Below are 57,671 nucleotides of genomic sequence, written 5' to 3'. Positions count from 1 at the left end.
TCGCGCCGATTAGCCCCGCTTTGAGTCGGTACTCGATGTCGTCGAGAACCCGCACGATGTCGATATAGAGCTGCTCCGTGTTGGAGGTGTACGCTCGCCCCGCTCCGAGATAGAGGCCATCCCCGACGATGAGTTCCGGGTCGATGATCGGCACAATGAATCCTTCCGATAACTGCGAGATATCAGAAGCGGAGAATTGGTCTTGAAGCGCAATATCGAGCCCGCGCACTTGCTTCATGAGGATGCTGATGTGAGGGGCGTACCCCGCCACCGTGCCACAGGCTGCGGCGGCCGCGTCACCGTGCACTCCGTCCGCATCTGTTCCTGTGCGCGCAGCTACGAGCAACATGCGAGACGAATCCGACTTGATCGAGCCGTACTCCGCTTCGACCCCCGCGGCGTAGTTATCAGCGCCTGAGGTATCGAGCTCGGGGTCAACGGCAGCAACAGCGATCCGTCGTTTTCCTGAGTTGCTTACGTTCTCGACGTGATCAGCTAGAGCTCCCAACGCATCGACGTCGTACTCTCCCGCGAGAAGCACGAATTGCACGTCGGCTGCTTCAAGTGCAACGAGGGCGGATGAGTAATCGGGGGTGCCTCCGGAATCATCGGTCGGAACTGCGTAAACACGACTGGGCGCCGGATCCTGACGCAGAAGCGTCGCAACCGACTTATACAAACGCCCAGACGCCGCAATCGCGCCCGCAGGATTCGTAGTTGCAAAAGCAACTCGAGCATCCTGTTCAGATGTCACCAGAAGTGGCAGGTTGGGCGTCGCCGATCCAGCGCCGCCGGTGCTGCCGACGATACCGATATTGCCGACTGCCCGCGTGGCCCGCGGTTGGAGCCCACGGGTATCGATCGTTACCTTGATATAGGGGTAGGCCGCCAGGACCATGTGACTTCTCCTTTGATGTCTTCTTCGTTGGTTGCGCTTTTCGGGGGTGACTGGTTAGACGGGTACGAAAGCCACGCCTGCGGATGCCAGACGGTCGTTGAGCGCCTCTAGTCGGGCAGTTCTCCGCCCAGCCGCACTCGTCGGGTTCGCCCCGGCGAGAATCGGCAAATCAGCGTCATCAAGAGCGCCGCTTTCGAATACCACTGCAACAGGAACGGGTCCGCGCAATACTGCGCCCGCGACAGGTTCCGACTGGCTGGCACTAGCGGCGAGCGCGCCGCGACAGCGGCGAATCGTATCGATGGTGCTCCGCAAATCTTCGAAGGGCGAAGGAACAACGAGCACACTCAGATCTAAGGTGAAGTCAATCGACCTCGGCGCGGCATCCGGCTCCACAACAAGATCGATAGCTGCCGCGAGAGTGGCTCGCGGAGAACTGTAGCGCTCGACCACTTCAGTTAGGTCACGCCCAGATTGTTCCCTCCAAAAGTGTTCGGCGTCCCAGTCTTCGGGGCGTTCGAAACGGTCGAGAAGCACAGACACGAGCGCCACACGGCGACGTTCTTCAAGGGCACCCGGGTCGGTCGGCAGCGCGCCATCATCTGCCATGATTCTTGAATCGACCGCTCCCATAGTGAGATCTGCGGACAAGTTGGTCGTGCGCACATCCGTGACCGCGGTTGTTGCTGTTCGAGCGGAAGCGGAGATCACCACTCTCAGTTCTGAATCGAATGCTGGCGCCGACTCGTCGCGCAGTATCCGCAGTTGACCCTCCCACGACCCACCCTGGCCCGGGACCGTCACCGAGAATTGACCCTGCGCACCCAATGGCGTCGCCCCCAGAACGCTTGCTCGTTTCACACGCACGAGATCCACGGATGAGACGGCTACACTCCTCAGCGAGTATGCCGCGTGCAAGATTGATCGTGCCCGCTCCGCCGTGAACAGGCTTTCGGCGCTTGCGGGAGAGGCGAGCGCAAGCACTTGTTTTCCGTAGAAGTCCACGCGTTCATTGTGAGCGTGACCGTTCGCGCGGGTCTATGACAAACCCTGTCAACCAGCCGCCATGTGGTGACTCGTAGGCGCCAAAATTGACATCCTCAGAGACATGACCGCGATGAAGGCCCCCAACAGATTAGAGTTCAGTCCTTACATCGGAATACCGACACGAGCTAAACTCGCACCGTGGGGGAAGTCCACAAGACGAGGGACGCCACCGAAATCAGGGGGAGTTGGGCTCATGCGGACTGTTGTTGGCGTGATTGACCCGCTGACAATGGTGCGGCGAGAGCTCGAAGTTTCGCTGGAGGCGGAAGGCTTCGATGTGATCGACAGCCCGCCTGACCCTGCTTCATTTCTCCGCGGCAGTAGCGACCGAGCGCTCGTAGTCTCCCTGACCGGCACCTTCGGTTTGTCTGATCTTGACCGAGTCCGGCGCGGTAACCTCGCAGCTCCGATCGTGGTGCTCGTCGACTCTGCATCCGTCGATATATTCGCCGAGCTACTGCGACGCGGTCGGGTCTACCCTGTAAGGCGCATGTCGAGCGCTGCCGCGATCACTCGGTGCGTGACCGCCTCACTTGAGGACATGTGCCTACTTCCGACCGCAATCGCTCGTGACCTCGCCCGCAATGGCCCCGACTTGGAAGAATACGGAATCACGGCCGAGGAACTCTCTTGGCTTCGACGGCTCGCCGGAGGAGATAGCGTACAGTCGCTCGCCTCGGATATCTGTCTATCAGAGCGCTCTGCCTACCGCCGACTTGGGTCGATTTATGCCAAGCTCGGCGTGCGCACGCGCACGCAAGCAATCACGCATCTCGCGAGGTTCGGGTTGCTCACTAGCTTGGGGCAGCACAGCTACAGCACAGTTCATTCTTCGAAGCCGTCGTCTAATCGAATCTCCAGCGAGTAAGAGTCACGCCCAGAGCAGGCCGCTTCGGCAGCAGCAGCAATTGATTTCAGACGTCAAGGCAAAATCAACGTCGCGGACATCCAATTGATGGCTGGCTGTTCGCTACTAGTCGGTCACTAGGCGTGGTGATTAGATCCGCTACTTCCTCGGAGAGGTAAGCCCCGCTACGCATTGCGGCGCATCCACCGTCTGGCGGAAGAGAATCGTGTTGTCTTGCGTGAGGCTTGTTCCCCCGATGAGTTCTGCTGAGGAATCCCAGGAGACCTCGTTATAGCCATCCTTGGGGCTGACCTCGGCTGCGCTGAATACACCCGCGGAGTTCCAGGAGCGGGAATCGAAGTCAGTCGCGAACCAGTCGTCTGCGACATCCGTCACTTGGGCAATCAGACCACCATCGCCCATCTGCTGATTAGCGAGACCGATGTACTCAATACCGGAGTCGGTCTCCTTGAAGTCTTTCGCCTCAATCACGATCGTCAACGAATAGCTCGCCGTGAAGGTGAACGTCTCCTTGTTGAAAGAACGCTCAGTGGTAATCGGAACCGAGTCTTCGCCAACGAGCTCACATTCACATACATCTCAAACCAGTTATCGGCCCAGACATCGGCAGTGAACTCCTGCAGTTCGCCAGATGACTCCGCCGTTTCGGCCGGCGCCGCCGATTCGACCGTGGTTGTGGCGGTGTCCGATACCGAGCTGCCGGAACACGAGGCCAATGCCAGAACACTGACCGCGACGGTAGCGGCGAAGGTGAGCGAGCGAGCAGTGTGGCGCATGATGACATCCAAACCTCGAAGGGCGAGTCTTCGACGCTATGAGGCATGTCTATGGGGCATGTCTATGGGCTGGCTGAACGCATCAACGCACCATCAGTAGATTGTCTACCCCTCGACTTGGGGCGACGCCGGAGATAGCACCCGCGGTTGGCACATGGAAAGATTCGAACGTGACAGACACGACTCCCGAACCGACGTCGGAAATAGCGGCGGATGACGAGGGCTCATTCCCTTGGTTGCGCGTCGCTATCGCCACTCAAGTAGTCGCAATCGTGTGGGGGTTCTTCCCTCTCAACGATCCGGAAGCCGGATTGATCACCTCCGGCGTGATCGGGCTTTTACTGCTTATTCAAGTGGGCCGCGGGAACGAATGGGCCCGCAAGGGTTTTCTGGCTATCAACATATGGGCGCTCGCACTTCGGGGGCTTGTCGCCTTCGCAGCGCAGTACTTTCCGAAGGCGGAATACGAGATCAACTGGGTGAATATGATTCTGAGCGTCGTTGCGGTCTACGCGATTCTCAAGCTTCCGCGGCGAACCCCGGCGGCTCGCCCAGCGGCTCCCGCTCCCGCCCCGGAATAAATCGCAGGCTACGAAACCCCACGGGCGTAGGCTGGAACGATGGATGACGCTTCAAACTCAGGCTGCGGAGACAGCTGCACCTGCACTCCCCAGCGTAGTTCCGCAGCACCTCTCGGTATGCCGCTGGCAGCACGGCCCGCGTCATCCTCAGCAGTAACCGCCGACCCGCCCGCCGCATCCGCGCCACTGACTTCCGAAGCCGGCGACCGCCTCATCAAGCAGGCCGCAATACCCGCCGGCACCTTCGTGATGGGCGACTCCTCGGGCGACCGCAACGCCGCCGATGGCGAACTGCCGCAGCATCCGGTCACCCTGAGTGCTTTCTCAATCGATGTCACGAGCGTCACCAACGACGACTTCGCACGATTCGTAGAGGCCACGGGCTACCTCACCGAAGCCGAAACTTTTGGCAATTCAGCGGTTTTTCATCTCGCTGTCGACGCCCCTGAGGAAGACATTATGGGGCGGGCCGCCGGAGCTCCGTGGTGGTTCGGCGTGACGGGTGCCGACTGGAAGCACCCTGGCGGGCGCAATTCTTCCCTCGAAGGTTTGGGCGATCATCCGGCCGTGCACATCAGCTTCAACGACGCCGAAGCGTATTGCGCGTGGGCCGGACGCCGCCTCCCCACCGAAGCCGAGTGGGAGTACGCCTCTCGCGGAGGTCTCGACCAAACCAAGTACCCCTGGGGCGACGACGAAATGGATGCCGGAGGCTGGCGCACCAACATCTTCCAGGGCGATTTTCCCCGCACTAACACTCTCGATGATGGTTACCTCACGACTGCCCCAGTGCGCACCTTCGAGCCCAACGGCTACGGACTCTTCCAAACTGTAGGCAACGTGTGGGAGTGGTGCTCCGACTGGTACGACGCGAACTATTACGCGACGCTGCCCGTCGATGCGCCCACCGCGAACCCCAGCGGCCCGAGCGAGGGAACCGTGCGCGTGCTTCGCGGCGGCAGCTACCTCTGCCACATCTCGTATTGCAACCGCTACCGCAACTCGGCTCGCTCGCAGAACACGCCTGACTCATCGATGGGCAACGCGGGGTTCCGCACGGTGTCGCTCTAGCTCGCTATCGCTTTACCGCCGAGCCATCCGCTCCGATATCCTTAGAGCATGACTTTTATCTCCACCATCACCGTTCTGGGTAAGGCAGTGCTCATTGTGACGGGCGTAATTGTTGCCCTGACCGGTGTCCTTCTGCTCGTGAACCTTGCTGTGCCTAGCCTGCTCGCCGGCTTCAACTAAAACGCACCACTACCGCGCACCAAGCGCGATTGTGGAACGTCCGATGTCCGACGTGCGCACGCGCCACTTTCGCACGCGCGATTGCTGTGCGCACCCTGCATGACTTGCCATCTTCATCGCGCACCGGCACCTGAGTGACACCCACATTTCAGCGATTCTTCGGTTGACTCCGCCTCAGGAGTTCTAGGCTTAGAGCCAACTGAAGGAGAACGTCATGCGCGAATCCAGAGATGTAGTCCGGCAAATTACGGTGGCGGCGAGCGCGACCTTTGCCCTTATCGGAGCGTTTGTTGGCTCCGGAGCATATGGTGGAACTCCCGTACAGGAAGTCGCGGGTGGAGCACTCAGTGCTGATGCGACGGTAATTGCGCCCGCCGGCTCCGCTTTCACGATCTGGAGCGTCATCTACTTTGGGCTCGTAGCCTATGCAGTGTGGCAGATGCTCCCCAAGCAGACCAGCACCGAACTTCACCGCCGCGTTGGCTACTGGGTGGCCGCATCCCTCGTACTCAATGCCGCGTGGATTCTGTCGATCCAGTTCGACATGCTCGCGCTCAGCGTTCCCGTGATCATTCTGCTGCTGATCGTGCTGATTCGCGCCTACCTGATCACCGTGAAGCTACCGGCGGCAGGCGCAGTGGATGCGATCATCACCGATGGCACCGTCGGTCTTTACCTAGGTTGGGTGTGCGTCGCGACAGCAGCCAACATTGCCGCGTGGCTCAACGCGATCGGCTTCGATGGCTTTGGCATCTCCCAAGACGTCTGGGGCGTTGCCGTTGTCTTCGTGGCTGGCGCCGTCGGAATCGCGCTCGCCGCTCGCGGTCGCGCGCACTTCGCCCCGTCACTCTCGCTCAGCTGGGGTCTCGCGTGGGTTGCCGTGGCACGTCTCACCGGCGACCTGATCTCACAGCCCACCGCTATTGCCGCGATAGTGGCTGTTGCGGCAATTCTCGTGAGTTCCGCAGTGTTCGCGATTACACGACTTCGCGCTGAACAGAACATCTAGTGAACGACGTTCGCGCCTCCCGCAAGCGCTGGCTAGGGCTTCTTTTCATCAGCATTGCGGTGGCGTTGATCATCGTGGACTCCACGATCGTCAACGTGGCGATCCCCTCGGTTGTCGAAGATCTCGACCTCAACTCCACGCAGGTGCAGTGGGTGCAAGAGAGCTACACGCTCGTCTTTGCTGCCCTACTGCTCGTGTTCGGCACGCTCGCTGATCGCTACGGTCGCCGCCGCGTTCTTCTCATCGGCGTCGTCATCTTCGCGCTCTCGTCGATCTTGGCGGCGACGGCGACGACCGGCGAGTACTTGATTGCCTCCCGCCTCGTGCAGGGCATCGGCGGGGCGATGATCCTCCCCTCGTCGCTGTCGATCATCAACGCCACCTTCCGCGGTCGGGAACGTGCCATCGCCTTTGCCGTCTGGGGTTCCACGATCGGCGGAATGGCCGCTGTTGGCCCGCTCCTCGGCGGCTGGCTCACGACCTATTACTCGTGGCGCTGGGCCTTCGGCATCAACGTGCCCCTCGGCATCATCATCGTCATCGGCGTTCTGATCTATGCGACCGAATCGAAAGAGCCGTCTGCCCAGCGACGAGTGGATGTCGTGGGCGCGCTTCTCTCCGTCGTGCTGTTCGCGTCGCTCGTCTTCGCTCTCATTGAGGGCCGCAGCTACGGCTGGTTCTTCAGCGACACCCCTCCCGATTTCTGGACGTTGGATGTCTCCCCCATCCCGTTCGCTTTCGCGCTCGCTCTCGTGAGCGGCGTCGTGTTTGTGCGCTGGGGTTTCGCTCGCGAACGTGCCGGCAAGTCCACGATGCTCGCGTTCGGGCTGCTGAAGATCCCGTCATTCCGCAACGGAAACATTGCCGCGATGATCGTCGCGCTCGGCGAGTTCGGCATCATCCTCTCGCTGCCGCTGTGGTTGCAAAACGTGCTCGGTTACGACGCCCTCCAGACGGGCCTCGTCATCCTCGCTCTGGCCATTGGATCGTTCGTCGCGAGCGGTTTCGCAGGCGCGTTCGGCAACAAGGTCACGCCCGTCACGATCGTGCGCGTGGGCATCGGCGCCGAGATTGTGGGCGTGCTGATTGTTGCTTTCGCGCTGAGTCCCGACGCCGTGTGGTGGCACATCGCCCCCGGCCTGTTCATCTACGGTTTCGGCGTCGGTCTCGCCACAGCCCAGCTCACGAGCGTTGTGCTCAAAGACGTGCCGCTCAGCCAGTCCGGTCAGGGTTCGGGAACCCAAAGCACCGCCCGCCAGATCGGTTCCGCGCTGGGCATCGCGATTCTCGGCACCGTGCTCTTCTCGAGCCTCGGCACGGGGCTCGACGCCAAGCTCGCCGACCGCGCCGACATCCCCGCCGAAGCCCGCACTCAGATTGTTGATCTCGTCGTCGACTCCGCGGGCACCGGCATCAGCGCGCTCGATGCTCAGTCTCCGGATGCCGCAGCCGACGCCCGTCAAGCCTTCACCGACTCGACAAGGTATTCCGCATTCGCGGCTGCCGGCTTCCTGGCGTTCGGGTTCCTCGCGAGCCTCCGCCTCGACAGCGGACGTCGCGGCGACGACGATGCTGAGGGCGACGGCGAGGCCCGAGCCGAGACGTCGCCCGAAAAGTCCGGCGAGGCCTAACCTGCGTGACGCTGACGCAACCCCGGCAGCAGATGGTCGTCGGTGTTGACGTCAACGAAGGCGATGTGTCAGAAAATGGCGACATCAAGTTGGACAGTGTGCGCAATACGATTCTGACGATGGGCCAGATTGATTCGCGGGGTGGCGCAGATGAAGCCGTGATTCGAGTGGCGCACACAACATCTGTCCCGCCAGCATTCACATTGGTGATCCCCAGCACCCAAGAATGGAACCCTCTGGGAAGCTTAATCCCCAACGATGCCATGGGTAACCTCAACATCATGACTGGCCAAAGCCGCTTATTGGACGCATCCTATAAGGCTCTCACCGCCAGCATCGACGCGTACTACTTGGAGAACCCGGATGCTCCTCGCCCCCCAGCGGTGATGGTGGCGGGATTTAGCCAAGGCGGCATCACTGCGGGTGCTTTTGCCGAGCTCTACGGCGAAGATTTGAACGTGAAGCAGGTCCTGACCGTCGGAGCAGAAATCGGCCGATTCGATATCGATTCAGATGTCAATGTGGTGGCGTACGAGGCAACGGGCGATCTGGTTCCTAAACTTGGCGGAGCTCGAAACCCGGCAGAGTGGGAGACCATCGAGGCCGACAACGGCGGCGGGACGATTACCTCGCACAAGGCTGTTCTCTATGCTGGCATGGCCGACGATCTGCCCCCGAAGAGTAGCGCATCGTTTGACCAGTTCTTTGATTCCAATAGCGTCATTGAGGATTACCATGCGAGAAAATAAGGATACGCACGAGATGGTCTCTGGATGTTGAAACGCTATTTCGCGGCAACCGTCGTGCTCATACTCGGAACAGCGTCATTAGGAGGCTGCACAGTGACTCCACCGAAACTAGGCCAGTCCGCCGAACAACTCAGCAACATCACCGATCTCCCCGACGGCGTAGTAGATGCTTCCGCAACATATTCTTCTTCGCTCAGCGGTTTCACCCGCAGCTACTTCCTTGAGGTGCAAATTGAGATTGCCGATGATGTTGTCGTGGCAGATGCCGCAGACGAGGCTGTGCTGCAATGGGCCTGGCAGTTGGGGTGGTCAGTCAACGACCACGACCCAACCGGAGTCTATGTTCGCCTAGTTTCTGCGTCCGGAGCGCCGGTTGAATGGGACTACGAGGGCGCATATGAAGCTGTGGGATTGGACCGAAAGCTTACGACCATCCCCAATGGAGACTCTCCCTGGATAGGCGCAAGTGCACGCGATCTGGAATCGCTGTATGGAGCATGGCCGGGCTCCGTTCCCGTTCCCCCTGCGTCCCTCTTCACCCCGGCATCCTAGCCGTGTGAGCGTGCACTGAAATTTCGGTACCGCTGCTCTGCCTCAGCACAATGGCACTAAGCAGTTGCGACGTGCCCGAAACGCCGTCAGGAATGTTTACTCCGGCACTCTAGGGATACCGATTTCGCTCGATGGGCACGACTGAAAACAAAATATTCAAGAACACCGTCGCGCGGTACCGCACCCTCCACCGCAGCAATATGCCGGAAGGGTGGATGATACAACGAGTTCAAGCTGCGGAGACAACTGCACGTGCACACCTCATCGAGCAAGCTACCGTCCCCGCCGGAACTTTTGTGATGGGCGATTCGTCGGGTGACCGCAACGAAGCCGATGGCGAAGTGCCGCAACATCCGGTGACCGTCGACGCTTTTTCGATCGATGTCACGAGCGTCACCAATGATGACTTCGCCCGTTTCGTGGATGCCACCGGCTACCTCACCGAGGCAGAAACTTTTGGTTACTCCGCGGTGTTCCACCTCGCGGTCGATGCCCCCGCAGAAGACATTATGGGGCAGGCCGCAGGGGCACCGTGGTGGTTCGGCGTCAACGGTGCCGGCTGGAAGCACCCCGGCGGGCGCAACAGCTCCATCGATGGTTTAGGCGATCATCCGGTAACTCACGTCAGCTTCAATGACGCCGAAGCCTATTGCGCCTGGGCTGGCCGACGCCTGCCTACCGAAGCGGAATGGGATTATGCTTCCCGCGGTGGGCTCGATCAAGCCAAGCACCCGTGGGGCGATGACGAAATGGATGCTGGCGGCTGGCGCACCAACATCTTCCAGGGTGATTTCCCCCGCACCAATACCCTCGACGACGGATACCTCACTACCGCGCCCGTGCGCAGCTTCGAGCCCAACGGCTAGGGACTTTTCCAAACGGTCGGCAATGTTTGGGAATGGTGCGCCGACTGATACGACGCTCGCTATTACGCGACGCTCGCTGTCGACTCCCCCACCGAGAACCCGGTCGGCCCCCGTGTGGGCACCGTACGAGTGCTGCGCGGCGGCAGCTACCTGTGTCACATCTCCTACTGCAACCGGTACCGCAACTCGGCTCGCTCGCAGAACACGCCAGATTCTTCGATGGGTAACGCCGGGTTTCGCACCGTCTCGCTGTAACTCGAGCGGCTGAAAGACACGAATAGCCGTGAGACGGAGCACGAGAAAAGGCTGCCGCCCCACACCTGCTGTGGGACGGCAGCCTTTTCTGCCAAGCAGCGCTGTTAGCGGCGCTTCTTCTGCTTCAGGTCCTTCTCGTGCACGGGCTCTTCGCCCGACTCCCGGCGCGCGGCGTAGTAGTCGCGAGCCTCGTTCTGGCGCTTGGCTTCGATGCCCGAGGCGATCGGTGCGCGCACCAGCTCGTCGGTCAGACCGAACGCGGCCACGAGATCCAGAGCTTGCGGACGCAAACGCGGCAACAGACGGTCATCGATGTAGTCGGTGATGGCTTGAGCGCGGTTCGTGGAGATGCGCCCGTGCATGAGGTACCAGGCCAAGTTCTTCTCGATGAGCGTGAAGCCGAAGAGGTCGCGCAGCCACGTCATGACCTGAGCGGTGTCCTTGTCTTTGATCTTCTCAATAGCGCGAGTGAACGCTTCCCACTGCAGCAGCTCGCCGTGCGCGTACGCGGTCAAGATGAGCTGGTTCTGGTGGCTGTTGAAGAGAGCGGCAGCCTCAGCCTTCGGAAGCTTGCTGGCCGGACGCAACTTGCCCGCGACATCCGCCACCATCGTTTCGACGCGGTCGGTGAGCAGCTGGCGCTGGGAGTCTGTGTCGCGAACGTAGCCGATCGAGCGGGCGGTGGAACCGAAGTCCACCACGTTCTGAGCGAAGCGGCGAAGACCCGTGCGATTGACGGCAGCTTCGTTGACCTGATCGGCAACGTAGTGAGCCATCGCGCCAGCATCCGCCCCCGCAAATTTGCGCGAGTAATCGGTGAGCAGGCGCTTAGCCACGAGCTGAAGCAGCACGTTGTTATCGCCCTCGAAGGTGGCATAAACGTCGAGGTCAGCGCGCATCTGCGTGAGACGGTTCTCGGCCATAAAGCCCGAACCGCCGCAAGCCTCGCGAGCCTCCTGCAGAGTGTCGAGGGCCGCCCACGTGCTGAGCGGCTTGAGCGCCGCCGCGATCGTTTCGAGATCCTGACGGTCAGCATCGGTGTCGGTGCGGCCCGAGAAAACGCCATCGAACTTGTCGAGGAACTCCTCGTGCGCGAACGACATCGCGTAGGTCTGAGCCAGGCGCGGCAGCAGGCGACGCTGGTGACGCTGGTAGTCCAGAATCACTTCTTCGTTCGTGCTGCTGGATGCCGTGAACTGGCGGCGTTCCGAGCCGTACTTGATGGCAATGTTCAGAGCCAGCTTGCTCGCGAGCACCGCGGCGCCATCGAGCGAAACGCGGCCCTGCACGAGCGTGCCGAGCATCGTGAAGAAGCGACGGCCGGGGCTGTCGATGTCGGAGGTGTATTCGCCGTTCTCGTCAACGTTGCCGTAGCGGTTGAGGAGGTTGGTGCGAGGAACGCGAACGTGGTCGAAGTGAAGACGACCGTTGTCGATTCCGTTCAGACCACCCTTGAGGCCATCGTCTTCGGTCGAGATTCCGGGAAGTGCGCCGTTATCGTCGCGCAGCGGAACGTAGAACGCGTGAACGCCGTGGTTGACGTCCTTGGTGATGAGCTGGGCGAAGACCGTTGCTGCCTTGCCGTGAAGTGCTGCGTTGCCGAGGTATTCCTTCCACGCCGCGCGGAAAGGGGTGTTGATGACGAACTCGTCGGTGTCGGGGTCGTAGGTCGCGGTCGTGGCGATGCTCGCGACATCCGAACCGTGGCCGATTTCGGTCATCGCGAACGCGCCGGGAGTCTTGAGGCTCATGATGTCGGGCAGCCACTTGTCGTGGTGCTCCTTCGTGCCGAGGTGAACGACGGCAGAACCAAAGAGGCCCCACTGCACGCCAGACTTGATCTGCAGCGACGGGTCGGCCAGAACGGTCTCTTCGAACGCAGCGATGTTGCCGCCGTGGTTGTCGTCGCCGCCGAGCTCAACCGGGAACGCCCGGTGAACTGCTTTGTTATCGACAAGCAGAGAAAGTTGGTGAAGAACACGTTCGCGGTGATCTTCCATCGAAAGGCCGTCAACGCGGTGAAACTCGGGGTTCGACATGAGCGTGCGCGACTCTTTGCGCTCCTTCGCCCACTTGCCGAGAAGGTACTCGCCCAACCACTCGACGTTGATGGCGGGGGCCGTGGCGGCAATATCGGCCGTCGCTGCAGCGGGGGAAGTTGCGGCGTCGTTGGCGGGGGTGGATGACTCCGGCGCCGACTCGGTCGCCGTGTGGTCGTGAACCTGGGTCATGGCTATCTCGATTCTCAAAAGTTCGGTAATCACACGCTACGACTGCCGCGCGCGGGCTCAAAGTGCCTCGTGCACCATCAATGAAGCGAACGCCGGACCCACCGCATCCGTTTGTGCGAAACCGCAAAACAGCCGCCGTAGCGTTGTGGGATGTAGTGCGAAACTTGTTCGTCAGGCTTCGGGAATCTTTCTTCAGGCACCGTTGTTGGGCTGCATGAAAGGATGTAACTATGTCGACAATCACTCTCACCTCAGAAGACTTTGGCCAGGCGGTCACTAAAGACGGAATCCTCCTCGTGGATTTCTGGGCCGAATGGTGTGGCCCCTGTAAGCAGTTCGGGCCCATTTATGAAGCCGCAAGCGAAGCCCACCCGGACATCACGTTCGGCAAGGTAGACACCGAAGACCAGCAGGAACTCGCTGGCGCAGCAGGAATCACGTCGATTCCGACGCTCATGGTTTTCCGTGAAGGCGTACTCGTCTTCTCACAGCCCGGAGCGCTCCCCGCTCCCGCTCTCGAGCAGGTTATTGAAGGCGCCAAGAACCTCGACATGGTCGAGGTTCACAAGCAGGTTGCTGAGCAGCAGGCTGCAGCAGCATCAGGCGAAGCGCCTACTGAGCACTCGCACTAACCACTAGCCCCACCGCAGACCACAAAGGCCCCGCCGACGTCACGTCGGCGGGGCCTTTTCTGTGCGTGAACTAAGGCCGCCTACGGAGCACCAATTGAGGCAGCCAGATCTGCCACGAAAGTATCAACTGCCCACGGCACGGAGAGCGCAGTGGGCGCGATCATGCCCAGAGTCGGCTCATTGAGGAATCCCGGATAGTGAATGACCCCGTCAGCCCCCGTAGCACTCGCTTCAACGAACGTTACCCAATAGGGCGCACCGACCGGGTCCCCGATATAAATCAGCACATCGGTGTCGAGCTGTTCGACATCGTCGGCCCATAAGTAGTACACCTTGCCGTTGTCCGATTCTGAGTTGTAGGCGACAGTTGAGTCATCGGCGTAAGTGAAACCGAGTTGCTCGAGGAGAGCCGCGACCGCAGTGTTCGATTTACTGTAGGCAACAGAGCCTCCTTGGGGCGAGACGACCGCGATGGTCTTTCCTGCGAACTCAGGATGCGCCGCAGCGTGCGCCGCCAACGAATCGTCGATAGACGCTAGGTGAGCCTCCGCCTCAGGCACTTGACCAACAATCTGCCCCATCTGGAGGAGGGTTTCGCGCCACGAGTTCGAGGAGCTGAATTCGGGAGAGTCGAGGGCTGACAGCGCTGGGCGGATAGTGGGCGCTACGTCAGGGAGAGCATCATAAAAGGCAAGCCATGACGTCGGATCCATGTCGAACGGATGAAAAGGCAGCGCCGTGACGATAACGTCTGGCGAGACTGCTTCCACATCGGCAAGAGTGTCACCGTCGAGAGGATCGATGGTCGGCACCGCACCGGCGCCGAGCGAGCCGATCGCTTCCTCCTGCCAAGGACCAAGCGAGCCGCCGCCGGAGGCGACCGGCGCAATACCCAGCGCTAGAAGCGAATCCGTCTGCTGAGCACCGAAAGTGAAGATGTGTTCTGGGGCAACTTCGAGCGTAGTTTCACCCCCAGAGTGCACGACCGTAGTGGGGAACGCGGGCGCAGCCGTCTCCGTGGGAGCGGGTCCACCCGCTGGTGCGGCCGTAGGTTCGGGCTCTGCGGGCGGGCTGCAGGCGCCGAGCAGCATGAGCGCCGTTACTCCTACCGCCGCGATGGACACGGTTCTTCTCAACACTGTAGACATCTGCATCCCCTAACGAAAAGTGAGCAAGTTCTCACTTCACGGTAACGAGCGAGGCGCCTACCTGCCCTTCTGGTCCCAAAGTTTGGCCTGATCGTTATCCAGGGGTGGTCGAATTGCCTATCTAGCTATCAGCTCAAAGAGTTAGCGAGGTCGCGCACAAGGGTGTCCGGAGCCCACCGCACCCCAAAGCGCAGTTTGTCGGGCACCCCGGGCGACACAAAAGCGGCCACTGACGTTGATGTCTGTGGCCGCTTTCGAGAGGTGATTCGCGTGGTGGTGCGTTAGTTCAGAGCGCCAGCAATCGCATCCACGAAGCTGTCGATTCCCCAGGGCAGCGAGAGCGCCGTGGGAGGCGACACCGAGGCCACGAGCGACGCACCGTTGACCGCAACGAGACCACCGTTGGCAACGGCCGGGATGCTCTCCGCGTAAGGCTGGCTGGCGAAAGTATCGCCAACTTCATCCGTCTCCGCGTACGCAATCAGCAGGTCGCTATCGAGTTCATCGAGCTTCTCGTAGCTGAGCGTGTAGAAGAAGGTGGAGTCACCGTTCGAGAGGGCGTCAACGGCGGGAGCGCTCTCAAGACCGAGGTCGATTAAGAACTCCACGCGGGGGTCTGCCGGCTTGTAGACGTAGAAGGTTCCACCGACGTCGAAGGTCGCCGCAACGGTCTTGCCCTCAAACTCGGGATGCTCGGCCGCCTTCTCGGCGACGAGAGCGTCGATGTTGGCGAGCACGTCATCCGCGGCAGCAGTCTTGCCGAGGGCGATGCCCGTAGTGCTGATCACGTCGCGCCACGGGGTAGCCCACGGCAGCTCGGGGTACGCAACGACGGGAGCGATCTCACTGAGGAGGTCGTACTGCTCCTCGGTGATTCCCGAGTAGGTTGCGAGGATCAAGTCGGGAGCGGCTTCCGCGATCTGTTCATAAGCGGGAGCATCCGTGGTCGCAGGGACAATGATGGGGTCGTCGCCACCGAGTTCGGCGAGAGCATCCGCTGCCCACGGCAGCACGCCGTTCTCATCGCCACCGTAGTTTTGCGCTTCCATGCCAACCGGAACGACGCCGAGAGCGAGAACGGCGTCGCCGCTGCCCCAGCCGAGAGTGAGCACGCGCTGCGGTTCGCTCTCGATGACCGTTTCACCGAAGGCGTGCTCGATCGTGACGGGGAATGCGTCGGAGGCTGCGGGCGCATCCGTTTCATCTTCGGACGTTGAAGCGGCACAACCGCTCAACGCGATGAGGGCGGCAGTGGCCGCAGCGAAAGCTGCAAGGCGGGAACGGCGTGACATTGATCTCCTCGATCGAACCATAGGTACAGAGTAAGGATAGGCTTACCTAATAGCGTTGCGCAAGCGATAACGCAAGCTAGCGACGCCCCAGTGGGATCACCATTGGTGAGCCAGAAACCGGATCGGCCATAATCTGAGCCTCGAGCCCGAACGCCTCGCGCATCCGCTCTGCTGTAACCACCTCGGCAGGGGTGCCCTCCGCGATGATCTGCCCCTCGCACATGAGGATCATGTGCTCGGCATAGCGCGCGGCCAAGTTGAGTTCATGCAGCACCATCACGATGGTGGTGCCTCGCTCACGATTGAGAGTGGCAAGCACGTCGAGCGCATCGAGCTGATGGCGCACATCCAAGAATGTGGTGGGTTCGTCGAGCAGCAGAATGTCGGGATCCTGGCTCAGGGCCATCGCTATCCAGACCCGCTGGCGCTGCCCACCCGAGAGCTCCTCGATGCGCCGCGATGCCAACTGGGCGGTGTCGGTCGCTTTGAGCGCGTGCTCGACAGCCGCCTCATCCGCCGCGGACCACTGCTGAAACCAACCCTGATGCGGGTAGCGCCCACGAGCCACGAGGTCACGAACCGTGATGCCTTCCGGCGCAATCGGCGACTGTGGCAAAATGCCCACAACTTGCGCAACCTCTTTCGATGGCATCGAGTGGATGTCGCGGCCGTCGAGCATCACGTGACCCGACGCCGGTCGCAGCAAGCGCGACAGCCCGCGCAGCAGTGTCGACTTGCCGCAGGCATTGGCGCCCACGATCACGGTCACCGTGCCGTCGGGGATCGTGACGCTCACGTTCGACACAATGTCGCGGCCGCCGTAGTTGAGGGTCACGTTGTCGGCGCGCAGTTCGTGCGGTGGGCGCTGGGGTGTGTCAGCTGGGGTCACGATGCACGTCCTTCGCGGTTGGTGGTGGAGATAAGCCACAACAGGTACGGGGCACCCACGATGCCGGTGACGATTCCGGTGGGCACTTGGGTTCCGGTGGTGATGAAATGCTGGGCGACAAAGTCGGCGCCGAGAACGAGCACGATCGCGACAAGAGCGCTGGGGACGAGCGCGAGGCCTCCCCCGCGCACCAAGCGCCGAGCGATCGGGGCGGAGACGAAAGCGACAAACGCGAGCGGTCCTACGAGGGCGGTGGCGATCGCGACGAGAGCTACCGCGACGATGATGAGCGCCAGCCGCGAGCGTTGCACGGAGACGCCAAGGCCCGCAGCAAGATCATCGCCGAGCTGGAGCATCCGCAGCTTCGATGCCAGCAGAAAGACCGCGGGCAGCAGGATGGCGAGGCTGACAGCCATGATGAGGATGTCGTCCCAACTGGCTCCGCCGAGCCCGCCGACCATCCACACGAGAGCTTGTTGCGCGTCGCGCACGTCGCCGCGAGTGATGAGATAACCCAGCAACGATTGCGCCATGAAGGCGATGCCGACGCCAATGAGTACGAAGCGCATGCCGTTCATGCCCGAGCGCCACGAGAGCAGGTAGATCGTGAATGCCACGAGCAGCGCGCCCCCGAGCGCGGAGAGTGACACAACGAGTCCGGTGGCTCCGAAGACGAGCAGGCTCAGCACGGCGGCGACACTCGCTCCCCCGCTGATGCCGATGATGTCGGGGCTCGCAAGTGGGTTGCGCAGCAGGCTCTGGAACAGGGCGCCAGCGAGGCCGAACCCGACAGCAACCAGCACGGCAAGGAGCACTCGCGGCAGCCGCAACTTGAAGACAATGAACTGGTCGGATGAGGTGCCGCCGCCAAATAGCGTCGCGATCAGGTTGGGCAGAGTGAGCGTATATGCTCCCACCGTAATACTGACGAGGATGAGTGTCAGAGCAATCACCGCGAGAACGATAGAGACGCGCCACGTGCGGGTCATAGCCCGGCCAACTTCACTCGGCGCACGAGGGCGATCATGACGGGCGCACCGATGATGGCAACGACGAGACCCGCTTCGAGCTCGGAAGGTGCGACCACAAGACGGCCCACGATGTCAGCGATGAGCAGCAGACTCGGGCCGACGATCGCGGAGACCGCAATGATCCAGCGGTAGTCAGGGCCCGTGAAAGGGCGCACGATGTGGGGCACAACGAGACCGACGAAAACGATAGGGCCGGCAAGCGCGGTGGCGGATCCACAAAGCAGAACGACGGCTCCGGCAGCGACCGCCCGAGCAACGTAGACCCGTTGACCGAGGCCCCGGGCGAGGTCATCTCCGAGGGCGACAAGGTTGAGCATCCGCCCCGAAATAATCGCGAGGAGTGCGCCCGCGACAACGAACCCGATCGTGAGGCGCACGGCCTCAAGGTCGCGACTGGCGAGCGACCCGACCGACCAGAAGCGGAAGGTATTGAGGGTGTCGGTGTCGGAAATCAGCACGAGTGAGATGACGGAAGTGATGCCGGCGGTGACGGCTGTTCCGGCAAGAACGAGCTTGACCGGCGTTGCGCCTTCTCTGCCGAGGGAGCCGACCGCATAGACGGTGGCGGCAGCGCCCGCGGCTCCGGCAAAGGCGAACCAGATGTAGCCGGTGGGGTTGGTGATCGACAGCACGCTGATCGCGAAGACAACCGCGAGTGAGGCGCCCGCGTTGACGCCGAGAAGGCCGGGGTCGGCGAGCGGGTTGCGGGTGACGCCCTGCATGACAGCCCCGGCGACGCCGAGAGAGAGCCCAGCGAGCAAGCCGACGATCGTGCGCGGCAACCGAAGCTCGCGAATTACGAGCTGATCGTTGTTGCCCGCCTCGGGGTCGAAAAGCGCCTGCCAGATTTGCGAAAACTCCACGCCGCGAGCGCCGAGCGCGAGACTCAGCACAAGCACAACCGCGAGCAAACCGAGGGCCGAGCCGAGAGCGATCCAGCGCCGAGTGCGGAGGCTCAGCCGTGCGCGCGAAGCCGAGGCGGTCTGGGTCATGGTCGGGGGCGGTGCTGCGAGCTACTGAGCTTCGGACTTGCCGAGACGCCAGTACCCCATGAACGCAACCTGCTTGCGGTCAACACCGGTCTCGCTCACAAGAAAGCGGCGCAACAGTTTGATGGTGCAGGCTTCGGCGGCAAGCCAGGCATAGAAGTGCTTTCCGGATGCCTCCCCCGGCGAATCCCAGAGAAGCTCGGTATCCACGTCGATATCACCGAGTGGTTGCGCGGCTGGCGAGAGTGCGGGTAACACGAGTGCGGCGTTGGCTTTCGTCCACGCCCGAACGGCGGGGTCGAGCGCGGAGCCTGCGGGCTGCGTTCCCCGCGGAAGCCACGTGAGGTGGCAGTTGCTCGTGAGGTTCAGGGGCGGCTGGTCTGCGGCATCCGGGATCTCGATGAAGGCGTGAGCCTGCACGCTGGGGTCGAGGCGTTCAAGGATGTTGCAGATGGCGGGCGCAGATGTTTCATCGCCGGCCAGAAGCACGGTGCGGGCGGGGCCAGGGTGCCAGTCAATACCGATGCCCGAATGGATGCTCGCCGCGTCAGGCCCGACGATGACGACCTCGTCACCGGCTGTTGCGTTCGCGAGCCAGTGTCCGGCGGGGCCGTTGGCGCCGTGGAAGACCATGTCGACGTCGATCTCGCGGAGCTCGGGACGCACGGCACGGATTGTATAAGTGCGAAACGGGTTGCGGGCCTCATCAGGCAGCGCACGCCAGCGGGCGTACCAGGTGCCCTCGGCGATGGTCTGCGGATCGTGCGCGCCGATGTCGCTCAGGCCAATGCCCGGCAGCGGAAAAACGATCTTGATTCGCTGGTCAAAGCCGTCAGTGCCGAAGGTCTCGAACTCAGCGCCCGTGAAGGTGACGCGCCTAAAGTGGGGCGAAAGCTCACGGATGCGCTCAACGCGGGCGGCGAATGGTCGATAGCCCGGTCGGGCATCCTTTGCAGTCTCGCGCTCCAAGGTAAGCATTACCTAAGTATGGCATACCTAACCTGAGACACACAGGGCCAGCTGCACCTGACGAGACGCCCACCCTCGAACGCGTCCCGCGAGTTCAGCACGCGCGCCACCTGATCAACCGCCAAACGCAGCCAGGTGCTTTTCGGATGCCGCGAGCAGTCGTTCGTAGACGACGATTACGTCAGGCGCCGTCGCGTCATCCGCTGCGGCTGCAAGGTCTCGGATATCGGTCTCTTCCACCGTGCGAGCTGCTTCGTAGGCACCATCTCGGCTCTCGGAACCTTGCGCGAGGAGTGAATTATAGAGCTCCTGCATGCTCTCCGAATCGAATTCGCCCACGGCTTGCCCAACGGTGGGGTCGGACAGCTCATAGCGTTCGAGTAGCGTCTGCACTGCCGACAGGTGGTTGCTCTCAGCATTAGCGATGTTGTCAAAGACCTTGTCGCCATAGAGATCACCGAACGCGATGTACAGATCGTGAGCGACCTTCTCTTCTTCGGCCATCAGCGAGAGCGTCGCTTCTTGTTCGCCCGTCAGCGTGCCACTGTCGAGGGTGCTTTCGCCCATCTCTTCGCCGTCGGCTCCGTGGCCGTTTTGGCCGCCACGTTCCGATCGCGACGAGTTCGCGCCTTCACCCATGGTGCGATCTGACCGTTCCAGAGAGTGGCTGCTTTGACCAGACCCCGCGGATGTCGCGACGCGGCCCATTTTCGTGCCGACAGCAAAACTGGCGCCGGCTACGAGAGTGACGGCGAGTACGCCGCCGATGATCGAGGTGGTGATGATGGTTGCCTTGCGCATGTGGTGCTCCTGTTCCTTGTGTAGAGGTACACAGTGCGCTCACGATGTGCAGGTCACGATGCGGTCGTGTGGAGATGGTGTGGAGACTGCATTTTCGCGTCGTGGAATAAGGTGAGGTATGCCAACTGTGCTGGTCGTCGAAGATGAACGGGACATCCGCGAGGTGCTCCGCCGCTATCTTGAACGCGCCGGATTTTCGGTGCTCACGACGGGCTCGGGTGCCGAAGCGCTCAAGTTGTTTGCCTCAGCTGATCTCGTGCTGCTCGATCTCGGACTGCCCGATATCGAGGGCACCGACCTGCTTCGTGAGATTAAGGCTCTCGGCAAGCTTCCTGTGATTGTCTTGACCGCTCGAAGCAGCACCGAGGAACGCATCCGTGGTCTGGAGCTCGGGGCCGATGACTATGTCACGAAACCGTTCAGCCCCCATGAAGTTGTTTTGCGCGTTCAGGCGGTGCTGAACCGCCGCGGTGGCTCGAGTGATGACAACGACATTGCTACCTTCGGCGGCAACCGACTACGAATTGATGAAGGCTCCCACCGAGCGTGGTTGGATGACGTGGAACTCGATCTGACTCCCACCGAGTGGGGGCTATTGTCTGCGATCGCCGCAGCCGCTGGCCGAGTCTATTCTCGCTACGAGTTGGTGAATCGGGTGCGTGGCTACGAATACGAAGGCTACGAACGCACTATCGATTCCCACATTAAGAACCTTCGCCGCAAGCTCGGAGCTGACGGGGCACAGGTCGTCGAAACCGTGCTCGGTGTTGGTTATCGTTTGGGGTTCACTCGGGATGAGGTGCGACGATGACCCGCGGCTCCGGTCTTAATCTCTTGGGACTCGGCGCCCTCGGCACTCGCATTCTCCTCGCCTTCGTTGCCGTTGCCGTCTCCACCGTGCTGGTGCTCGCGGCCGCAGCCCTCATCGGAGTCGACCGTGGAGTGCAAGCCGGCGAACAGGCCGATCGGCAAGAGGTCGCCGACTCCATCGCCACTACTGCGGCCGAGGCGTACCAGCGTGCGGGAAGCTGGGATGATGCCGACCTCGCCCGCGCCGTTCGAACCGGCGAAGCGGCATCCGCTCGCCTCGTGATCCTGGATGCGGCCGGAACGACGGTGATCTCGAGCGGAGTTCCCAACGAGAATTCGCCAGGCGGAGGTGGGGCGCTGAGCTCCTCTGCCAGCGTCGCCGAGATCACCGTTGATGGCGCGTCGGTGGGCACTGTGCGCGTTGCGCTCTCCGCTGCGACCTCGTCTCGCGTGCTCGATATAGCGTGGAAATGGATTGTGATTGCCGGGCTAGTGGCCCTCGCTATCGCGTTCGCAGCCAGCTGGCTTGTCACCCGGTTTCTTGTCGGCCCGCTCCACACAGTGACGGATGCCGCACGCGCGTTCACCGCAGGCAACCGCACGTCGCGGGTCGCGGGCAACGCTCCGGGAGAGCTCGGTGAACTCGCCGCCGCGTTCAACGGGATGGCTAATGAAGTCGCGCGCTCAGAACGGGACCGTCGCAATCTCACCGCCGATGTCGCCCACGAATTACGAACTCCCCTTGCTGCGCTCCAAGCGGGCCTCGAAGAACTTCGCGACGGATTGATTGCCCCCGATGCTGAAAGGCTTGCTGCGCTGCACGATCAATCGCTCAGGCTCGGACGCATCGTTGCGGACCTTGCCGAATTATCTGCCGCCGAAACCGCCGGGGCTCTGCCCCACGAGAGCCGAGTGGATCTGGCTCAGATTTCCCAAGAAGAGTTGGCCTTGCATGACGCCCAACTTCGAGCGGCCGGGCTTCACGTCATCACCAATCTTCCCGAGCCAGTGTTTGTGCAGGGCGATGCCGACCGGCTTCATCAGGCGGTCGGCAACGTTATCGCCAATGCTGTGCGCTATTGCCGCGACGACGACTCGCTGACGGTTGCGCTGGCCATGCAGGGTGACGAGGCGGTACTCACGATTTCTGATACCGGCCCCGGCATCCCCGTGGACGATCTGCCCTACGTTTTCGATCGGCTCTGGCGGGGCACCGCAGCCCGCGACGTTTCCGGTTCCGGTATCGGCCTCGCGGTCGTGCGCGAGGTTGTCGCACAGCACGGAGGCAGCGCCGAAGTCGAGTCTGCTCTCGGAGAAGGAACCCGGATCATCATCCGGCTCCCCCTCGCAACGGCCTAAAACTCAGGCGGCCCGTCATAGGGAGCGTCATCATCCGAGTAGAACGGGATGTCGTTCTCGTCGCCGGGAACGGATGCTGCCGGGGCGGGCGTTTGGCGCTGGGCCGGTCGAGAAGCAGTCGACTTGGATGTGGCAGGCCGAGATGCCGCTGGGCGAGATTGGCGTGACGGCGCGGAAGTCGACGCGCCAGTAGCGGGCGCGGCAGCAAAGGCCGGCGAAGCGGCAGCCGCCGGCGCCGCAGCAGCAACCTCGGGCGATTCCCCCGCAACAACCGCGAGCACGGCAGCGCCGTACGTCTCGAGCTTCTTCTCGCCAACACCGCTGATCTCCGACAGCTCGGCCAACGACTCTGGTTTGGTGACGGCAATGCCGCGCAGCGTGGCATCCGCGAACACGACGTACGCGGGCACGCCGTTATCGCGCGCAACTCCCGAACGCCAAGTGCGCAAGTTCTCGAACAGATCGGTCGCCGAGGCGGGCAGGTCGGTCATAACCTTGCGCTTCGCCGCACCGCCGCTGGCACCCGAACCGCGGGCCTTGCGCGGCGCTTCCTTGCGCAGCTTCACGGTGCGGTCGCCGCTCAGCACCGACGCACTTTCGGGCGTGATCGCGAGCGTGCCGTACTCCCCCTGCACCGTCAGCAGAGACTGCGCGAGTAGTTGCCGCACGACCGAGCGCCAGTCTTGCTCCGAGACATCCGAACCGATACCGAAGGTCGCGAGGTCGTCGTGACGTTGCTGCGTAACGCGCGGCGTGGTCTTGCCAATGAGGATATCGACCAGGTGCCCAGCGCCAAACTTTTGGTTGCGCTCTCGCTCCAGTCGCACAATCGTGGACATTAGCTTTTGGGCCGCAACAGTGCCATCCCACGACTCCGGCGGAGACAGGCAGGTATCGCAATTGCCACACGCCGTGGACTCTTGGCCGAAGTAACCAAGCAACTGCACACGACGGCACTCGACGGTTTCGCACAGGGCGAGCATCGCATCGAGGTGCGCGCTCAGGTTGCGACGGTGAGCCAGGTCGCCACCCGACTGATCGATCATGCGGCGCTGCTGCATGACATCCTGCAAGCCGTAGGCCAACCACGCGGTCGCAGGCAGACCGTCACGACCGGCACGACCCGTCTCTTGGTAGTAGCCCTCGACGCTCTTGGGCAGGTCGAGGTGCGCGACGAAACGCACGTCGGGCTTGTCGATACCCATGCCGAACGCGATCGTTGCAACCATCACCATGCCCTCTTCGCGCAAGAAGCGGCTCTGGTTGCTGGCACGAATCTTGGAATCGAGACCCGCGTGATACGGCAGCGCGGGGATGCCGTTCTCGACCAAGAACTGCGCCGTCTTCTCAACCGAGGCGCGTGACAGGCAGTACACGATTCCAGCATCGCCCGAATGTTCTGTGTTCAGCAGCGTGAGCAATTGCTGCAGCGGCTGCGCCTTCGCTTCAATGCGGTACTGGATGTTGGGCCGGTCAAAACTAGAAACATACTGAGTGGCGTCAGTGAGCTTCAGTCGCTGGGCGATCTCTTTGCGAGTGGCTTCGGTCGCGGTCGCGGTGAGCGCGATGCGCGGGACGCTCGGCCACAGGTCATGCAACACATCGAGCTGCAGGTAGTCGGGGCGAAAGTCGTGGCCCCACTGCGACACACAGTGCGCCTCGTCGATGGCGAAGAGCCCGATCTGGCCCTGCTTGAGCAGTGACACGGTGGACGAGACGCGGAGGCGCTCGGGCGCGAGGTAGAGCAAATCCAGCTCGCCAGCCCGGTACGCGTTTTCGACGCGAGTGCGCTCGTCGGCGGACTGGGTGGAGTTGAGAAACTCGGCACGCGCGCCGACGGCGGCGAGGGCATCCACTTGATCTTGCATCAGGGCAATGAGGGGCGAAATGACAACGCCAGTGCCCTCGCGAACGAGCGCCGGAATTTGGTAACACAGCGACTTGCCGCCGCCGGTAGGCATGAGCACGAGGGCGTCACGGCCCTGCACGATGGTGTCGATAATCTCGCCCTGCTGCCCCCGGAACGAGTCGTAACCGAACGTGGACTCAAGAACAGACTGGGCAGACACCATGCCGAGAAGTCTAGGCGCAGCCACTACCATTGGCATGATTCGTCCCCATAGCGACAGGCACCATGTTCACCGTATTTCTCGGGCTCTCTAGCGCGCTCACATTTGGTGCCGCAGACTTTTTCGGGGGCATCGCCGCCAAACGCATTAGCCCCATTTTGGCCACCGCCATCGGCGCTGTTGCTGGACTCGCTGTGCTCCTGCTCATCTTTCCGTTCATCTCGAATGTGTGGTCGACCGAAGCAGTTCTCTACGGACTCGTTGCCGGCGTCAATAGCGCGATAGCAATCGGCCTGCTTTACGCCTGCCTCGCGATCGGGCCCATGAGCATCCTCTCTCCGGTAACGGCGGTCATGTCGGCGATCGTGCCCGTGACAGTCGGCCTATTGCGCGGAGAATCGCTCGGCTCGTTCGGTCTCATCGCCATTCCTGTCGCGCTCATTGCCGTGGTGCTCGTGGGATTCGTTCCCGAGAAAGGTGCCGTGCGACCAAGCGCCAAGGCACTCGTGATGGCGGTCGGGGCTGGCAGTGCGATTGGGCTTTTCTTTGTGATTCTGGATGCCGCCCCCGATGACTCGGGCATCATCACTGTTATCGCCAACCGCGTCGTCAATGCGGCACTCATGTTTACGCTGTTCTTTGTCCTGGCGGCATTAGCTCAGCGCCGCCGAGCCGGAGCACCAGCCCCCGCCCGCTCGCCCCTGTGGCGCCGCGGACTCTATTTCGCAATGATCGGCGGCACCCTCGACGTAATCGCTAACATGGCGATCATCACGGGCGTGCGCATAGGCGACCTTTCGGTCATCGCCGTACTGACCGCCCTGTACCCCGCTGGCACGGTGCTACTCGCAGCAATCGTGTTGCGCGAGCGCATCGCCCCCGTGCAATACGTGGGCATTGCGCTGGGCATCGCTGCGAGCATCCTGCTCGTAGTGGGCGGCTAGCGCCCAGCCATCACGGCTAGCGCGCCAGCCACACGTCGCCTAGTTGGCAACGCGTGTGCTTCGACCGGACTACCCCTTCGTCGAACCCGCGAGCAATCCGCGCACGAAGTAGCGCTGCAGAGCGAAGAACACGATGAGCGGCACGAGAATCGAGATGAAGGCGCCGGCGGTAAGCAGGTTCCAGTCTTGACCACGGCTACCGGTGATTTCCGCGAGCAGTTTCGTCATCGGCGCCACTCGTCCGTCGGCAAACACCAACGCCACGAGCAGGTCGTTCCAGACCCAGAGGAACTGGAAGATCGCGAACGACGCAATGGCCGGCATCGTGAGCGGAAGCACGATGCGGAAGAAGACCTGGCCGTGGCCCGCGCCATCCACTCTCGCAGCTTCGATGAGCTCGGAAGGAATCTCGGAGACGAAGTTGTGCAGCAAGAAGATGGCCAGTGGCAGCGCGAAGATCGTGTGCGCAATCCAGACCTGCGAATACGAGTTGGAGGCATTGAGACTGGAGAAGATTTCGATGTCACCGATGGACAGCCCACGAGAGAACAGGCTCAGCAGCGGAACAAGTGCCATCTGCAGGGGAACGATCTGTAGCGCGAAGACGCCGATGAACATCCAGTTGCGACCGGGGAACTTGATCCACGCGAAGGCATACGCTGCCAGGCTCGCGATAACGAGTGGGAAGATCGTGGCCGGCAAGGTAATGGCGATCGAGTTGATGAATGCGCCAGCCAGATTGAGCTGGCTGTTTCCGGCCGCCAGCACCTCGGTGTAGTTGTTGAGAGTGAAGCCGGGGTTCTGGAAGATCGTCCACCAGCCGTTACGCAGAATCTCCTCGGGCGGGCGAAGCGAAGAGACGAAGAGCCCGAACGTCGGCGTCGTCCACAGCACCGCGATCACTAGTGCGGCAAGCGTGGCTCCGCGACTCGTGAGGCGCTTCTTGGTGCGCTTAGCGGCGCCGTTTTCACCACGGGCCAGTTGCTTCTTAGTCTTCTTGTTCAGTGGAAGCTTCGCGGGCACTGTCGCGGTCATCGGATCTCCCTCTGCTTAGCAATCTGTCTCGCGTTGTACACAACAATCGGCAGCACCATGATGAACAGCACGACCGCGAAGGCGGCAGATCTGCCCACCTCGAAGCCCTGCCACTGCGAGTACATCTCGTTCGCGATCACGCTGGTTTCGTTCGCACCAGCAGTCATCGTGCGAACGATGTCGAAGACTTTGAGCGAAGCGATCGAGATCGTCGTCAACACCACAACGAGCGAGCTGCGGATGCCCGGCACGGTCACGTTGATGAACCGTTGCCACGCGTTCGTTCCGTCGAGCTCCGCGGCCTCAAGTTGCTCGGCGGGAACACCCTTGATCGCGGCCGACAGGATCACCATCGCGAAACCGGTCTGGATCCAGATCAGCACGACGATGAGAAAGAAAGTGTTCCATGGAGAGTTGGAGATCCAGTCGACCGGTTGCCCGCCCATCCAGACCACAATCTGGTTGAGCAAACCAATCTGCTCTTGGCCAGCGGGGCGCACGGCATAGACGAAACGCCAGATGATGCTCGCGCCCACGAACGAGATAGCCATCGGCATGAAGACGAGCACTTTGAAAATCTTCTCGCCGCGCGACTTGTCGATGAAGACCGCGTAGGCGAGTCCAAAGATGGTGGAGACCGTGGGAACAATCAGCACCCACACGACCGTGTTGAGAACGGTGCGGATGCCGGTGTCTTGAGTGAAGATCCAGATGAAGTTTTCGAGGCCGACGAAACGGGTTCCACGGCTGTTCATGAAGGCTTGGATGGTGGTCTGAATCGTCGGGTAGATGAGACCAATAGCGAGCAAGAAGATCGCCGGGCTCATGAAGCCGACGAGCTGGAAGAGGTAGCCAGCGCCCTGCTTGGAGCGGTAGTCGAGGATGAAGAAGAGCCCACCGAAAACAGCTGCTGCGCCCGCTGCCCAATACACCGAGCCCAGTGTCAAGAAGATGAAGGTGGGGATGAGCACGCAGGCCGCAGCACGGATGATCGTGTACTTGCGGCCACTGCGCGGAGCGATCTCGATGAAGAAGATCAGCAGTGCGATGACCACGAAAAATGCCAGAAGCACGAGGGGAATCTGAGCGAGCGCGGGGAGCGTGGCTATCCACGCGAGAAAAGCTGACATTAGCGACCTTTCGAGTGCATCACTGGACTCTTCACTTCACTGGCATTTCTGCTGATTCGACTCTACCGAGGCGTCGGCACGAGTGGGAGAAAAGTAAGCGTGGGCTGGAAGCACAATCGTCCAACCCACGCTCACCGTTGAAGGGTGTTACTCAGACGGCCATGACGCATCAATGGTCGAGAGCACTTCTTCGGTTGACTTGCCGTTGACCCAGTCGACCATTCCGGTCCAGAACGATCCAGCACCGACAACACCCGGCATGAGGTCGGAAGCGTCAAAGCGGAACGTGGTGTCGGGGTCCTGCAGAATCGTGATGGCTTCCTGCAGGATGGGGCTGCTCGCGCTTGCCGGGTCAAGGCCATTGTTAGCGCTAATGACGCCGCCCAGAGCTACGCGAGAGTTTGCCCACTCGGGGCTCGACAGGTATTCCTGTACTGCGATGGTGTCTTCGTCATTGGAGAAGGCTCCGACGATTTCGCCACCACCGGTGACTGCGTTGCCACCCGCTTCAGCGGAGGGCGTGACGAAGGCCCAAATGTCAGCATCCGGTCCAACCGTGGCGTTACCGTTCTTGGGGTCCTGAATGAACCCGTCGAAGAAGGATGCCTGGTGGTGGAGGGCACAGGTGCCGTCGCCGAGGGCGCGAGCCGGGTCACCAAACGGGGTGGAGTTGATCGACTTCACGTCGCCGAATCCAGCATTCACGTAATCCGGGTTCAGGAGGATGTCGCCCACCGAATCGAACGCCGAGACGATCGCAGGATCACTGAACGGGATTTCGTGCGAAACCCACTGGTCGTAGACGTCTGGTCCCGCTTCGCGCAGAACGAGGTCTTCTACCCAGTCCGTTCCTGGCCAACCGGTTGCGGCATCCGAACCGAAGCCAGCACACCAGGGTGCGGTTCCGGTTTCGTCGGCGATTGTCTGGGTGAGCGTGAGCAGTTCGTCCCAGGTTTCGGGAACTTCGACGCCCCACTCCTCGAATTGCGAAGGCGAGTACCAGACGAAGCCCTTGACGCTGGCCATGAGCGGCGCACCGTAGAGAGTTTCGCCCGTGGTGGCGTACGCAGCCCAGTCCTCTGACCAATATTCTGCGACGTTGGAGGCGACGCTGTCGGGTGCTGGCTGAATGTAGTCGCGCGAGGCAAGGTCGGCGAGAAGACCCGGCTGCGGGAAGATTGCGATGTCAGGGGCGTTGCCGCCCTGAGCGCGGATGCTGATCTGCGCTTCGAACTCTTTGCTCGATTCGTACTGAATGTCGATGTCATTCGCTTCTTCCCAGTCAGCCCAGGATTCTTCGAGAAGTTCAGCCTCAGTGTCGGCGATGGTGCCATAGATGGTGACTACGCCATCCGCTTCACCAGCATCGCCGGGGCCGCCTGTGCCACCAGAACCGGAGGCGCAGCCCGTAAGAACCATGCTTGCGACGCCAAGAGTGGCGATGGGCAGCAAGGCCCGTCGAAAGTTGTGAGAAATCATACAAATCCTCCTCGTCGAGGTTTGCCCGCAGGCCGAGCAGCGTGCGGGGGAACAACTGCAGCTCTGAACTCGCTCACTCAGTGCAGCTCAAGAGAGCGTGTTCATGACTCACGCTAGGCGACGATCAACGGTTTGTGCAAGCGCTTGCGCTACAGAGCTGTCTACCGCAACGCGAATGAGACATGACGGTCACCACCTCAGTGCACCTGGAGGCAATTTAGGCAAATTTGAGTATTGCTGCTTGCGGGTGTTGACTGGCGAGATGGATCAAGGATTAGTAATCGACTGGACACAGATGCCCACCTACAACACGATCATGGCGGTGGCCGCCGGTGCGGGACTGCTCAGTCTCGTGTTGTTTGCTCGCAAGCTCATGGCGGGAGCTGACGTGGAGTTCCGCGGTCACGCCGTCAACTTCGGAGTGCTGGGCCTGATCCTCACCGTCACGGGCGCACACATGACACTAACCTGGCCCTTCGCTGCCTACTTCCCCTTCGACAACATCATCTTCGGCGAGCCGAGCCTTGCCTTCGGCGTGCTGCTTCTCGCCGCGAGCTTCGTGCTCTGGCGCCGCGCATCCGTGCTCGAAGAATCCAAGGATGCCGCCCGCGCCGTCGCCCGCACCGCTGAGCCCCTTGGCGTGCTCATCTTCGGTCTCGGCCTCGCGCTCATCGCGATTGCTTTCGCCGGAGTCATCTTCCAGCTCTTCGCCGCTCCTCCCGAGGAGCCCATCTCTGGCGCCTTCGCCGAATGGCCCTGGGTCGAAGCGATCTTCATGTCAGGTCTCTTCGCGCTCGTAGGCCTCGGAGCATTGCTCTTCCCGTTCGCCACCCGCAGCTTTGCGGTTCGCAGCACGCCGACCAAGGTTCAGTGGGTTACCGGGGTCGCTCTCGCTCTCGGCGGCATCGCGTTTCTACTCTTTGGCGCGCTCAACTTCTTCACTCACATTGGGCTCATCGTCAACACGATGGGCTAACGCCGCGAAAGCCGCGTTCTAAGCGATACGGCTACCTCGGGCCAACTTTGCCGCTGGGGTCTTGGTACGAGCCCAGGCCCCAGCAAGCAATGCTCCTGCGAGGATGACATGCGTCGCTAGCCCGACAGCCCAGCTAGGAGTCGTGGATTCGATCACGCTGCGAGCACTCGGGGAATCGGGGAATTGGTCGAACTCTCCCACGATGCAGGTGTTCACTGAGTAGCTAGCGTCCTGCGGAATTTGAGCCATTCGAGTCGTCAGCTTGAAGTAGCCAAAGAGGTCCGTGGGCTGGTCGTTCGAGTCGTACGTTGTGGGCACGGCATCCGCCAGAATCACGTACGGGTTAGCCGCTAACGCACCCCAGAACAGGTCGAAGCGTGGCGTCTGGTACTCGAACTCTTCGGGAGTCGAACACGACGTCGGTTTGCCAGAACTGTCGTATTCGATTCCGTAGCTCGAGACCTGAGTCGCGGTGGTTTGCAGTGCCAGCCCGCCAAGAGTGAACGCGATAATCGTGCCAACACTCAGCGCCGCCACAACCAGATATGTCACGACGATCGAGAACAGCGGCCGCGACATGAGCCCAGAAAGCCCCACCCCCACCGCAGCAACGACGCCCAGCTCGAGCGCGAGCACAACGATCGACACGATGATGGTGCTCGCACGAAGCTGGCCAGCGAGGGCTGCATAAACGAGGAACGGGATAGCGGCCGCCAAGAACGCGAGAGCCGTGATCCAGGCCGAGAGGAATTTGCCCACGATCAGCTGGCCGGTCGTGATGAGCGTCACTTGCGTGGTGGCGAGGGTGCCAGCATCCCGATCACCGTTAATGGCGTTACCGCTCAGGGCCGGCGCCACAAGGGTGCCCAAGAGCAGCACGAAGTAGATGACGGTGGAGTAGACGCCGGCTGCACCGTTGTCTACGCTGCCGAATCCGTATAGGGCGAACGACAGCAACACCGTCACGATGAAGATGAGCGCGACGAAGACCGCAAGAAGGATGTACCAGCTCCTCGTACGCACACGCTGGCGCAGCTCGAGGGAAAGAATCACTCCGACGCCGGAGATGAAGGGGCTCATTCGCTTTCCTCCGAGCTCAAGTCGATAAAGGCATGTTCGAGATCGCCCACAGCTGGCGCAAACGTGCTGATTACAACGCCTGCCCCGACCAGTCGAGCAAGAAGTTCGGATGCTGCCGCTTCGCCGTCGAGCGCAACGAGCAGGTCAGTACGATCGGTCGCAATCGCTTCATCCGCGATGCCGTCCGCAATGAGTGCCGCCCTCAGTGCCGTCACGTCGCTCGAGCGGATGCGCCAGGGTCGAGCCGTGGCGCGACTGCGCGCCAACGCCTCCGCCGACGCCGTGACGCCCTTCGAGAGGTAAACGGCACCATCGGCCATTTCATCGAGTTCGGAAAGAACATGACTGGAGACGAGAAGGGTCTTGCCCTCGGAGGCAAGCCGACGAACGAGGGTGCGTAGGTGCGCGCGCGCCACCGGGTCTAAGCCCGAAGCAGGCTCATCGAGCAACAGCACTGCAGGGTCATGCACGAGTGCTCGGCCAAGACTGAGCCGCTGCTTCTGCCCTCGCGAGAGAACGCGGGTCGGGCTGTCGGCGAGATCGCCCAGATCAACAAGCGTGAGAATTTCCGCTGCTCGAGCCGCCGCTGTGGCTTTGTCCATCGCGTACATGCGCGCCGCGTAGGTCAAGGTGTCGCGCACGCTGATCGTCGCCCACGATCCGAGTACGTCGGGCATCCAGCCCAACCGCGAGCGCACCGCGGCCGTCTCGCCAAAGGGGTCGTAACCGGCGATGCGGATGCTGCCAGCATCCGGTTTGAGCAGAGATGCCAGCATCAGCATAAGAGTGGTCTTGCCCGAGCCATTGGGGCCGATAAGACCCGTCACAGTTCCGGGCACCGCGACGAAACTGGCGTCACGTACCGCGTGGATAGCTCCAAAGGATCGGCCGACGTTCTCGACGACGATCCCGGAGTGCGGAGGTTCTGAGTGCAGTAGCTCGGTGCTCACCATAAGGGTGAGCATAACTTACTGTTACGACTTCTCGGGGCCTGCGAGAAGCTCTGTCCCGTCGTGGCTAAATGTAGATCGCGGGATCGATGTAGTTGAAGCCGTCTTTGGGCGCTTTCGTGCCGCCCTTGGGGCGCGCCACGGCGGGAGCGCCAACGAGAAGAGAGTCGGCGGGAGCATCCGCCACCACTACGGCACCGGCGCCCACGACCGAGCCAGAGCCGATCGTGATGTCGCCGAGGATCGCAGCGCCGGCGCCCACGACAATCTCGTTGCCGAGCGTCGGGTGGCGCTTGCCGCCCTGCGAGCTCGTGCCGCCAAGCGTGACGCCGTGATAGATCAAAACGTCATCGCCGACAATGGCGGTCTCACCAATGACGACTCCGGAGCCGTGATCGATGATGACGCGGCGGCCGATCTGCGCGCCAGGATGAATCTCGACGCCGGTCAAGAAGCGAACGAATTGGGAGACTACGCGGGCAAGAAAGAATGCCCGCGCAGTCCACAACCAGTGACTCAAGCGGTAACCCCACACGGCGTGCATCCCCGAATAGGTCAGCCAAATCTCGAAGGCACCACGGGCTGCGGGGTCACGTTCGCGCACGGCAGCGATGTCTTCACGAGTTCGAGCAAACAATAGAGGGATCCGTCGTTAGTGGTGGTTAGCGGCGTTGAGTTGAGGTGACTCGGTCTTAGTCGACAAGCCCCTAGTCGACAAGGTCTTCGTAGAGAAGGGTCGACAGGTAACGCTCGCCAAAGCTCGCGATGATGACAACAATGGTCTTGCCGGCGTTCTCGGGGCGCTTGGCCAACTCGATTGCGGCGTAGACGGTCGCACCCGAGGAGATGCCTGCGAGGATTCCCTCTTCGGCCGCAAGGCGACGAGCCATCGTGACGGACTGGGTGATGTTGACGTCGAGCACCTCGTCATAAACATCGCGGTCGAGAATTTCGGGCACGAAGTTGGCGCCGATTCCCTGAATCTTGTGGGGGCCGGGAGCTCCGCCATTGAGGATGGCCGACTCTTCGGGCTCAACCGCAACAACCTTGATCTCGGGGTTCTGTTCCTTGAGGTAACCACCAGCACCGGTGATGGTTCCGCCGGTTCCGATTCCCGCAACGAAGATGTCGACGGCACCGTCGGTGTCGTTCCAGATCTCAGGGCCCGTGGTGGCACGGTGAATAGCCGGGTTTGCAGCGTTGGCGAACTGCTGAGCGGCGACTGCACCCTCAGTATTGGCCACGATCTCAGCGGCCTTCTCAACGGCGCCACGCATACCTTCGCCGGCGGGAGTCAACACGAGTTCTGCACCGAACGCGCGCAGCAGCATGCGGCGCTCCTTGCTCATGCTCTCGGGCATCGTGAGCACTACGCGGTAACCGCGGGCGGCACCAACCATGGCGAGCGCGATACCGGTGTTGCCACTGGTGCCCTCAACGATGGTTCCGCCAGGCTTCAACGCGCCAGCTTTCTCGGCCGCATCAATAATTGCGACACCGATACGGTCCTTCACACTGGCCGAAGGGTTCTGAAATTCGAGCTTTGCCAGCACGGTAGCGCCAGCACCGTCTGTGACGGAGTTGAGCTGAACCAACGGGGTGTTACCGACGAGTTCGGTGATGTTCTTATAGATACGACTAGCCATGATTCAGGGGTTCCTTCGCAGGTTGGAGATCGATGGGAGCTTGCTCACCATAGTTAGTAGCAATCAGCAGGCCAAATTTATTTCATCGATCTGCATAATTCTGTAACAGGCATGAGGTGAAAGCACTCGCAGAGCACTCCGGCAGAGCTACCGATCAGGCTCCTGGCAACGAAATCCGTTTGCTCGCCACACCGCACCTATAAGTGAATGAATCTCGCTATAATTGAGAAATGCGCCCCACTACCGCTATCGCCATGATCGCCCTGCTCTTTACCGTTGGTGGATGCGCGACTGACTCCCCACCTTCTGCCGAGCAGTCGACCGCTGCCGCCACCGCGGAAGCATTACCGTCGAGTAGCGCCACTCCGTCCCCTTCCGACGCGGCGGACGAGGAAGTTAGCTTCAGCTACCGCTGCTATGTAGAAGATGAATCATCCGGGATTCGCACAGAACTTCCCATGGAGTTCACGAGCTTCGAAGAAGTGTGGGAATACCGCCCCGCCGTCGTCTCGTGTCTGGAGATCAAACACGGCACCGTGTATACCCAAGCGCAACTCGACGCTGTGGAGATCGCCGGACCAGTGCTGTCGAGTGGTATCGAACAGGTTGGCGCCCTCTATGCCCAGTGCGCAATCACCGACAATGGCTACCTCCATCTCACCGATCTCACCCCGAGCCAGAAAACGGACGTACGCGCTTTTCTCTCGCTTTGCCCGGATCGCCCCGGCGCCGACTATCTCACGTCGCTGCTCTAGCCAACGCTCAGAGCTTGCGGCCCCACAGCATCGCGCGGGTTTACTCCGTGATCGTGTAGCCGCAGGACGCAAACGAAAGAGGGCCCCGCGTTGTGCGGGACCCTCTTCGCGTTATGCAGCTAGCTGCCAGCTTTCGCCTAGAAGACGAAGACCAGTCGCGGCCAGCTTGTGCTGGACTCCACGAGGTCGTTACCGGAGTACTCGACCGAGATCCAGTGGATGCCGCGGCTCAGCTTCGGCAGCTTCAGCGAGGCATTACCGCGCTTGTCTACCGCGCTCGTGCCGACAGCGGTGCGACCGTCGTAGAAGGTCACCTCGCCTGCGGTCGTGCCATCCTTGCCGACCGAGACGCTGGCATCCGCCGTGACGGAGCGGTTGCCCCACACGAACCAGGAGGAGAGACTCGAGCGAACACTCGAGGAGATCTTCTCCACCGATTGTGCGTCCGATTCTGCGACACCATCCGAGTAACCATCCTTGCTGGCCGTGACCTGCACGCTCAGTTCGGTTCCGATGTCGTCGGTCGTGATGCGGTAGCGGCTGTCGGTCGCATCAGCAATCGGTGCGCCGTCGCGCAGCCACTGGTAGCTGTAATCGGCCGAAGCCACACTCCAGTTACCGTGCACGGCCTTGACTGTCTTACCAACCTCGACCTTGCCGCGGATGCTCGGTGCCTTCGTGTTCTCGATGGCTTCAGCAGTCGTCGCGACCTCGATGGGCACTACGACCGCAGTGTCGGTTCCCGGAACCATGACGGTCAGCGCGAGCGTGCCCGAAGGTGCGCCGGCGGGGATCGTAACGGTCACGCTAGCGCGGCCCTGCTCATCCGTGGTGTCGACGATGGTGCGGTCGATCGTTGCCGAACCGAGCACGTCTCCATCAACCGAAACCTCGACCGTGGTGGCGTCTGAGCCGCCGCGGCTGAAGGTGAGCGACGAGAGGTCGAGCGTGACGTCATCTCCGGGGTTGTAGCCGTCAGCATCCGGAGCTGAAACAACAGCACCAATGGCGCGCTGTTCGAGCGGCGGATCAGCGATCGTGTTCTCTTCGAACCACTCGACCATGGACTGCAGGTCGACGCGGCCGCTGTCGGCGCGATCGGTTCCCTCGGCGAGAGTAGCGAAGTTGTCGCCACCGGCCGCGAGGAAGGAGTTAGCAACCACCGTGTAGCTGGCTGCAACATCCACCGGAACACCGTTGAGGTACATCGCGGTTACTCGCTCACCCTGAGCCGCGGTGGGGTCGTACGAGTACGTCAACCCTTCCGAAACTCCGAGCTTGAGGAACGGACGCTGAGCACCTGCGGGTTGCCACTGCTCTTCGAGGACCGACTTGATCTGAGCACCGGTCAGCGACATCGTCGTGAGCGTGTTGCCGAAGGGCTGCACGTTCGCAGCCTCGCGGTACGTCACTTCACCGTCACCGTCGCCAGCACCCGATGCTTCGTAGACGAGGTCCGTACGCAAACCACCCGGGTTCATGAACGCGATCTCGGCGCCCGAATCGGATGCGGCCCACAGTTGAACATCGGCGACGAAGTTGCCGAGGGTCGATTCTCCACCACGGTTCTCGGGGAACGGAGTTCCATCAACCGGAGTCTGCACCGCGCGGTACATGCTGTCGGAAATCTCTCCGACCTTGGCGTTGCCCAGTTCAGCCGCCGCGGCCGTAGCCTCGTCGACAATCGCCTGCACCGCAGCATCCGGCTCGAAGCCCTCAATCGGCAGAACCTCAGCCTCGAAGTCGAGGATCTCCTTCGTTGCTGGGTCGACGTTGAGGTCGAAGTGGCCGTAGTTGGCGCCGTACTGTCCGGCCGAAACGACCAAGCGAGGGCGGTCCATGCCGGGAACAGTGACCTCGTGGTCGTACGCGAGGTGAGTGTGACCCGAGACGATCGCTTCGACCTTCGGGCTCAGGCCCATCACGATCTGGCCAAAGGCCGAGTCGTCAGTCGATGCTGCGATGTCGGTGGATGCCGCACCTTCGTGAACGAGCAGAACGAGAACGTCTGCTTCGCCATTGGCGTCACTTCCATCGGTGAGGTAGTCCGCAACACGGTCAACCTCGGTCACGATGCTGCGGATCTCGAGCGACTCGATGCCAGCAGGGCTGACCAACTCGTTGAGGTCTTCAGTAACGGCACCGATGAACCCGACGGTCACGCCATCGAACTCCTGCAGGAAGTACTCGTCGTAGGCCGGAGCGTTGGTATCCCGGTCGTAGAGGTTCGCTGCGAGGTAGGGCCAGTCGGCGGCATCCAGGATGCGGTCGTCAACATCGGCACGACCCTGGTCGAATTCGTGGTTACCGAAGGAGCTCGTGTCGAGTCCGATTTCGTTGAGCACGTCGATCGTGGGCTGGTCGTTCTGGATGAACGAAGTGAATGTCGTGGCTCCGACGAAGTCACCGGCACCGACGAACGTGGTGTTGGGGTTCATGGCTTCCCAGTAGTTCACCATTCCGCCGAGCTGAGCTGCACCAGGAACGCCGAAACCGGGCTCCAAACGACCGTGGAAGTCGTTCGTCGTGAGGATCTCGATCTCGACCGGCGCTGCCTCAGTGCTGAGGCCAATGCTGATCGGGTCGTGGTCACTCGAACGGAACACCGTGCCAGCCTCGGCTGCCGCGTAAGCGTAACCGCGGTCAGACCACTCAGGCGAATTGATGTTCCAGACGGCAGCATCGGTCACGTGCTCAGCAAGCGACGGCGAGACGATGATGTGGTCGAGCGATCCGAGTTCACCATCGAAGGTGTAGGTGTACTCGTTGTCGCCTTCGGCGGCGAGAGTGTCAACGAAGCCGGCCTCGGTGAAGACCTGAATGGGGTCTTCCTCGGAGTAGGCATTGAAGTCACCAACGAGCACAACCTGGTCGCTCTTGGCTTCATCAGCTGAGATCGAGTCAACGAGGTCCTTGACGGCATTGGCCTGCTCCACACGCTCCGTGTTGAAGAAGCCCTGACCGTCGGTCGGCTCGGTTCCCGATCCACCCTTTGACTTGAAGTGGTTAGCGACAACGGTGATCAGTTCACCGTTGGACTCGAAGGTTTGAGCGATCGGCTCGCGCGCGATGTCCCAGACGGTCTCGTCAACCTGCGTGAAGCTGTCGCCCACTGGCGTAACAGCGGCCGGCTTGAAGATGATCGCGTTTGTGATGAAATCAGTGATGGCTGCATCGTTCAGGTCTGCTGGCGTGCGAACGTAGTCCCACGTTCCGGCTCCGGCAGCAGCGTTGAGCGCACCGACGAGATCCATGAGCGCTTCGTCGAGGTCGCCACCCAACTTGATGGAGTTCTCGATCTCCATGAGACCAACAACATCCGCATCGAGCGAGTTAATGGCGGCGACGATCTTCGACTGCTGGATCGCGAACTCTTCAGCGGTGTCTGCGCCGCGGGCGTCCGAGTCTTCACTCGTCAGTGTGGTGAAGTAGTTGTAGACGTTGAAGGCCGAAACCTTGAAGTCTCCACCCACAACGGGAGCCGACTCTTCACGCGGGTTCGTGGACTCGAACGTGGGCAGGTATTCCGCCGGGCTCGCGTCGTTGATCGCGATGGTCGGCTGCAAACGCCAGTCGTCGAACCCATAGCTCAGAACGTAGGGGTTGGCCGGAAACTCGACGGTGTCGCCGTTGCGCACAACGGTGTCGGCCGAGAAGTAGGGCTGCTCACCGGGGTGAGAACCATTGGAGATCTGGATGCTGTAGCCATCATCGAGGAAGATGCGGCTGGCACGGTTAGCGGCGGCGATCGCGTCGGCGTCGGCTCCGGCATCCGTAGTCTCGGTGCTCTTGACGGCGAGCTCTTCTGGGCTGAGCCAGAGGGTACCGAAATTGTAGAGCTGGTGGCTCGAGCTGACGAGGTAGTCGCCGGTGGGGGTGACGAGCATCGACTCGAGGGATTCGCGGTCGGCGCCAACAACGCTGGCATCGAGAGCGGAGGCCTGCACGGCGTCTGCCGGGTCGAGGTCGGCGGCGGCGGTGACCAGCTCGACGGCCGAGACGGAACCAAGCTGGGTCAGACCGTAGTACTCATCGACGGCGCCGGTCGCGGTGACCTTGTCGCCGAGAGAAACGGCGGGGTTTGCGCTGCCGAGGTAGACGAAGATTCCATCGGAAGCGCCTGGTGTGGCATCGATCTCGCCACCCGATCCGGGAGTCTGGATGACAATGCCGCGGTAACCAGAAGCTCCCCGGTAGTCAGCGGTGACAACACCCTCGACGGTGACGGTGTCGCCGACCATGGTGCTCGCGGTTGAAGTGCCTTGAACGTCGGCAATAGTTGCTGTTGCTTCGGCGGCTAGGGCGGCCGGAGCGGTGATCGCGGTCAACGCGATGGCGCACGACGTGGCAAGAGCCCCGATCGTCAGCCGCGTTGGCCTGCTGCTTCGTGGATACATAGCGGGCAGTCCCCTTATGAATTGTGAAATCTACGGTCTACCCCATAACAGGGGTATCTGAGACGATAGCCCCACCCACAGCTCATTCCAAGGTTTTAAGCGAAATGCTCATGTGCGCGTAACCCGTTGTTCTTGTGCGAAATGCGCGCACCAACACTTCGGGGGTTTGCTCGCACGGAGCACACGCCGACGCCGTCGTCAGTGAGCGCTATTACGCGCAAAAGCGTGCGCCCGCGCCGCCAAAGTGCGCGAAAGGCGACCGAAGAGATCGATGCTTGCTCGCCCCGGCCAATCCTCCGGCAGCGCCGAATCCGGCAACCCCGGATCGACGTACGGGATCACACGCCACTGATCGAGAGCATGGATGTAGCACGCGAACGCCTCGGCATCGGTCGACGCCGGACCCACCAGAGCCGAGTGCTGGGCGAGAAAACTGTCGTGCAATTCACGCAAACGATCGAGGTCCCACCACTGGGCTACGGCATCCGCAAACGACTGAGTCGTCTCGGGCCGGCCCGCAATAAACAGCGTCGCGCACTCGCTCAGTTCGAGGTTTTCCAGAATGCGCAACACTTCTGGCTTAAGGTGGGCCGGGCAAATCCAGAGGCCGGTGGCGACGGTGCCACACCCGATCCAACCGAGTCTGCGACGAAGCTGGTGGCGTTCGTCGCGGCGTGACTCCGGTATCGAGAACGAGATCAGACACCACGGATCATCTTCGCGTTGCTGCCGAAAGCTAAAGACGCGGCGATCGCCGCTCTCGAGCATCGGCACGGCATCCGCGTTCACTCGGTAGCCCTGCTGGCCGTCGACCATTTCGGGCACAAGAAGGCCCTTTGATTTAACGCGGGCGATGGCGCTGCGGGCGCCATTGGCCGATACTCCCAGCGCCTCCATGACGCGCACGAGATGCGCCGACGAGATCCAGCCACCCAGCTGACGCAACTGCGAGCCCACAAAGGTTCGGAGTAGGGCCGTTGCACTTCCGGGGCGGGAGTCGAAGTCATCCAGAATCATGGGCGGCTACTTGGTGAGCTGCTCGTGAATGGCCTCGATGCCCAGCTGCACTTCAGCGAAGGTCGTGCTGAGCGGCGAGAGCCCGAGACGGATTCCGTGGGGCCGACGGAAGTCAGGAATGATCCCCTGCTTCCAGAGTTCGGCATTCACAGCGGCGAAGCTCTCGTGGTCGATCGTGACGTGGCTGCCTCGTTCAGCGGCATCCCGGGGCGAGCTGAGGGTGACGCCGAGCGGCACGAGCAGTTCATCGACGAGGGCGAGCGCGTACTCGGTGAGGGCGATTGACTTGGCACGGATCGCGGGGATGCCGGCCTCTTCGATGAGCCCGAGCATGTCTTGCATCGCGAGCGAGCCGACGATCGAGGGCGTGCCACTGATGAAGCGACGGATGCCGTCGTGCGGCGCGTAGCCGGGGCCCATTTCGAACGGGCTGTTGCTGCCCATCCACCCCTGGATCGGCTGGGTCATGGCCTCGATGTGCTCGGCGCGCACGTAGCCGAAGGCGGGGGAACCCGGGCCTCCGTTGAGGTATTTATACGTGCAGCCGGCTGCAAGGTCGACACCCCACGCGTCGAGTTCGGTTTCGACGACGCCGGCGGAGTGACAGAGATCCCAGAGCACGAGCGCACCTGCGTCGTGCGCGAGGGCGGTGATGCCGGGCATATCGGCGAGGTGGCCGGAGCGGTAGGCGACGTGGCTGATCACGACAAGGGCCGTGTTCTCGTTGAGCGCGTCCTTTACTTCGGCCGCGGTGACTCCCCCGTCGCTCGCGGGATCGATCCAGCGCAGCGTTTTGCCGAGCTCGGCGGCGATCCCCTCGACCAGATAGCGATCGGTCGGAAAGTTGCCGGTGTCGATCACGATCTCGCTGCGCTCGGGGCGCGCGCTCAGCCCCGCGCGAATCAGCTTGTAGAGCACGACGGTGGTCGAGTCGCCGATGAAAGTTTGACCGGGGGCAGCGCCGAGAGCGGCAGCGCCGAGACGGTCGCCGAGCGTTAGCGGGAGTTCGTACCACGCTTCATCCCAACCACGGATGAGACGGCCGCCCCATTGCTCGTCGACGAACTCGGCGAGCCGCGCTGCGCTCGCGATGGTGGGTCGCCCGAGCGAGTTTCCGTCGAGGTAGGCCCGCACTTCGGCTGATCGCACGAATTTGGCCGGGTACTGCTTCAGCGGGTCAGCGGCATCGAGCGCCGCGGCACCCGCGGCGCTCGTGTCGATGGGTGCGCCAGCATCAGGGTGCGCACTGGTTGATGCGGTGATTTCGGTCATAGGTCGATCCTCCATGTGGTCGGGATGGGGGTTGTTGCGGCAGGGACGACATCGTCGCTGTTCCGAGCAGAGTGCGCAGCGGCTGCGGCCTCCGCAAAACTGGGGTGAAGCAGCTCGCGCGCAGTTACCACGGTGGCGGTCATGAGCCACGACGCGAGGTCGGCATCCGCGCGCGGCACGGTGGGGAGGTAGCTCACGGTGCTGCCGAAACCGGGCAAGCACAGCGCCCGCAGCAGGGCGTCGTAGCGCACGCCGGCATCCTGCAGTGCGGTCAGTTCGCGGTGGTTAAGGCCGGGCGGGAGGTCGCCGTTTCCCAGATCGGTGCCATAGCGGATGATGCCGCCGGCGGCATGAAAGCGCTGCAGGTTGTCGCTGGCGGTGGCGAAGTCACGGCCGCGCTGACCATAACCGTGGATGTCGAGGGTGCTGATCCACGAGTGACGTCCAGCAAGAAAGCGGGAGTTCGGCTGCGCCATCTCCTCGATCAGGGAATCGCTGAGTTTCTCGGTCCACGGCGTGTGCGCCAGGCGGTCGGCCCCGGCAGCGAATGCTCGCCGGGCTTGGCCAGTTCCCTGCACGTGCACGACCACTTCGGTTCCCCGACTGTGGGCGTACTCGACGAGGGCGCTCAAGGTGTCATCGTCGATCACGGGCCCCTCTTCAGCATTGAGCGCGACTTTCACGAAGGTGGCCCCTGCGGCCAGCTGTTGCGCGACGGCCGCCATCGCCTCCTCACCGGTCTGCACTTCAGCGACAGCGAGGGTCGCCGCCCAGGCCCGGTTCGCCGGGTACGTGTGAGGCGCGGTGATAAAAGCTCCCGCATGGTGCAGCTCCGGAACCGTATCGTCGGCGGCCCACTCCTGAAGACGCTCAGGGTGCCCACCCAAGTCGTCGACGGCGGCGAGGCCGCCAGCGATGAGAGCGCGCGGCTCAGTCAATCCGAGGTGAACGTGCGCGTCGCGAAAGCCCGGAAGAAGCACTCCCGGAAGACGGTGTGCGGTCGGGCTTGCGGTATCCGCAATCACTCGGATGCCGTGGGGGCTCACTCGAACGGTGGCGGGGCCGTGCCATTCCCGCAGCCAGTAGCCGTCGACGGCGTAATCCACGGCGAGCGCCGACTCCGGAGTCTCGTGCGGGGTTGGTTGTTCGCTCACGAGCGGCCAATCTCGGTGCGCACGGCAAAGAGTTCGGGGAAGAAGGTGAGATCGAGCGCTTTCTGGAGAAAGCCGACGCCGCTCGAGCCGCCCGTGCCGCGTTTCGTACCGATGATGCGCATGACGGTTTTCATGTGACGGAAGCGCCACAGTTGGAAGTTGTCTTCGAGGTCGACGAACTCTTCGCAGGCTTCATAGGCGAGCCAGTGTTCGCTTTCGTTGTCGTAAATGTGGCGGAAGGTGTCGATAAGCTCGTCGTTTTGCTCGTAACCGCGAGTCACGTCACGGCCCAGCACGGCGTCGGGAATGTCGTAGCCGTGGCGGGAGAGGTAGCGCAAGAACTCGTCGTAGACGCTGGGCTCGGCGAGCAGCTTGCTGAGCAGGGCGTGGGCTTCAGGCTGCGATTCGAACACTTTGAGCATGCCGGCGTTCTTGTTGCCGAGCAAAAACTCGACAGCACGGTACTGGTAGGACTGGAATCCGGATGAGCTGCCCAAGTAGTCGCGGAACTGCGAATACTCACTCGGCGTGAGAGTCGCGAGCACCGACCACTGCTCGGTGAGGGTTCGCTGGATGTGCTTGACGCGTGCAATGCGCTTGAGCGCAATAGAGAGGTTGTCGCTCGCGATGAGATCGCGGGCCGAGGTGAGTTCGTGGATCACGAGCTTGAGCCACAGTTCGGTGGTCTGATGCTGGATGATGAACAACATCTCATCGTGATGCTCAGGAGTGCTTTGCGGAGTCTGCGCGCTCAGCAGCGTGTCGAGTTCCAGATACGAGCCGTACGACATCCGCTTACTAAAGTCGGTGACAATCTCGTCTTCCAGGGCACGCTCGCTGTGGTTATCAGACATGCCGACACCCTATTGCACTTTTACGACGGCCGCCACACTTATGTTCGCGTGTTTCTGCACAACTGCCCTGCAGGAGTGCACATGAGGTCTCCCACGGTTGCCGCCCCGAGGTCGAAACCGGGACCGAGACCTACGTATCGGATAATGACCAAGTGATAGTCGACGACTTCCTGACCAGCCTTGCAGCACTCCCCGCTTCACCCGCCCGCGAGTCTTACCTCTCCTTTGTCAGGGCGGGTGGCTCGGATGCGCTCGCGCGTGATGGCGGGCCAGAACATGTGACCGCATCCTGCTTCGTGTTTTCCCCCGACTTTGAGCGCGTGCTGCTGTGCTTTCACCGCAAGGGACAGTTTTGGGTGCAATTCGGCGGCCACATCGAACCACAGGACGCCTCGATCGCGGATGCCGCACTGCGCGAAGCGCGCGAGGAGTCCGGAATCGCCGAGCTCGCTCTGCGCTCCGAGGCGATCGTCGACCTCGACCGTCATGAGTTACACGGCGGCTTCGCGTGTGCTGCCCACTGGGATGTGGGATTCGTCGCGATCGCCGCCGCGGATGTCGACTTCGCGGCCAGCGACGAAAGCGAAGACGTGCGGTGGTTCACCACGAACGCTCTCCCCGAGAATGTTCCCAGCAGCTTCCCGGCGAGAATCGCCGCTGTTGTGAACAGCATCGCTGGCAGAGCCTCCAACGAGCCAAGCGCCGATTAGCGCTGGTGCTTCGGTACTGCGGTACTGCGGTACTGCGGTGCTGCGGTGCTGCGAGCACACCACCACGGTCACTGAACGAGAGCGCTCAGTCTCCGGAAACTTCGTGGTCGCCGACGCCAACAACAGCAGCAGCGGAATCGGAATCGGTATCGGAATCGGCGGCAGCCCGCACAGCCGCCCGCCGTTGACGCTTCTCGTTGGCCGTGGCAAGTGCCTTGCGGGCGAGGGCATTCGCTTTGCCGCTCGCTTTCTTTGCCATCTCAAATTCGGTACCGAGAAGAGCCAACCCGCCAATGGCCACGAGCGAACCTGGCCCGGGCAACGGGATCAACACCACACCAAGAGCGACCGTCGTGCCGCCGACGACACCGACAGTCGTGCGATAGACACGGTCTGCCTTGGGGTTCTTGCGGATCGCCTCGCGCGTTCCATGAGCAGCGGAACTTGCCGCGTGCCCTACCGCCACGCCTGCACGCGCGGCGACTGTTCGTTTCTGGCTCATAGGTTGATTCTACGAGTGGCTGCTGCTGTCATTCGTTCAGCGACGCCAGAAAATCCGCTTCACTAATTCGGTCGTCACGACATACGCGATAGCGACGAGGATCACCAACACCAGCAGTTCAAACGGGATGGGCACCAGCTGCAGCAGCGTCGCGACTGGCGAGTAAGGAATCGCGATTGCCACGATCACGACAGCGATGCTGGAGAGCACGAGCCAGCGACTTGGCCTGCTGCGATAGAACCGCCCGCGCGTTCGGAGCACAAACAACACGCCAACCTCGGTGAGGATGGAAGCGAGGAACCAGGCACTGCGAAACTCCGGCGCCTCAGCATCAAAGCCCCACCGCAGAATCGCAAACGTTGCCAGATCGAACACCGAGCTGAGGGCTCCGAAGACGAACATGTAGTTGCGGATGAGCTTCACGTTCCACCGTTGCGGTCGACGCAATTGCGCCTTGTCCACAGAGTCTGTAGCGATGAACGTCGCCGGTAAGTCCGTCAGCAAGTTGATGAGCAAGATCTGGCCAGCCAGCAATGGCAGGAATGGCAACACGAGAGCCGCGATCGCCATGCTCAGCATGTTGCCAAAATTGGCGCTCGTGGTCATGAAGATGTACTTCATGGTGTTCGCAAACGTGCGACGCCCCTGAAGAACCCCATCGAGAATCACGCGCAGATCTTTGTCGAGCAGCACAATCGCCGCAGACTGTTTTGCAACGGGAACAGCAGTGTTCACCGAGATGCCGACATCGGCAGCGTGCAGCGGCGGCGAATCATTGATGCCGTCACCGAGATAGCCGACGACCTCTCCCGCGGCCCGGAACGCACGCACAATGCGCTCTTTCTGCACCGGGTTCAGCTCGCTAAAGACCTTCACCGGAACAACGGCGGTGGCCAACGCAGCATCATCAAGGGCATCGATATCGTGCCCCGTGAATACGGTCGTGACATCGAGCCCGACCTGGTGCGCAACATGGGATGCCACGAGTCGGTTGTCTCCGGTCACCATCCGCACCGACACCCCGCTGGCGCCCAAGTCCGCCAAGGTGCTTGCGGCATCCGGCTTCACGGGATCCGCAAACGTTAGCAATCCAACGAGGGTCATCCCCGATTCATCGCCGGGCGTGGCTTTTTCGTGGTCGGAGAATTGGCGAGTCGCGATGCCCAACACCCGGAAGCCTTGGGCGCTTAACTCGGCGAAGCGCTGCTGGATGCCCGCGAGCACTTCTGCGATCGGTACCGTGCCCGCCGCCACTGCGGCGTGTGTGCAAACCCCGAGGATCGGATCGAGTGCACCCTTGGAAATCAGGATCGATTGCTCAGCTGGCCCGCGACGCACCAGCACGCTGAGACGTTTGCGCAGAAAATCGTAGGGAATCTCATCGAGCGCTATCGCCGTCGCCGGAACCGAATGCGCAGCGACGATCGCAGCATCGATCGGGTTCTTCCACCCGAGTTGCAGTCCCGCGTTGAGGCTGGCCAACTCCGCCACGGAGACACTGGTCGTACCCTCGAGGTCCATCGCGCTATCAAGCTCAATCTCGCCCGCGGTCATCGTTCCGGTTTTGTCTGAACACAACACCGTCATCGAACCGAAATCCTCAATAGCGTCAAGACGACGCACGATCACTCGAGTGCGCGCCATCATCTTTGCGCCCTGAGCAAGGCTGATGCTGACAATCGCCGGCAACAGTTGTGGCGTCAGCCCGACCGCGAGCGCGAGGGAGAACAGCGCCGAGTCAATGATCGGGCGCTGCAAGATGAGGTTGATAGCGAAGATCACGATGACGAGAACGACCATCAGTCTGGTCAGCAGAACGCCGAACGACGTCATCCCACGTTCGAACCCATTCTGCGGCGGCCGAGAATTGAGCCGGTCGGAAATCGATGCGATCTCTGTCGCGCCGCCCGTGCGCACCACCAGCAGCGTCCCCATGCCGCTGGAGACGTGGGTGCCGAGGAACGCCGCATTGCTGCGCCCCGTCAGCGGTGTTCCGACTGGAACAATACCCGGCACTTTTTCGGATGGGAACGTTTCGCCCGTCAACGCGGATTCATCCACGGTCAACGAATTCGAACTCAGCACAAGACAATCGCCTGGGATGAGATCGCCAGCCGAGACGATCGCAATGTCTCCGGGCACGACCTCGCCGACCGGGATATCCGCGTTCGTGCCATCTCGTGTGATCACAGCGGAGACCTCGACGGTGGCCAACAGCACATTCATTGCCCGACCAGCGTTGCGCTCCTGAGAGAAACCGAGCAAGCCCGACAACAACAGAATGACCAAGATGATCGCCGCATCCGTCCAGTCGCCGAGAGCACCAGAAAGGATGGTCGCCGCAATCAGGATGAGTTCGATGGGGCTAATGAATTGCCTGCCCAGCAGACGCCACACTGAGTCCTCGGCGCGAGTGTTGAGACGGTTGGGGCCTACGCGTTCGAGGATGCTGGCGGCTGCTTCTGAGCTCAAGCCAACCGGACTGCTGCCGAGACTGGCTTGCAGGCTCTCCGCATCAGAAGCCCAAAACGGGGATGCCGACTCAGGCTCAGCGGCACTCGCGTTGCCATCGGAAACGCTCTGGTTTGACGCTGCAGTCATGAAGGGTTCCTGAGGCTACGGTCGTGCTCGGTGCGGGGCGGCGCGCTGTTGGCAGCGTGGTGTTTGAGGGCGGCCCGACGGTGGCGGCTCAAGCGCAACGAGAGGTAGGCGCCAGCTCCCACCGGGATGGGTAGCCAGTACTCGAACACGCGCCATCCAATTACTCCGAGCAGGGCGGCAGCCTGTGGCACCCCGAACCCGACCAGCGCGGGCACCGTGATTCCCTCGACCAAACCAATCCCGCCCGGAGTCAGCGGCAGCAGCGCAATGATGCTCGCCACTCCGTACACGGTCAGGAGTGGGCCGAGAGCTAGCTGATGCCCGAACGCAGCAAGCATCACCCACAGCGAAGCGGCGTCAAAGAGCCAATTGCCGAGCGCAAAAAGCACCGCCAACACGAGCCTGCGCCGGTCATGGCCGAGGGTGCGGAGATCGCCAGCGATGGACCTCACGAGCCCCGAGAGGCGATTGCCCACGAACGGGAAGCGGTGTTCGAGCACCGTGGCGAACCGCGCCACGCCCTCGGTGCGGGCCATCAGGAGCCACGCTCCGCCCACCAGCGAACCCACCAGAACTACGACGACGACACCGGCGAGCACATAGTTGCTCGTATCGCCCTGAATTTGCGCGAGAGCAAGAACGATGCCCGCACCGAAGACCATCGTGAGCGCCACGTTAGAGATCGCGACCTGCACTGCAGCAACACTGAGCGCGCGTTTGGCCGGGATGCCCTCCGCCGTCAGAAAACGGAACCTAGCGACGGCCGCTGTAGCGCCTCCCCCGGGCAGAGTGTGGTTGAGGGCGAGGTCCGATAGGTCGATGCGGAGCAGGGTGCGAAACCGCAGTTTTCCCCATCCGAGCACAGTGCCGCTCAACGAGCTATACGACACCAGCGAAAGGATTTGCAGAAGCAGAGCACCGGCGATCAGCCACGGTGACACATCCTTCACCGCCTCAAATGATTCTTCGGCATCAGAGAACTGCGGGATCACAAAGAACCAGAGCACCGGAACCAGAACGGCCACCGTCAGAACAATTCGCAACCACAGCGGCACCCGCTGAGGGGGAAGCCCGCGACGATGCGAAGAAATCGCCCCCGGAGTGATTTCCCCCTCAGACTGCGGATTCACAGAAGACCTCTTCTGGTAGCGAGAAACGGCGTGGCCCGTTTCAGTCGCTACATTACTCCGCAGTGGGAAGGTCAATTGTTGACCAGCTTCAGCGACCTTAAAGCCGCCGATCTGGCGACAGGTTGCCTACTCGCGAGCTGCGATCACACCCTCAAAACCAGCGATGCGCGTCGCGACAACCTCAGCAGCTTCCTTGGCCTCGGCTTCGCTGGCATCCATGAGTGCCGACTGGTAGCGAGCAGTGAGGTCGTACAGCGTCTGGATCGCGCCGGTCTCAACATTGCAGGTGGCCTGAATCACGGCGATTCGTCGGTTCTCGGCGCTGTCGCCATCCGACTCGTAGTCGAACTGAGGCATCGGTGAGTCGGCACTGAACTCTAGCCCCTGCCCAACCATGCACTCCTTGGCCACAGCGAGCGCTGCTTGGCCTGGCTCCGAAGCGAAGGCGGCATCGTAGGCAGCGTCCGCGACCTGCGCATCGAACGAGTAGCCGTCATCCAGATTGAAGCGTGTTTTCATTTCTTCTTTGGATTCATCGAGGCAGCGTAACTCGTCATCGGTCGGAGTCGGGGGCACTTGGTCGATGAGGGCCGCAATCTCGAAACCGTACTCCTGAGCGAGCGGGACGCTCCACAGCCCAAAGAGCCGATCCTCTTCGATCGACACCGTCTCTGACCGGCTGTAGCCAGGCAGCCCACTCTCGGCGAGGCACGCGTCAGTCAATACCTGCGACGCTTCACGCCGGAGTTCATCGACCTGCGGCGCATCCCGGTCAATGGCATCCACCGGCAGAACAACGGTGCCCGCCTCGAAGTCGAGCGTGGCGGTCACGTGTGCATAGGGCTCGATGTCGATGCTTGAAGACGCCAACCCGACTGGGCCGGTCGAGCATGACGACAGTAGAAAACTGGCAGCGATGAGCAGAACGCCCGCCGGGGTCGCGATCCGAGGAGTGTGTTGCGATCGAATAAACATCTGTGGTTACCCAACAATCTTGTTATTTGAGATTTAATCGCAACAGCGCGTGCGCTCCATAGAACCACGGGATGCCACGCCCGTCAACCACAGCGGGCGCATGCAGAAAGCCCCGGATGCCGACCACGCGAGTGGGGCATCCGGGGCTTTCTTATGCTCGAGTGAGCGGGGTGCTTGTTAGAGCGCAGCCAGCTTGTCGACGAACGAATCGCCAGGGGCTACGTCGACCGACTCTGCATCGATCTCGGCGCGGCCGAGGAGTTCGTCCATCTTGCGACGACGGTTGCGCGGGATGAGCGTGACAACGGTTCCGGCCTTGCCTGCGCGACCGGTACGGCCAGCGCGGTGCAGGTACGTCTTGTATTCCTCGGGAGCATCGGCCTGAATGACGAGGCTGATGTCATCCACGTGGATGCCGCGGGCTGCAACGTCGGTCGCGACGAGCACGTTAACCTTGCCGCTCGTGAGCATCTGCAGGTTGCGGGTACGACGCGACTGGTTAAGGTCACCGTGAAGGCTCGTGGCGGGGGTTCCGCCCATGCTCAAGAACTCAGCCATCTCTTCAGCGAATGCACGCGTGCGGGTGAAGACGAGAGTCTTGCCCGTGCCTGCAGAGAGCTGCTTGATGATGGCGCGCTTGTCACGCTGTTCGATGAGGAGAACCTTGTGGTCGATCGTGGATGAGGCTTGGTCTTCACCAGCAACCTCGTGCACGGCCGGGTCAACCAAGAACTCGTTGACGAGCGTGGCAACACCCTTGTCGAGGGTTGCCGAGAACAGCAACTTCTGGCCGCCCTCGCTGGTTTCACGCAGGATGCGCTGAACGGGCTCAAGGAACCCGAGGTCGCACATGTGGTCTGCTTCGTCGAGAACAGTGACCTTCACCTGGCTAAGGTCGAGACGACCCTGCTCGATGAGGTCTTCAACACGGCCGGGGGTCGCGATGATGACATCGACACCACGGGTGAGGGCTGCAACCTGCTTGTACTGAGGAACGCCACCCACGATGGTCGTGGTGAACAGGCCAACGCTGCGAGCGATGGGCTGAATGGTGCGGTCGATCTGCTGAGCAAGCTCACGGGTCGGAGCGAGGATGAGGGCGCGCGGCTTGCGGCCCATCTGACGATCCTTGCCACCATTGTTTTCCATGAGGCGCTCAACGAGAGGCGCACCGAAAGCGATGGTCTTGCCCGATCCAGTCTTGCCGCGGCCGAGAACATCCTTGCCGGCGAGAACGTCGGGGATGGTTGCTGCCTGGATGGGGAACGGCGACTCTGCACCCATGGAGGCGAGCTGACGCGAAATGTTCGATCCAATACCGAGGTCGATGAAGGACTTGCCTTCAACATCACTGGCGGTAACGGTCTTGGCTACGAGACGCTCAAGTACAACGTCTTCCTGCTGCGAGTGCGACGACTTGCCATCGCGGGCCGGGTAGTAGGCGCTTTCGCGCGGCTCGGAACGCTGCGGGCGGTCATTGCGATCGTTGCGGTCGCTGTACGACGGGCGCGAGCCACGGTCAGGGCGGTCGCCATACGAGGGACGCTCTGAACGCTGCGGGCGCTCGTTGTAGGCGGGACGCTCGGAACGCTCGGGGCGTGAACCGCGGTCGGGACGGTCACCGTACGCGGGGCGCTCGGTGCGCTGAGCACGGTCGTTGTACGACGGGCGCTCGGTGCGACCAGCGGATGCGCCACGGTCACCATACGAGGGACGCTCAGTGCGGCCAGCGTTGCGATCGTTATAGGACGGACGCTCGGTGCGATCGTTGTAGGAGGGACGGCCACCGCGGTCGGGGCGGTCACCGTAGGAGGGACGCTCTGAACGGCCTCCAGCATTGCGGTCATTGTACGAGGGGCGCTCGTTACGGCCGCTCGAGTTGCGATCGTTGTACGACGGACGCTCACTGCGGCCGCTCGAGTTGCGATCGTTGTACGACGGACGCTCACTGCGACCGGCGTTGCCGCCACGGTCGGGGCGGTCACCATACGAAGGACGGTCATTGCTGCGCTGCGGGCGCTCGTTGCGGTCATTGCGGTCGTTGTACGACGGGCGCGAGCCGCGGTCAGGACGGTCGCCGTACGACGGGCGATCGTTGCTGCGCTGCGGGCGCTCGTTGCGGTCGCCATACGAGGGGCGTCCGCCGCGCTCGGGGCGGTCACCATAGGAAGGACGGTCATTGCTGCGCTGGGGACGGTCACCATAGGCGCCACGTTCGTTGCGCTGCGGGCGGTCACCGTAGGAGGGGCGATCTCCGCGGCCGCCGGCCTCGGGGCGTCCACCACGGGCAGGCTTTTCGCGAGGAGTCCAGTCGGGGCGACGCTCGTCGCGTCCGCCACGGGCTCCGCCTGGCTTGCGGTCTCCGGTGCGAGCGGCACGGTCATCCGCGCTCCAGCGACGCTTGGGGGCATCGCCCTCATCGGCACGGAATCCGCGGTGACCTTCGCTGCGTGAACCGCCACGTTTGGGCGCTCCAGAGTTGAAGTTTTTGTTGCCACGACCAGTGGCAGGCTTATTGAAATTAGGCATAGTTCTTTCCGGGTTGTTCTTAGATGGAACACATCTAGTGCGTGGAGCACGCGCGCACGCCAACACTCACCATTTAGTTAGCGAGACACCGATTGGTTAGAAACCGATTGGCTGTCTTCTAATTAGCTTGAGCATTCGTACGCTGCACTACTGAACCCGGGCAGTCTTTGACCGAGGCCGTCACATACATTCGTGTGATTGTCACCAGTTGGATGGACTGGCAAACCGGCCCGCAAGACTTACAAACCCATACGCGAGATTTCGCGCTGTCTTGAGCCGACTTGACTACGTTACTCGATCGAGGCCCTAATAGCGAGGTTCGAGCGGATGCCGCTACTGGCCGCTTCGCCGGCTCACTAAACGTTGTGGTTGTAAGGGAAGTCCCGGAGGTCAGTCTGCTGAACAGGCTGCGGTTGCGAATTCACCTTCGACTCGCGACGCTCGAGCCACTTGTGGTGATCGCGCAGTGCTCCGACTACGGCGGCTCGAATAATGCCGTAAACCAGCAGCACCCCCACAAGAAGCAGCACAACGGGCAGCAGTATGGCGAGAGTCGTGAACGATGACATGTTGTCGAGCATGAGTGATCCGTTTCTATCCGCGGCAAGCCAGTTGCAATAGTGACAGAAATTCTGTTTCCCCACGGCAGCTGAACCGGCGTGGGGAAACTAGACCACTCACGGATTACTCTGCGGTGGCAACCACCGGAGTCTCGCGACCGGCTTTCTTCGCCGCGCGACGACTCTTGCGATCGGTGCCGGCAGCCTTCTTGTCTTCGCGACGCTCCTTGGCTCCCTCAACGAGGTAGTAGAGAACGGGAAGCACCACGAGGGTGAGGACCGTCGAGGAGACGAGTCCACCGATCACGATGATGGCGAGCGGTTGCGAAATGAAGCCGCCCTGACCCGTGACACCGATGCCGAGGGGAAGGAGCGCGAAGATTGTCGCCGCAGCGGTCATCAGGATGGGGCGAAGTCGACGCGATGCACCCTCGATGATGGCTTCGCGAGCACGCATGCCCTTCACGCGGTACTGGTTGATGAGGTCAACGAGCACGATGGCGTTCGTCACGACGATACCGATGAGCATGAGCACACCGATGAGCGAGGCGACACCGAGTGGGATGCCCGAGATCACCTGAAGCGCAATGGCACCGGTTGCCGCGAAGGGCACCGAGACCAGCAGCAGCAACGGCTGGCGGAGGCTCTTGAAGGTTGCCACCATCACGACGTACACGATGAGAATTGCGACCAGGAGCGCGAGGCCAAGCTGCTGGAACGCATCCGTCTGCTCAGTAGCGACGCCGCCCAGTTCAGCCGAAGCGCCCGCGGGCAATTCTGCTTCGTCAACAGCGGCAGCAACCAGAGCGGATGCCGTTCCCACGTCGTCGCTGCTCGGCGTCACGCTCAGGGTCGCACTGCGTACGCCCTTCACCGAGGTGATGCTCGCGGGGCCGTCGTCAACGGACACTGTGGCGACATCCGTCAGCGGGATGAGTCCGGTGGCACCCGGGATCTCGAAGTCTTCCAACTCTTCAATCGTGGTGGGCGCAAGGTCATTGAGAATGTAAATCGAGAGCGTCGATTCGTCGATGACGGCGCTACCGACCGCATTCGGGTTCATCGCACCGGTCACAATTCCACCGACTGCAATCTCGCTCAGCCCGACTTCGGCGGCCTTGTCGCGGTCAACAACGATCGAGATGAATGGCTGCTGTTCCGACAGGTTGCTGGTGGCTTCGGCAACGATGTCGAGGTCACGCACCTGCTCGAGCAGGGCATCCGATGCTTCACGCAGTTCGGAATCGCTCGTAGCGGTGAGGTTGATCTCGATGTCACTCGATGCGAAACCACTGGATGCGGCAGCCAGAGTGATCTCGCCGGCATCCTCGATGCCAGCGACAGCGTCGCGCACATCTTCTTGCAACTGAGTCTGGTCCAGATCGGGGTCTGTCGTGAGCGAGAACGCGTTGGCGCCGCTGCCGGAGAATGCGGCCCGCAGCGAGCCGCCGCTGGAGCCGATCGAGAGCTGTACGGTCTCGATGCCGTCGAGATCCATGAGAACCTCTTCTACCTTCTTGGCGGCTTCGTCGCGAGCTTCGAGGCTTGCACCGAGCGGCAGGGTTTGGTTGACCGTCAGAGTGTTTTGTCCGCTGTCGCCAATAAAGTTGGTCTTCATGAACGGCACGAGTGCCACTGTTCCACCGAGCAGGAGAACAGCCGTCATGAGTGTGGCAACGGGGCGCGTGAGCGTCCACTTGATCACGGGCAGGTAGCCACGCTGCAGGGCGTTGGTCTTCTCTTCCTGAGGCATACCCGCTGCGTGCGCGTGCTCGACAGCGTCTTCGGTGTGGCGCGGTACAGCCTTGTTGCCGAGGAACCAGTAGGCGAGCACCGGCACGATGGTGAGCGATACGAAGAGTGATGCGGCGAGCGCGATGGCGGTCGTCAACGCGAACGGGCGGAACAGCTCTCCCGTGATGTCGCCGACAAGAGCAAGAGGCAAGAACACGGCAATGGTCGTCACGGTGGAGGCCGTAATGGCTCCCGCAACTTCCTTCACTGCCGTCTGGATCGCCTGAAGCTTCGGCTCCCCCATCGAGACGTGTCTCTTGATGTTCTCGATGACCACAATCGAGTCATCCACCACTCGACCAATCGAGATCGTGAGGGCTCCGAGGGTGATGATGTTGAGGGTGTAGCCCGACACCTGCATACCGATGAAGGTAATGAGCACGGATGCCGGGATCGAGATCGCAGTCACCAGCGTCGAGCGAATCGACAGCAAGAACACCAGAATCACGATCACGGCGAAGACGAGACCGAGCAGTCCCTCAGTGGTGAGGCTGTCAATCGACTCTTGGATGAAGGGGGCTTGGTCGAAGACGACCGTGAATTTGGTGTTGCTTCCGAGGGCGCTTTCGAGTTCAGGAATTGCTTCAAGAACGGCCTCGGAGACGGCGACAGTGTTGCCGGCGGGGCTCTTGGTGATCGCAATGGTGAGTGAGGGCTCACCATCCACGCGAGAGATTCCGGTTGCTGGGTCGTCAATCACCTCAACGGTTGCGACGTCAGCGATCGTCACGATCTCGGTGCTCGATCCCCCAAGCAGAGGCAGTTCGGCAATGCCGTCTGCCGTCGTGATGCGCTGACCGGCCTGCACGGTGAGGGTCTGACCGTCTTCGGTGATCTCACCGGCTGGCAACAGCACGCCGTTGTCGTCGAGCGCAGAAATGATGTCCTGATTGTTCAGCCCGTTGAGAAACAGTTCGTCTTGGTCGGGAGTGATAACCAGGCGCTGAGTAGACGTACCCAGCAGGCTTGCGTCACTGACGCCATCCAACTTATTGAGTTCAACCAGAGTGGATGCTTCGAGCTTGCTGGAGAGCTCAAGAGGGTCGAGATCGCTCGAGACTGCGATCTGCACGACCGGAAGATCGGTGAAGTTGAAGGTGAAAACTTGAGTGTCGGCGGAGTCAGGAAGCTGGCCGGAGATGCGGTTGATGGCGAGCTGAATCTTCTGCTCAGCAGTGGCGATGTTGGTGCCGTATTCGAAGGATGCCGAAATGTTGGCGAAGTTCGAGTTCGAGGTTGCGGTCGTCGACTCAAGCCCCTCAACACCCTGGATGGCGGCCTCAAGCGGGCCAGCCAAGTCCTTATCAACAACCGCCGGAGATGCGCCCGGGTAGGTCGAGACTATGAAGATCTGCGGCAACGACAGCGACGGAATGAGCTCTTGCTTGAGCGACGTCAAAGCAACGCCACCGAAGATTCCGATAACGATCGTCACGAGCGCGATGAGAGCGCGGTTACGCAGGGAGAAGACAGAAAGCAGATGCACGAGGGAACTTTCGTTGCTGTTAAACGCGGGCGCGGTCGCAAAAACCACTTCTTGGTTAGGTCAATTCTCTCAGCACGCTCAGTATTCCGCGTACTCTCGCGAGATTACATCTACGTTAAAGGTGCGAAGCCGAAATGACGCTCTCTCCGTCGTGCGACTTAGACGACGTTCGCGAATTCACTGCTCGCTGGCGAGAACGGATGCCGCATCACCGTCGACCACGCTGCGGCGAGCGCCGAGACGCCCTGTTCCAGGTCGGCCGCGCCCCCGCTGAACGGAATGCGCAGGAAGCGTTCGAAGGCGCCATCCATGCCGAACCGCGGACCAGCCGCGATCACGAGCCCTTCGTTGCGGGCGGCGAGCACGAGCTGCGAGCTGACGGGTTGGCCGAGATTGATCCACGCGGTCATTCCGCCGGGGGTGTGCGGCACCTGCCAGGACGGCAGTTGCTCGGCGAGGAGGGTGGAGAGGTGCTCGCGGCCGGCCCGAAGAGACGTGCGCCGAGCATCCAGAATCGCCGGATAGCTCTCAAGAATGTTGGTGACGACGAGCTGTTCGAGCAGCGGGGTGCCAAGGTCACCGGCGGAGCGAGCACGAACGAGCTGGCGGATGGTGGCGTGGTCGGCGCGGATCCACCCTGTGCGCAGCCCACCCCACACTGTCTTGCCGACCGAACCCACCGAGATCGCGTTGCCGTGAGCGGCGAAGGGCAGCCGGACGCCGTTGCCATCCAGATCGAGTTCGGCCATTGTCTCGTCGGCGATGACTGCGGTGCCGTGGCGTTCCGCGAGGGTCAGTATTTTTTCGCGCAGCTCTTCGGGCATCGACTGACCGGTCGGGTTGTGAAAGTCGGGCATGAGGTACGCAAGCGAGGGGCTCGTGCGCTGGATAGCCTGCTCAACGGCGATGGCATCCCAACCGGTTTCGGTCGAAACACCGACCGGCACGAGTCGCGCGCCAGCCGCCCGGAGCGCATCGAGGGCGTGCGGGTAGCTCGGGTTTTCCATGAGGGCGCGGTCACCGCGTGACATGAGGGTGCGCGAAATCAGCGCGATGGCGTGCTGTGCGCCGAGCGTCACCATGATCTGGTCGGGGCTCGTCGGCAGGCCGCGGTCGGCATAGCGTTGGGCAATGGCCTCACGCAGCGCCGGGATCCCTACCGGGTCGAAGCCAGACTCCCCCAGGTAGGCCGGCAGTTGTTCGGCAGCACGGCGGGATGCCTCAATCACCTCGGGAGCGGCCGAAATGGTCGACTTGCTGAAATCGAGCATCTGCGGGGCAGCGGAATCAGGGATCAGGCTTGCGCGATGCGGCAACTGAGCAACACTGCCTGAGCCACGCGTGCTCTCGACGTAACCGCCCTCGCGGAGCGCCGAATAGGCCGCCGTCACCGTGGTGCGGCTCACCCCGAGAGCGAGCGCCAACTCGCGCTCGGCTGGCAGGCGCGTCGAGGTCAGAATGCGGCCATCCATGATGAGGAGGCGGATGCGGTCAGAGACGGCCAGATAGGCAGCGTTCGATCCACTCGCACGCCACTCGCCCATCATCACAACCAATGCGCGGGCAGAAAGGCTATTCATGAGGCCACAATACCGCGATTGGCCTCTTGTTCCGAGTCCAATTCCGTAATTGGATACTTACATGACTCCTCGCCTCACCATGACACGACGCATCGTTCAGCTCGGCACCGGCCTCTTCTTTTACGGCTTCGCCATCGCGCTGATGATTCGCGCCGAGGTCGGGGTCGCCCCGTGGGACGTCCTCGGGCAGGGCGTCTCGCTCAGCACCGGCATCCCCTTTGGCTTTGTGACCAACATCATTGGCCTGATCGTGTTGCTGCTGTGGATCCCGATCCGCCAGAAGCCCGGCATCGGCACCGTCTTCAACGTGGCGCTCGTGGGCCCCAGTGCCCAACTCGGATTGTGGATGCTGCCGGAGATTGAGGGACTTGCCCTGCGCATCCTCGTGTTCGTCGCGGGCTTGCTCTTGCTC

48 protein-coding genes and 1 pseudogene (2 of these 49 only partly in view) are annotated in these 57,671 nt (G+C 61.8%); 17 read left to right on the top strand and 32 right to left on the bottom strand.

All coding sequences use genetic code 11. From position 1 onward, the window contains the following. Both I6E74_RS02925 and I6E74_RS02920 read right to left on the bottom strand, forming a co-directional pair. Positions 1-898, bottom strand: partial view of a hypothetical protein gene (locus I6E74_RS02925; RefSeq protein ID WP_197122845.1) — the 5' portion only. The gene continues 275 nt to the left of window position 1, outside the view; 898 of the gene's 1,173 nt are visible here — the first part of the coding sequence; it begins with the start codon at positions 896-898; its stop codon lies beyond the left edge, outside the window. A 54-nt stretch (positions 899-952) separates the two neighbouring features. Continuing rightward, the gene (locus I6E74_RS02920) at positions 953-1,903 is read right to left on the bottom strand and encodes a hypothetical protein (protein WP_197122843.1); all 951 of its coding nucleotides are present in this window, start codon (positions 1,901-1,903) and stop codon (positions 953-955) included. Positions 1,904-2,138: 235 nt separating this feature from the next. Here I6E74_RS02920 and I6E74_RS02915 point away from each other — a divergent pair, with 235 nt between their 5' ends. Further along, a complete protein-coding gene (locus I6E74_RS02915; protein WP_197122841.1) occupies positions 2,139-2,813 on the top strand; it encodes a LuxR C-terminal-related transcriptional regulator in 675 nt (224 codons plus the stop codon). Between the two features lie 138 nt (positions 2,814-2,951). Here the strand turns inward: I6E74_RS02915 and I6E74_RS02910 are convergent, their stop codons facing one another. Further along, positions 2,952-3,293, bottom strand: a complete 342-nt coding sequence (locus I6E74_RS02910; RefSeq protein ID WP_197122839.1) for a hypothetical protein — start codon at positions 3,291-3,293, stop codon at positions 2,952-2,954. A gap of 466 nt (positions 3,294-3,759) precedes the next feature. Here I6E74_RS02910 and I6E74_RS02905 point away from each other — a divergent pair, with 466 nt between their 5' ends. The 8 genes and pseudogenes from I6E74_RS02905 to I6E74_RS02875 all read left to right on the top strand — a co-directional run bounded on the left by I6E74_RS02905 (position 3,760) and on the right by I6E74_RS02875 (position 10,483). Further along, the gene (locus tag I6E74_RS02905) at positions 3,760-4,170 is read left to right on the top strand and encodes a hypothetical protein (RefSeq protein WP_197122837.1); all 411 of its coding nucleotides are present in this window, start codon (positions 3,760-3,762) and stop codon (positions 4,168-4,170) included. Positions 4,171-4,209: 39 nt separating this feature from the next. Continuing rightward, positions 4,210-5,241: a formylglycine-generating enzyme family protein gene (locus tag I6E74_RS02900; protein WP_231604456.1), complete on the top strand. Its 1,032-nt coding sequence runs from the start codon at positions 4,210-4,212 to the stop codon at positions 5,239-5,241. Between the two features lie 48 nt (positions 5,242-5,289). After that, positions 5,290-5,421 (top strand): hypothetical protein, encoded by a 132-nt coding sequence (locus tag I6E74_RS14525; protein ID WP_255529110.1) that lies wholly within the window; start codon positions 5,290-5,292, stop codon positions 5,419-5,421. Positions 5,422-5,635: 214 nt separating this feature from the next. After that, entirely contained in the window at positions 5,636-6,430 is a 795-nt protein-coding gene (locus tag I6E74_RS02895) for a tryptophan-rich sensory protein (RefSeq protein WP_197122835.1), read from the top strand. Further along, entirely contained in the window at positions 6,430-8,061 is a 1,632-nt protein-coding gene (locus I6E74_RS02890) for an MFS transporter (RefSeq protein ID WP_197122833.1), read from the top strand. Before I6E74_RS02895 ends, I6E74_RS02890 begins: the two co-directional genes overlap by 1 nt. 5 nt (positions 8,062-8,066) lie before the next feature. After that, on the top strand, positions 8,067-8,810 hold the full coding sequence (locus tag I6E74_RS02885) for a hypothetical protein (protein ID WP_197122831.1): 744 nt from the start codon (positions 8,067-8,069) through the stop codon (positions 8,808-8,810). Positions 8,811-8,903: 93 nt separating this feature from the next. Beyond that, the gene (locus tag I6E74_RS02880) at positions 8,904-9,362 is read left to right on the top strand and encodes a hypothetical protein (RefSeq protein WP_197122829.1); all 459 of its coding nucleotides are present in this window, start codon (positions 8,904-8,906) and stop codon (positions 9,360-9,362) included. A gap of 215 nt (positions 9,363-9,577) precedes the next feature. Further along, positions 9,578-10,483 (top strand): annotated as a pseudogene (locus I6E74_RS02875) (formylglycine-generating enzyme family protein). 104 nt (positions 10,484-10,587) lie between these two features. Here the strand turns inward: I6E74_RS02875 and I6E74_RS02870 are convergent. Further along, a complete protein-coding gene (locus I6E74_RS02870; RefSeq protein WP_197122827.1) occupies positions 10,588-12,714 on the bottom strand; it encodes an acyl-CoA dehydrogenase in 2,127 nt (708 codons plus the stop codon). Positions 12,715-12,944: 230 nt separating this feature from the next. Between I6E74_RS02870 and trxA the strand changes: the two genes are divergently transcribed. Then, on the top strand, positions 12,945-13,346 hold the full coding sequence (trxA, locus tag I6E74_RS02865) for a thioredoxin (RefSeq protein WP_197122825.1): 402 nt from the start codon (positions 12,945-12,947) through the stop codon (positions 13,344-13,346). An 80-nt stretch (positions 13,347-13,426) separates the two neighbouring features. Here trxA and I6E74_RS02860 read toward each other — a convergent pair whose 3' ends face one another. From I6E74_RS02860 to I6E74_RS02830, 7 genes are all read right to left on the bottom strand, one after another. Continuing rightward, positions 13,427-14,494, bottom strand: a complete 1,068-nt coding sequence (locus I6E74_RS02860) for an ABC transporter substrate-binding protein (RefSeq protein WP_197122823.1) — start codon at positions 14,492-14,494, stop codon at positions 13,427-13,429. 281 nt (positions 14,495-14,775) lie between these two features. Continuing rightward, complete coding sequence (locus I6E74_RS02855; protein ID WP_197122821.1) at positions 14,776-15,786, bottom strand: iron-siderophore ABC transporter substrate-binding protein; 1,011 nt, start codon at positions 15,784-15,786, stop codon at positions 14,776-14,778. A gap of 76 nt (positions 15,787-15,862) precedes the next feature. Then, the gene (locus I6E74_RS02850) at positions 15,863-16,675 is read right to left on the bottom strand and encodes an ABC transporter ATP-binding protein (RefSeq protein WP_197122819.1); all 813 of its coding nucleotides are present in this window, start codon (positions 16,673-16,675) and stop codon (positions 15,863-15,865) included. After that, positions 16,672-17,664, bottom strand: coding sequence for an iron chelate uptake ABC transporter family permease subunit (locus I6E74_RS02845; protein WP_197122817.1), 993 nt, complete (start codon positions 17,662-17,664; stop codon positions 16,672-16,674). Before I6E74_RS02845 ends, I6E74_RS02850 begins: the two co-directional genes overlap by 4 nt. Next, positions 17,661-18,698, bottom strand: a complete 1,038-nt coding sequence (locus I6E74_RS02840; RefSeq protein ID WP_197122815.1) for an iron ABC transporter permease — start codon at positions 18,696-18,698, stop codon at positions 17,661-17,663. The genes I6E74_RS02845 and I6E74_RS02840 overlap by 4 nt, the downstream gene beginning before the upstream one ends. A 21-nt stretch (positions 18,699-18,719) precedes the next feature. After that, on the bottom strand, positions 18,720-19,673 hold the full coding sequence (locus tag I6E74_RS02835) for a siderophore-interacting protein (RefSeq protein WP_197122813.1): 954 nt from the start codon (positions 19,671-19,673) through the stop codon (positions 18,720-18,722). 105 nt (positions 19,674-19,778) lie between these two features. Next, positions 19,779-20,465, bottom strand: coding sequence for a DUF2202 domain-containing protein (locus I6E74_RS02830; RefSeq protein ID WP_197122811.1), 687 nt, complete (start codon positions 20,463-20,465; stop codon positions 19,779-19,781). A gap of 118 nt (positions 20,466-20,583) precedes the next feature. Between I6E74_RS02830 and I6E74_RS02825 the strand changes: the two genes are divergently transcribed. Together I6E74_RS02825 and I6E74_RS02820 are read left to right on the top strand one after the other, a co-directional pair. After that, on the top strand, positions 20,584-21,276 hold the full coding sequence (locus I6E74_RS02825; RefSeq protein ID WP_197122810.1) for a response regulator transcription factor: 693 nt from the start codon (positions 20,584-20,586) through the stop codon (positions 21,274-21,276). Continuing rightward, a complete protein-coding gene (locus I6E74_RS02820) occupies positions 21,273-22,634 on the top strand; it encodes a cell wall metabolism sensor histidine kinase WalK (RefSeq protein ID WP_197122808.1) in 1,362 nt (453 codons plus the stop codon). Before I6E74_RS02825 ends, I6E74_RS02820 begins: the two co-directional genes overlap by 4 nt. On the opposite strand, the gene recQ is transcribed toward I6E74_RS02820, so the two are convergent. Continuing rightward, complete coding sequence (gene recQ, locus I6E74_RS02815) at positions 22,631-24,706, bottom strand: DNA helicase RecQ (RefSeq protein WP_197122806.1); 2,076 nt, start codon at positions 24,704-24,706, stop codon at positions 22,631-22,633. The two genes, I6E74_RS02820 and recQ, sit on opposite strands and share 4 nt — an antisense overlap. Positions 24,707-24,768: 62 nt before the next feature. Between recQ and I6E74_RS02810 the strand changes: the two genes are divergently transcribed. Continuing rightward, positions 24,769-25,647 (top strand): DMT family transporter, encoded by an 879-nt coding sequence (locus I6E74_RS02810; protein ID WP_197122804.1) that lies wholly within the window; start codon positions 24,769-24,771, stop codon positions 25,645-25,647. A gap of 69 nt (positions 25,648-25,716) precedes the next feature. Here the strand turns inward: I6E74_RS02810 and I6E74_RS02805 are convergent, their stop codons facing one another. The 3 genes from I6E74_RS02805 to I6E74_RS02795 all read right to left on the bottom strand — a co-directional run bounded on the left by I6E74_RS02805 (position 25,717) and on the right by I6E74_RS02795 (position 29,291). Further along, a complete protein-coding gene (locus I6E74_RS02805; RefSeq protein WP_197122802.1) occupies positions 25,717-26,682 on the bottom strand; it encodes a carbohydrate ABC transporter permease in 966 nt (321 codons plus the stop codon). Beyond that, the gene (locus I6E74_RS02800; protein WP_197122800.1) at positions 26,679-27,812 is read right to left on the bottom strand and encodes a carbohydrate ABC transporter permease; all 1,134 of its coding nucleotides are present in this window, start codon (positions 27,810-27,812) and stop codon (positions 26,679-26,681) included. Before I6E74_RS02800 ends, I6E74_RS02805 begins: the two co-directional genes overlap by 4 nt. Before the next feature lie 147 nt (positions 27,813-27,959). Beyond that, the gene (locus I6E74_RS02795) at positions 27,960-29,291 is read right to left on the bottom strand and encodes an ABC transporter substrate-binding protein (protein WP_197122798.1); all 1,332 of its coding nucleotides are present in this window, start codon (positions 29,289-29,291) and stop codon (positions 27,960-27,962) included. 262 nt (positions 29,292-29,553) lie between these two features. Here I6E74_RS02795 and I6E74_RS02790 point away from each other — a divergent pair, with 262 nt between their 5' ends. After that, positions 29,554-30,267, top strand: coding sequence for a DUF981 domain-containing protein (locus tag I6E74_RS02790; protein ID WP_231604455.1), 714 nt, complete (start codon positions 29,554-29,556; stop codon positions 30,265-30,267). A gap of 18 nt (positions 30,268-30,285) precedes the next feature. Here I6E74_RS02790 and I6E74_RS02785 read toward each other — a convergent pair whose 3' ends face one another. From I6E74_RS02785 to cysK, 4 genes are all read right to left on the bottom strand, one after another. Beyond that, positions 30,286-31,347, bottom strand: a complete 1,062-nt coding sequence (locus tag I6E74_RS02785; protein ID WP_197122796.1) for an ABC transporter permease — start codon at positions 31,345-31,347, stop codon at positions 30,286-30,288. After that, positions 31,344-32,312 (bottom strand): ABC transporter ATP-binding protein, encoded by a 969-nt coding sequence (locus I6E74_RS02780; RefSeq protein WP_231604454.1) that lies wholly within the window; start codon positions 32,310-32,312, stop codon positions 31,344-31,346. Before I6E74_RS02780 ends, I6E74_RS02785 begins: the two co-directional genes overlap by 4 nt. A 52-nt stretch (positions 32,313-32,364) precedes the next feature. After that, positions 32,365-32,934 (bottom strand): serine O-acetyltransferase, encoded by a 570-nt coding sequence (gene cysE, locus I6E74_RS02775; protein ID WP_197122795.1) that lies wholly within the window; start codon positions 32,932-32,934, stop codon positions 32,365-32,367. 70 nt (positions 32,935-33,004) lie between these two features. Beyond that, positions 33,005-33,943 carry a cysteine synthase A gene (cysK, locus tag I6E74_RS02770; protein WP_197122793.1) on the bottom strand — a complete coding sequence of 313 codons (939 nt, stop codon included), beginning with the start codon at positions 33,941-33,943 and terminating at the stop codon, positions 33,005-33,007. 230 nt (positions 33,944-34,173) lie between these two features. On the opposite strand from cysK, the gene I6E74_RS02765 reads away from it, so the two are divergent. Further along, entirely contained in the window at positions 34,174-34,698 is a 525-nt protein-coding gene (locus tag I6E74_RS02765) for a hypothetical protein (RefSeq protein WP_197122792.1), read from the top strand. Between the two features lie 137 nt (positions 34,699-34,835). On the opposite strand, the gene I6E74_RS02760 is transcribed toward I6E74_RS02765, so the two are convergent. The 5 genes from I6E74_RS02760 to kynA all read right to left on the bottom strand — a co-directional run bounded on the left by I6E74_RS02760 (position 34,836) and on the right by kynA (position 43,392). After that, positions 34,836-39,095 (bottom strand): ExeM/NucH family extracellular endonuclease, encoded by a 4,260-nt coding sequence (locus I6E74_RS02760; RefSeq protein WP_197122791.1) that lies wholly within the window; start codon positions 39,093-39,095, stop codon positions 34,836-34,838. A 198-nt stretch (positions 39,096-39,293) separates the two neighbouring features. Then, positions 39,294-40,112, bottom strand: coding sequence for a PaaX family transcriptional regulator C-terminal domain-containing protein (locus I6E74_RS02755; protein ID WP_197122790.1), 819 nt, complete (start codon positions 40,110-40,112; stop codon positions 39,294-39,296). Positions 40,113-40,118: 6 nt separating this feature from the next. Further along, positions 40,119-41,384, bottom strand: coding sequence for a kynureninase (locus I6E74_RS02750; protein ID WP_197122789.1), 1,266 nt, complete (start codon positions 41,382-41,384; stop codon positions 40,119-40,121). Further along, entirely contained in the window at positions 41,381-42,538 is a 1,158-nt protein-coding gene (locus I6E74_RS02745) for an amidohydrolase family protein (protein WP_197122788.1), read from the bottom strand. Before I6E74_RS02745 ends, I6E74_RS02750 begins: the two co-directional genes overlap by 4 nt. Further along, positions 42,535-43,392, bottom strand: coding sequence for a tryptophan 2,3-dioxygenase (kynA, locus tag I6E74_RS02740; RefSeq protein WP_197122787.1), 858 nt, complete (start codon positions 43,390-43,392; stop codon positions 42,535-42,537). The genes I6E74_RS02745 and kynA overlap by 4 nt, the downstream gene beginning before the upstream one ends. Positions 43,393-43,544: 152 nt before the next feature. Between kynA and I6E74_RS02735 the strand changes: the two genes are divergently transcribed. Continuing rightward, positions 43,545-44,102, top strand: coding sequence for an NUDIX hydrolase (locus I6E74_RS02735; protein WP_197122786.1), 558 nt, complete (start codon positions 43,545-43,547; stop codon positions 44,100-44,102). A gap of 85 nt (positions 44,103-44,187) precedes the next feature. Here the strand turns inward: I6E74_RS02735 and I6E74_RS02730 are convergent, their stop codons facing one another. The 8 genes from I6E74_RS02730 to I6E74_RS02695 all read right to left on the bottom strand — a co-directional run bounded on the left by I6E74_RS02730 (position 44,188) and on the right by I6E74_RS02695 (position 57,259). After that, a complete protein-coding gene (locus I6E74_RS02730) occupies positions 44,188-44,604 on the bottom strand; it encodes a PGPGW domain-containing protein (protein WP_197122784.1) in 417 nt (138 codons plus the stop codon). A gap of 36 nt (positions 44,605-44,640) precedes the next feature. After that, a complete protein-coding gene (gene mgtA, locus I6E74_RS02725) occupies positions 44,641-47,205 on the bottom strand; it encodes a magnesium-translocating P-type ATPase (RefSeq protein ID WP_197122783.1) in 2,565 nt (854 codons plus the stop codon). Continuing rightward, entirely contained in the window at positions 47,202-48,335 is a 1,134-nt protein-coding gene (locus I6E74_RS02720) for a YbhN family protein (RefSeq protein WP_197122781.1), read from the bottom strand. Before I6E74_RS02720 ends, mgtA begins: the two co-directional genes overlap by 4 nt. Before the next feature lie 126 nt (positions 48,336-48,461). Beyond that, entirely contained in the window at positions 48,462-49,310 is an 849-nt protein-coding gene (locus I6E74_RS02715; protein ID WP_197122779.1) for a hypothetical protein, read from the bottom strand. 177 nt (positions 49,311-49,487) lie between these two features. Then, entirely contained in the window at positions 49,488-51,839 is a 2,352-nt protein-coding gene (locus tag I6E74_RS02710) for a DEAD/DEAH box helicase (RefSeq protein WP_197122777.1), read from the bottom strand. Positions 51,840-52,195: 356 nt separating this feature from the next. Continuing rightward, positions 52,196-52,420 carry a hypothetical protein gene (locus I6E74_RS02705; protein WP_197122775.1) on the bottom strand — a complete coding sequence of 75 codons (225 nt, stop codon included), beginning with the start codon at positions 52,418-52,420 and terminating at the stop codon, positions 52,196-52,198. A gap of 103 nt (positions 52,421-52,523) precedes the next feature. Further along, complete coding sequence (locus I6E74_RS02700; RefSeq protein WP_197122773.1) at positions 52,524-55,679, bottom strand: efflux RND transporter permease subunit; 3,156 nt, start codon at positions 55,677-55,679, stop codon at positions 52,524-52,526. 158 nt (positions 55,680-55,837) lie between these two features. After that, the gene (locus I6E74_RS02695) at positions 55,838-57,259 is read right to left on the bottom strand and encodes a PLP-dependent aminotransferase family protein (RefSeq protein ID WP_197122772.1); all 1,422 of its coding nucleotides are present in this window, start codon (positions 57,257-57,259) and stop codon (positions 55,838-55,840) included. 61 nt (positions 57,260-57,320) lie between these two features. On the opposite strand from I6E74_RS02695, the gene I6E74_RS02690 reads away from it, so the two are divergent. Beyond that, positions 57,321-57,671, top strand: the 5' portion of a protein-coding gene (locus tag I6E74_RS02690) for a YitT family protein (RefSeq protein WP_197122770.1). The gene runs 300 nt beyond the window's last position; the window shows 351 of its 651 coding nt (coding positions 1-351); its start codon is at positions 57,321-57,323; its stop codon lies beyond the right edge, outside the window.

Origin of the sequence: Salinibacterium sp. SWN139 (assembly GCF_015864625.1) — a bacterium.
In the GTDB taxonomy this organism is placed as follows: domain Bacteria; phylum Actinomycetota; class Actinomycetes; order Actinomycetales; family Microbacteriaceae; genus Rhodoglobus.
The sequence above is the reverse complement of the archived record's forward strand: the minus strand, read 5'-3'. Positions and strand labels throughout refer to the sequence as shown.

Bases quoted from the DNA above. Each gene is read 5' to 3' on its own strand.
- I6E74_RS02715 (WP_197122779.1), bottom strand. From the start codon at position 49,310: ATGTTTATTCGATCGCAACACACTCCTCGGATCGCGACCCCGGCGGGC.
- I6E74_RS02810 (WP_197122804.1), top strand. From the start codon at position 24,769: ATGTTCACCGTATTTCTCGGGCTCTCTAGCGCGCTCACATTTGGTGCC.
- I6E74_RS02705 (WP_197122775.1), bottom strand. From the start codon at position 52,420: ATGCTCGACAACATGTCATCGTTCACGACTCTCGCCATACTGCTGCCC.
- cysK (WP_197122793.1), bottom strand. From the start codon at position 33,943: ATGGCTAGTCGTATCTATAAGAACATCACCGAACTCGTCGGTAACACC.
- I6E74_RS02915 (WP_197122841.1), top strand. From the start codon at position 2,139: ATGCGGACTGTTGTTGGCGTGATTGACCCGCTGACAATGGTGCGGCGA.
- I6E74_RS02825 (WP_197122810.1), top strand. From the start codon at position 20,584: ATGCCAACTGTGCTGGTCGTCGAAGATGAACGGGACATCCGCGAGGTG.
- kynA (WP_197122787.1), bottom strand. From the start codon at position 43,392: ATGTCTGATAACCACAGCGAGCGTGCCCTGGAAGACGAGATTGTCACC.
- I6E74_RS02695 (WP_197122772.1), bottom strand. From the start codon at position 57,259: ATGAATAGCCTTTCTGCCCGCGCATTGGTTGTGATGATGGGCGAGTGG.
- I6E74_RS02710 (WP_197122777.1), bottom strand. From the start codon at position 51,839: ATGCCTAATTTCAATAAGCCTGCCACTGGTCGTGGCAACAAAAACTTC.
- recQ (WP_197122806.1), bottom strand. From the start codon at position 24,706: ATGGTGTCTGCCCAGTCTGTTCTTGAGTCCACGTTCGGTTACGACTCG.
- I6E74_RS02840 (WP_197122815.1), bottom strand. From the start codon at position 18,698: ATGACCCAGACCGCCTCGGCTTCGCGCGCACGGCTGAGCCTCCGCACT.
- I6E74_RS02855 (WP_197122821.1), bottom strand. From the start codon at position 15,786: ATGTCACGCCGTTCCCGCCTTGCAGCTTTCGCTGCGGCCACTGCCGCC.
- I6E74_RS02895 (WP_197122835.1), top strand. From the start codon at position 5,636: ATGCGCGAATCCAGAGATGTAGTCCGGCAAATTACGGTGGCGGCGAGC.
- I6E74_RS02835 (WP_197122813.1), bottom strand. From the start codon at position 19,673: ATGCTTACCTTGGAGCGCGAGACTGCAAAGGATGCCCGACCGGGCTAT.
- I6E74_RS02795 (WP_197122798.1), bottom strand. From the start codon at position 29,291: ATGATTTCTCACAACTTTCGACGGGCCTTGCTGCCCATCGCCACTCTT.
- I6E74_RS02900 (WP_231604456.1), top strand. From the start codon at position 4,210: ATGGATGACGCTTCAAACTCAGGCTGCGGAGACAGCTGCACCTGCACT.
- I6E74_RS02765 (WP_197122792.1), top strand. From the start codon at position 34,174: ATGCGCCCCACTACCGCTATCGCCATGATCGCCCTGCTCTTTACCGTT.
- I6E74_RS02800 (WP_197122800.1), bottom strand. From the start codon at position 27,812: ATGTCAGCTTTTCTCGCGTGGATAGCCACGCTCCCCGCGCTCGCTCAG.
- I6E74_RS02805 (WP_197122802.1), bottom strand. From the start codon at position 26,682: ATGACCGCGACAGTGCCCGCGAAGCTTCCACTGAACAAGAAGACTAAG.
- I6E74_RS02750 (WP_197122789.1), bottom strand. From the start codon at position 41,384: ATGACCGAAATCACCGCATCAACCAGTGCGCACCCTGATGCTGGCGCA.
- I6E74_RS02755 (WP_197122790.1), bottom strand. From the start codon at position 40,112: ATGATTCTGGATGACTTCGACTCCCGCCCCGGAAGTGCAACGGCCCTA.
- I6E74_RS02820 (WP_197122808.1), top strand. From the start codon at position 21,273: ATGACCCGCGGCTCCGGTCTTAATCTCTTGGGACTCGGCGCCCTCGGC.
- I6E74_RS02845 (WP_197122817.1), bottom strand. From the start codon at position 17,664: ATGACCCGCACGTGGCGCGTCTCTATCGTTCTCGCGGTGATTGCTCTG.
- I6E74_RS02860 (WP_197122823.1), bottom strand. From the start codon at position 14,494: ATGTCTACAGTGTTGAGAAGAACCGTGTCCATCGCGGCGGTAGGAGTA.
- I6E74_RS02870 (WP_197122827.1), bottom strand. From the start codon at position 12,714: ATGACCCAGGTTCACGACCACACGGCGACCGAGTCGGCGCCGGAGTCA.
- I6E74_RS02730 (WP_197122784.1), bottom strand. From the start codon at position 44,604: ATGAGCCAGAAACGAACAGTCGCCGCGCGTGCAGGCGTGGCGGTAGGG.
- I6E74_RS02785 (WP_197122796.1), bottom strand. From the start codon at position 31,347: ATGAGCCCCTTCATCTCCGGCGTCGGAGTGATTCTTTCCCTCGAGCTG.
- I6E74_RS14525 (WP_255529110.1), top strand. From the start codon at position 5,290: ATGACTTTTATCTCCACCATCACCGTTCTGGGTAAGGCAGTGCTCATT.
- I6E74_RS02760 (WP_197122791.1), bottom strand. From the start codon at position 39,095: ATGTATCCACGAAGCAGCAGGCCAACGCGGCTGACGATCGGGGCTCTT.
- trxA (WP_197122825.1), top strand. From the start codon at position 12,945: ATGTCGACAATCACTCTCACCTCAGAAGACTTTGGCCAGGCGGTCACT.
- I6E74_RS02790 (WP_231604455.1), top strand. From the start codon at position 29,554: ATGGATCAAGGATTAGTAATCGACTGGACACAGATGCCCACCTACAAC.
- I6E74_RS02780 (WP_231604454.1), bottom strand. From the start codon at position 32,312: ATGCTCACCCTTATGGTGAGCACCGAGCTACTGCACTCAGAACCTCCG.
- I6E74_RS02830 (WP_197122811.1), bottom strand. From the start codon at position 20,465: ATGCGCAAGGCAACCATCATCACCACCTCGATCATCGGCGGCGTACTC.
- mgtA (WP_197122783.1), bottom strand. From the start codon at position 47,205: ATGACTGCAGCGTCAAACCAGAGCGTTTCCGATGGCAACGCGAGTGCC.